Below are 57,671 nucleotides of genomic sequence, written 5' to 3' on the forward strand. Positions count from 1 at the left end.
CAGTATGCGACAGGCGGCGGACAGGATTATTTTACCACTTACCCAGGTACCACCATGAATGCGATTTGGTCCCGTACTTATAGTAGTGATTTTAATGATGCCGGTGAGGATGACGATGTAGGTATGTGGACAAACCTAGACGCCATTCGTACTATCGACGCTAATAACGAGGACAACGACTATTCTTTCCATATCGCCATGGGTGAAACGCTTTTAGCGCACAACCTTATGCTGATTGTAGATTATATGGGAGAAGCTGTATTTACACAGGCCGGTAACCCTACTGAGTTCCCAGCACCAATGATGGATAGTGGTCAGGATGTTTATGCTTCTGCCATGGCTTTGTTAGATAGTGCCGAAGCTCTTTTCAATAAAGGCACTGGTCTTCTTGGAGGTTCTGATTTCTTTTACGGAGGAAGCGCTTCTAAATGGATCAAGTTGATTAACACCATACGTTTGAAGGCCCATGTTACCACTGGTAATACTGCCGCTTTTAATGCAATTGTTGCCGGTGACAACTATATCTCTTCTAGTGCCGATGATATGGTTTGGCAGTACGGAAGCCAGGTTCAAAACCCTGATGCCCGTCACCCTTACTATGCAGCTGATTACACGCCTTCAGGCGCGAACATCTATCAGCCAAACTGGACCATGGAGTATATGTTGGACAGTAACGACCCAAGGATTCGTTACTACTTCTACCGTCAGAACTCTGAAACCCCAGGCGCTGGAACTACCGAGCCGGACGAAGAAACCTTGGCTTGCTCCTTGGTGATCCCTCCTCCACACTACGACGGTTTCACTTACTGTTCCGTAGAAAACGGATACTGGGGTAGATCTCACGGAAACAACGAAGGTGCTCCTCCAGACAACTTCTTAAGGACTGCTTCAGGTGTTTATCCTGCCGGTGGTATGTTCGACGACAACAGCTATGCCAACGTTGGCCTTGGAAAAGGTGGTGCCGGTGCCGGTATCGAGCCTATTATCTTGGCTTCTTACGTAGATTTCTGGAAAGGTCAGAACGCTATTGCCGCTAACGCCCCTATGGCCGAAGTTGCTGGTCACTTACAAGCCGGTATGGAAAAGTCGATTGCCAAAGTGACATCTTTCGGTGCACTTGACGGAAACGCCGACAAGTCTTTCGAACCTTCTGATACCGATATCGAAGCTTTCGTTACCGGAGTTGTTGCCGATTTCAACGCCGCTTCTGGTGATGATGCTGTAAACATATTCTCTGAGCAGTACTGGATCGCCCTTTATGGTGGTGGCGCCGAGGCTTTCAACTACTACAGGAAGACAGGTTTCCCGAACAACCTTCCTCCTCACTGGGAGCCTAACCCAGGTAACTTCCCAAGAACGTTCTTGTATCCTTCGGATGAAACCATCACCAATCCGAACTTGACACAACGTACTGATTTGAGCACTCAGGTATTCTGGGATACAAACCCAGGCGGACCAGCTTTCCCTCCTTCTAACTAATAATACATGAAAAAGATGAAGATACAATCTAAAATATTTTCGATACTTGCTTTATCTAGTCTCTTGTTTACTGCTTGTGAAGAAGGGAATAAGGACATTGACAAGATTTTCGATGAAACGACCCGCGGGGCCGTACTTAGAACCATTTCTGGTGGTAACGCCGTTTTCAACCGATTCGATACCTCCACCGTATGGAGTGTTGAATTGGAAGAGCAAGACCAAGAAAATGGTGGGCTATTAGAGAAAGTGGAAGTTTTCGTAAACTTTGACGACAACACTCCAGATAACGGGGAAACAACCACCACCGAGGCTTTATTGCAAACCCTTCCTGCCAGTAGTTTTACTACCGGTCCTTTTGGATTGCCTAGGGTTTCTACTTCTGCCACCTTCCAAGAAGCTTTGGACGCCCTTGGCTTGGAAGAAGGTGATTTTGACGGTGGTGATGTTATTGAATTCCGTATGGAGTTAACCTTGACCGACGGTCGCAGGTTCTCTAACGATAACGACTCTGCTACCTTGAACGGTTCATTCTACTCCTCTCCATTCTTTTACCGTGGAAACATTAAATGTCTTCCTCCAGATCCAGTTGGTGGAGACTATGTGCTTAAGTTAATGGATAGCTACGGTGACGGATGGGATGGTGCCAAGATTACCGTTAACATTGACGGAACCTCTACCGATTATACTTTTACCTCCGGTAGTGAAGCCTCATTTACGGTTAACGTACCTTGTGGTACCAGTACCTTGGTAATGACCTACGTGCCTGGTAACTTTGAAGGTGAGCACACCTATACGATTACCGCGCCAACCGATGAATTGGCCGCTTCTGACGGACCAAGCCCATCTCCTGGCGAAATTGCCCTTAACATTTGTAAGGATGGCCCATGTACCATGGCCAAATAAGTCCTTGACTTATAAAGTTAAAGCCGCCCAAATGGGCGGCTTTTTTTATTATGGATCACTTGTAGTTCGTTATATTTGAACACATATAAAAAGCTTCGCTCCATGAACTTTTACCGCTACTTAATTGCACTATTCCCATTGCTTTGGACTGTTTCGTGCCAATCGGATAAAAAAGAATCCAACGAATCGACAAAAACAGAAAAGCAAGAGATTGCAACCGTTTTTTCAAAACTACCAGCCGCACGTACTAAAGTCACCTTTAACAACGAAATCACAGAGAACTTAGAAACCAACGAAAACCTTTTTAACTACGATTTCTTTTATAATGGTGCAGGTGTCGGTGTAGCAGATCTCAATAATGACGGATTACAAGATCTATTCTTTTGCGGCAACCAAAAACCGAATGCACTCTATTTAAACCAAGGCAACCTAACCTTTAAGGACATCAGCGTAACCGCCGGTATAAACAAAGGCAAAACATGGACCAACGGAGTAAGTTTTGTCGACATTAATCAAGATGGCCATATAGACATCTATCTTTCACAGGGCGGACCCAATGGACGCGATAGCCGCAAAAACCTTTTATACATAAACACAGGCGATAACAGCTATACCGAAGAGGCTGAAAACTATGGTCTCGCCGATACCGGTATAAGCACCCAGTCGGCCTTTTTCGATTTTGACAAGGATGGCGACCTAGATTGTATTGTTATGAATGAAAGCGAACTCTATGGCTATGACCCCATTCGTCTTAATCAACTTTTTGAGGCGAACCAAAACCAAGTACAACACTACAGTAGCTCACATCTCTACAGAAACGACAATGGAAAATTTACCGACATTACCCAAGAGGCTGGTTTAAGTAGACCCATATTCGGACTCGGACTCGGTATTTCGGATTTTAATGATGATGGCTTTTTAGATTTTTACATTAGCAGCGACTACTATTTACCAGATGCCCTATTCATTAATAACGGTAATGGCACCTTTACGGACAAGATAAAAGAATATACCCAACAGATATCCTATTACGGTATGGGCCTCGATATTGCCGATCTTAACAATGATGGTCTGCAAGATATCTTCGTGCTGGATATGGCCGCTCAAGACCATGTACGCTCAAAGACCTTAATGGCCTCTATGAACACCAAACGCTTCGATTACCTTACCAAAGAAGCAGGTTACCACCATCAATACATGTACAATTCGGTGCAACTAAACCAAGGCAATAACAAATACACCAATATTGCCCAGTTGACCAAAATGGCCAATACCGATTGGAGTTGGTCGGTATTAATGGCCGATTTTGACAACGACAGTGACCGCGACGTCCATATAACCAATGGATATAGACGCTATGCCCTGGATAACGACCTACAACGCCAAGTTTTCGAAGCCAAGCGTAAATATCAGGGAAAAGTTCCTCTAGCGGTAAAAAAACAGCTATACAATTCCATGCCCTCAGAAAAACTGAGGAATATTCTATACGAAAACCAGGGTAATCTCAAGTTCAACGACCAAGCTTTAGATTGGGGCCTCACTGATTTTACCTTTAGTAATGGCGCAGCAATCGCAGATTTGGATAATGACGGTGATTTGGACCTGATCGTGAACAATATGGACGAAGAAGCCTCGATTTACGAAAACAACAGTCCTTTTAAAAACAATAATTACCTCAGGATAGAAGCCAAGGGCAACTTATCTGAAAGCTACCCTAAGGTTGAGATTATCCACGGAAACCAACAACAGATTGTTGAGCACCGCCGGATCAGGGGCTACCGATCGGCCCAAGAAGACATCATTCATTTTGGTTTGGGCGAAAGCGAAAAAATAGATACCGTTAGAATAAGCTGGCCCTCTGGCAAATATCAAGAACTATATGATATTGAAGCCAATCAAAAAATACGGGTTTCTGAAAATGGCAACACCACAGTAACTCTTTTATCCAAGGAAACCAACTATGCGTTTACAGAAATACCGACCACATCTTTAGGGCTTGACTATAGACATATCGAGAATGAATTCGACGATTTTGCCAAAGAAATATTGCTACCTTACAAACAATCTACATTAGGTCCGTGTATTAGCCAAAGCGACATAAACCACGACGGTTTCACCGATTTGTTCATCGGTGGTGCAGCCGAACAACCAGCCACCTTATTCTTGGGCCATGCCAATGGCTTTAAAAAACAAAAATCACCTGCATTTGAACAAGATAGGCAACATGAAGATGTTGGTGCCACCTTTTTTGATTTTGAGGGCGATGGCGATTTAGACCTCTTTGTCGTTAGTGGAGGTAACGAATACGTCGAACACTCATCTTTTTATACAGATCGGTTGTATCTGAACGACGGAAAAGGAAAATTTACCAGAAAGCATCTCCCTACTTTAAGCAGCTTTCCAAAGAGCGGCAAGGTGGTCAAAACATTGGATTTTGACCAAGATGGTGACCAAGATCTTATTGTAGGTAACCGAATCAGGGCTCAGCAATACCCACTTCCAGCGCCCTCGATTCTGTATGAAAATACCGGCTCGGACCTTATTGACGTCACCGAAAAAATCGCACCGGGGCTTCTTGATTTTGGTATTGTAAACGACATAGCCGTAACCGACTATAACAAAGATGGCATCTCAGACTTCATCGCCGTTGGCGAATGGACCGATGTCGGGGTTTTCGTTAACCAGAACGGAACTTTTAAAAACTATGCCAAAGACAAACCTATCGCCCCTAGAGGCTGGTGGTTTTCCGTAACACCTATAGACATCAATGCCGACGGCCATCAAGACTATTTACTCGGCAATGTTGGTCTCAATTTAAAATTCAAGGCCACTGAGGAAAAACCGTTTAAAATCTATTCGAATGATTTCGATGACAATGGCACCTTGGACATCGTACTCTCGAAAAAATACAACCAACAATTCGTTCCAGTTAGGGGACGCGAATGTTCCTCACAACAAATGCCCTTTATAAAACAAAAATTTCCGACCTACAACGCCTTTGCCAATGCTACCTTACAAGAGGTTTACGGGCAAAAACTCGATTCCGCCTATAGCAATCAGGCTACACAATTCAAGACCCTGGTATTGATCAACAATGGTGATAACACCTTTGAAGAAAAGCCGTTACCGATAGGGGGCCAAACCTTTCCTGCCCTTAGTGTCACCCCATTAGATTTTGACCAAGACGGTAGTTTGGAATATGCCCTGGCCGGGAATATCTACAATACCGAAGTAGAAACACCCCGACTGGACGGGCTTTCATTAACCCTATTGGATTTTGACCACAAAAACGGAACCCTAATCGTAAAAACCCCAAAAAACACTGGTCTACATGGTGTTGGCAACATTAAACAAATAGCTTGGCTCAAGCATTTCAACAGCCTTTTAGTGTTAAAAAACAACGAAGAAGCACAAATATTCCAATACTAAACAGTATTTTTGAATAGACTCATGAGTTAATAAACCAATTTTTTTGTTATGAAATTTAAACTAATAAGTGCTGCCTTCCTTTTAGGAGGTCTTTGCTTAAACGCCCAATATGCCGGAGGAGCCATAGGCCAGGGATATTCCCAAGGTAACGATGCGGCCATCAACCATTATTTGGGTGATATTTCGAGCGGCGAGGCTAAAAAAGATGGTGGTTTGGATCTAAACAATGTCCAAGGATCACCCTACACGAACAACAACTTTGCCCCAGGCACCGTTTTCTATGAAAATGAAAACGAAGGCAATGTATATTTCAGATATAATGCCCATAACGAAGAGGTAGAGATCAAAAAGAGCCCACTACCCACGGAAGCACCGAGAGCTCTAGCCCGTGACAAGAAATTGAGCATTATGATCGCTGGCAAACCCATGTCTTTTAAAACTTTCATTGACGCTAAGGGAAAAACCCAAAATGGATATTTGACCTTGTTGACCGATGGTTCCAAATTTGATCTATATAAAAGGACCAAGGTTAAGTTTACCGAGGCCGAAGCCGCTCAAAACTCCTTTGTAGCAGCCAAACCAGCTCGTTTTGCCCAATTCACCGAATACTACATCCAAAAAGAAGGGGTAAATCGTATTGACGAGATCAAACTTAAAAACAAGGCCGTCGCCAAACTTGTAGATAACGACAAAAAGGCCGAAATCAAAGCTTTTATCAAAGAAAACAGCCTTAACATCAAAGAAGAAGCCGACCTTGTTAAAATCGTGGAATTCTTGAATAAGTAAACCACATTATCATAAAATTACACATAGCGCCCTGGAAACAGGGCGTTTTTTTATATCCCTGTTAGTAAGTACCTTCATAGTCGACTATAGTAAAAAACAACACATGACACTGAAAGCCATTAATCGTACCATCAAAACAAAGCCGTTTTTAATACTATTGGTACTTTTATTTTTAGCAGCCTGTTCCTCTTCTGACAACGAACCAATTGAAGAGAAAGAAGCTACGCCACCCATACCCACTGAACCCGAAGTATTTGAATCCGACCTCGGAACGACCACCATATACGATAGATCTAAAATGTCCGATTCGTTTATTTTGGTGAACGACCCAGGCAACGGAGCCGTTTATCTTATGGACAAGGAAGGTGAAAAAATTACGGATTGGGAACTGGAAAGTGGACTGGGAAATGACGTTTTCTTATTACCGAACAATAAATTATTAGCCTCTTTAGACGCCGAAGAGGTACACATTAATATTGGTGGCTCTGGCGGAAAACTTCAACTCATAGATGCTAAGAGCAATAGCGTAGAATGGAATTTTGATTACTCAAGCGAAGACTATGTAACCCACCACGATGCCGAAATGCTGCCGAACGGGAATGTTTTGGCCATGGTATGGGAACGCAAAACTGCAGAAGAGGCTCAAGATGCAGGATCGGTATTGGATATTGATGTTTTCCCAGAGGGACTGATCGAAATTGACCCAAAAACAAATGAAATCGTATGGGCCTGGTATGCTTGGGACCACCTGGTACAAGACCATGATGAGACCAAGGAAAATTTTGGCTCCGTGGCTCAGAATCCTCAATTGATTGATCTTAACTATATCCCACAGGAAGAAGGTGACATTATGCATGCCAACGGTATCGCCTACGACCCTGTCAAAGATGTTATTTTCATCAGTGTGAACTTCTTTAATGAAGTATGGGTCATTGACCATAGTACCACAACCGAACAGGCCGCCTCACATAGTGGGGGCACCCAGGGAAGAGGAGGCGATCTAATCTACAGATTCGGTAACCCAAATGCCTATGACAACGCAAAAGGTACTAAGCGATTTGATCGGAACCATTATCCCAACCTGCTAACCGGACAGGGAGCCGGCAATATATTGGTTTATTCCAATGGTAAAACAGAAAAGCAGTCCATCGTATATGAATTAAAATTACCCGACAGCTACACATTAAGCCCCGATACGGATAACGAACCTCAAGAAATCTGGTCTTACACCCACCCGGAACTTTATTCTGAAAAAGTTTCTGGTGCAGTACGCCTTCCTAACGGGAACACTTTAATTACAGAGGGAGACTTTGGCATTTGGGAGGTAACCGAATCTGGCGAAGTCGTTTGGCAATTTCAAGGAGACGGTTTCTTTTGGCGGGCCTATCATTTCGATAAAGATGCCCCCGAACTCGCATTCCTAAACCTATAAAAAGCCCTAAAGCGCTATTTTCTTTGTGTAAATTTTACCATTTAAACCCTCAACTTTCAAAATCCCTTCCTAGAAACTTGAAAATATAACGATTGCGTATAAGCACATTGATTCCCTCAAAAACAGCAATATTTAACACATTATTAACCTAAACTGTATGTTTTTTTCATGTTTACATACGGTAACATATAAAATCCGCAATTTAACATTCGTACATTTTTGGCTTCGACTAGTTTTTTTTTAACCTTTTTTTAGGGAATTTACACTATAATTAAGAATTTAGTGGCTAGCTAATTCAAATAATTCAAACATGAAAACAAAACTAAAAGGGGTTTTAACACTCCTTGTAGCTTTTGTTGTGCATATAACTTTCGCACAACAGAAGACAGTTTCTGGTACGGTCATTGACGAATATGGCCTACCTCTACCAGGCGTTAATATCGTTATTGAAGGTACTACCCAAGGTACCCAAACCGATTTCGATGGTAACTACTCCATCTCTGCGAGCACCGGTCAAACCCTTCTTTTTACCTACATTGGACAAAAAGATAAAAGGGTGACCGTTGGAAGCTCCAACAGAATGGATGTCACAATGGAAACCGACACCGAAACCTTGGAAGAAGTTGTAGTTGTCGGATATGGTCAAACCACCAAAAAAGCTTTTGCCGGAACCGCTACCGTGGTAAAGGCAGAGGTACTAGAAGCCAAAAACTTTTCCAATGTTACCCAAGCATTAACCGGAGAGGTTGCTGGTGTTACGGTAATCAACACATCTGGCCAGCCAGGTACGGTTGCCACTGTAAGGGTAAGGGGTTATGGTTCTCCTAACGGAAACAGGGCTCCTCTGTATGTTGTAGACGGAATTCCGTTTGCGGGTACTTTTGACCTGAACTCTGTTAACCCGGCCGATATTGAAAGTACCACTGTACTTAAAGATGCCACAGCAACCGCCATTTACGGTTCGCGTGGTGCCAATGGCGTAATTTTGATCAACACCAAAAGAGGGCGTTCTGAAATGCCCTTTGTAGAGGTTGACGTAAAAACAGGTATCAACCGACAACTTATTCCGCGTTATGAAGTACTAGACAACCCAGAGGAATATGTAGGCTATGTGTGGGAAGGCCTATATAACCGTGGTGTTGTTACCGGTAATGCCGACCCAGTAGATTTTGCCAACAACACTTTGTTGGGCGACAATGGTATCGGTAACGGTTATAATATGTGGAATGTAAATACAGGAGGCGAATTGATCGATCCTGAGACCAGAACCGTTAGACCCGGGGTACAACGTCTCTTTACACCAGAGCGTTATGCCGATGAAGCCTTCGGTACCGGATTCCGAAACGAAGTAAACTTGAGGGCCGGTGGTAGTACCGATAAATCGAACTACTACACCTCTATTGGTTATTTGAACGATGAAGGATACTCTATCAATTCAGATTATAAAAGGTATACCGCAAGGATTAACCTGAGTTCTCAGATCAAGCCTTGGTTAAAAATAGGTTCTAACCTAAACTTCGTGCACTCTGAGAGTACGAACAACGGTCAGATCATAGGTTCTGAAAACCTTTTCGAATTTGCCGATAAAATGGCACCTATCTATCCGGTATTCGCCAGACATCCGGAGACCGGACAATTATTGCCCGATAACGTTTATGGCGGGTATCAGTACGATTACGGTTCCCCTACCGGAACCCAAAACGGTTTTGAAAGGTCTAGGCCCAATGCCAACCTCTTAAACCCGATCGGATCGGCCGTATATGATTACGATGGCCGTAAGACCAACGGTATAAACGGTAACTTAAAAGCCGACTTTAAATTTACCGACTATTTAAAGGCTGAGATCAGTTATGGTGGACAATGGTCCCTACAGCGTAGACAAGATATGACCAACAACGTTTGGGGGTCTGGAGCCAATACTAATGGATCCTTGTCCGTTGAAGATCGCATCCGTTATTCTACCACCTTTCTTCAGTTATTGCGTTTCAACAAATCGTTCGGAGACCATAACCTAGAAGTATTGGCCGCCCACGAAACCTTTGAACGTGGTTTTAGTTATTCCGATCAATATAAAGAAGACGTTATCGTTCCTGGTCTTTACAACCTGTCGAACTATTCGTTGTTCCCAAGTGCCCCGAGTGGATACGAAGACAATTCCGGTATCGAGTCTTATTTCGGGCAAGTGAATTACAACTTTAACGGCAAATACTTCTTGACCGGTTCGTTAAGAACAGATGGATCTTCCCGATTTGTAAATAAAAAATGGGGAACTTTCGGATCTATCGGTGCCTCTTGGGTGATCAGCGAAGAAAACTTTATGAAAGACACTTTCTTCAACTATCTTAAGGCCAAAGCCTCTTACGGGGTTACAGGTGACCAAGATGGTGTTGACACTTATTCTGGTTTCACAATTTTCAATGCCAACTATGTTGGTGGCCTTGCTTTATCGGAAAATAGACCTGGTGATCCAAATCTAACTTGGGAGACCTCAAGACAATTCCAAGCCGGTCTTGAGATGACCATAGGAAACTTCTTGGATATTAACTTGGATTACTATAAAAAAGATACCGACAACACCTTCTTTGATCGTCGTGTTGGTCCATCCGCAGGTTTCTCTTCAATTCGTGTTAACGACGGGGAAGTACGTAACGAAGGTTTTGAATTCGATATCAACGCAAGAATCGTAAATACCGAAGATTTCAAATTGAATTTTGCAATCAATGGCGAAATGCTCAACAACGAAATGTTGGTGATGCCTTTAGACCCATCAACCGGTATACCTAAAGTAATAGATGAAAATTCCAGTACCGATGGAAATTATGCCTTTTCCGTTGGCCGTTCTACATTTGATTTCTATATGCGCGATTGGGCCGGGGTAGATGCCGCCGATGGGGCCCCCATGTGGTACCAGTATTACGATGACCGTAACAACAATGGTCAAATGGATAGCGGTGAAGGCGATTTCTCTACCTTCCCCAATGGCGATGAATCAACCACCAGTTCTTTGTACGAATACGAACAAGCCGTTGGTGATGCCAATATCCAAAGAACAGTCACCAAAACGTATGCAGATGCCACCCAGGTATACTTAGATAAATCTTTTATTCCGGATCTAAGGGGTGCTTTTAGAATTGGTGGAGCATTTAAAAACTTTGACTTCTCTACCCAATTTACCTACAGCCTTGGGGGCTATGCCTATGATGCCCAGTATGCCGAACTCATGAGTGATCGTTTTGGTGCCGCAGGTAACAATTTCCACAAAGACATTAGAAACAGATGGCAAAAACCAGGTGATATCACCAATGTGCCACTACTTTCTGATAACGCCGTGGTAAATGGAACCAGTACCTCTTCACGCTTTATTACCAGTACCGATTACTTGGCCTTGAACAACGCCCGAATCGGGTATACTTTTGATGGAAAGTCTTTGGAAGGAACCGGTCTTCACAACTTGAATTTCTGGGTCTCTGGTGACAATATTTTCATCCAGACGGCCAGAAAAGGATTTAACCCTTCCGTAAGGGAGGTAGGAAGTTCCGCTAGGAGGATCTATGCTCCGGCTTCTACCTTTACTTTAGGAGTACGAGCTAAATTTTAAAAAAAAACATGATGAAGAAAAATATAATAAAGTTATTTTCTTTGGCAGCGGCAACCATTATGGTTACTGGCTGTAACGAAGATCTTTTAGATAACAGCGGGGTATCTGGCACCAGTCAGCCTACCGAAGAGCTCACCTCTGCCCAGTTAGCCGAGGGATCTGCCGAGAACCCCAACATTCCAGCGGCCTTTATCGGTGGATTGTACGCACAAATGGTAGAAAGGGCTTCTGGGGGAGATCCAGGGTCACATATGGACTTCGGACACAAGTCGTACGACGTTTTCAGCGACATGGTCAGTGGCGATATGGCCTTAAGCGTTAGTACTTACGGATGGTACCGTGCTGCCATAACCGAGCTACAGGCCATGCAAGATTTCACCTTTGGCGAAAATAGAATGGTATGGCGCTACTATTACCGAATCGTAAGATCGGCCAATACGGTAATCTCTAACCTAGGAGGTAATGATGCCGTACCTGAGAATATCGATAACCGATATGCCATGGGACAAGCCAAAGCCATGCGTGCGCACTCTTACTTTTATTTGGCCCAGTTTTTTCAGCGTTCGTATGATTCTTCTGAAGCGATCCTACCCATGTACTTAGAGCCTGGCAGTGAGAATATCGAAAAATCTACCGCCGAAGCCATTTACACCCAAATGGAAAAGGATCTTACTGAAGCCATTAGCTTATTGGAAGGCTTTAACAGAGCCCAAAAGAACCAAGTTGATCAGAATGTAGCCCGTATGATCTTAGCCTATGTTTTAGGGGCCAAAGGTGGTAGGGATGGTGATGTAGCTGCTTTGACCCAAGAGGTTATCAACACCACCAGTCATACCATGCTGGCCGCGGCCGATGTTACCAACGGTTTCAACGATGTTAATACCAACAGCTGGATGTGGGGTATTGACATAACCGAAAACCTAGGCCTTGGTTTAGTTTCTTGGTGGGGCCAAATCGATGCCTTCTCCTATAGCTATGCTTGGGCTGGGGACTACAAGGTTATGGATGCAGACCTTTATGCACAGATCGCTGCAGATGATGCCCGTAAAGGACAGTTCTTAAACGATCCATCGAGTGGGAGACATTTGCAACCTTTGTTCAAATTCTTTGCTTCGAGTGAAATAGGAGGCACCTCCCGTACCGTTACCGCGGATTACGTTTATATGCGAATTGAGGAAGCCTATTTATTAAATGCCGAGGCCAATGCCAAAAGCGGAAATGAGCCAGGTGCCCGTACCAGCCTAAAAGCCCTTATGGAATTGCGTGTACCCGACGCATCTTATGTAGATGCTTTGGCTGGCACCAACCTTCGAAACGAAATCTACTTACAAACCCGAATTGAACTTTGGGGTGAAGGAAAGAGTTATTTAGCCATGAAGAGAAATCAAGCTACTACTACCCGTGGTGCAAACCACCTTTCTTTAGTGGGCACTCCTATTGATTATAACGACGAAAGATTCCAGTTCGAGATTCCTTTGGATGAAATTCAGAACAACCCTTTCATCAACAATCAAAACAATTAAAACCAGCTAACTATAAACTCATTCAAAATGAAAAAAAGTATTTTTCTAGTAATAGCAGTTGTACTTGGGTTAGCTAACTACAATTGTGAAGAGGCCCCTTCTTTGACCCAGTCTCCGGCGGAGTTCGTTTCTTTTGAGGCAGAATCCGCTAAAGTTCTGGTTCAATTGAACGGAACCGGAAGCTTAGACCTTAAAGTATTTTCTACCTACACCTCTAACAGCGCCCGTACATTCGATTTAGCCATTGATGAAGCCTCAACCGCTAGTCCAGCTTCTTACAATGTACCGGCTACGGTAGAAATACCGGCGGGATCTAACGAAGGTGTTATCAACATGACCTTCACTGATACCGAGATTAGTAACAGTGGGGAAACTTTGATTCTTAATTTTCAACCTGTAGACGGTTCTTTCGTAGGTTCATCAACTACCATAGATTTGGTACGTGATTGTCCCTCTAATCTTGAAGGAAACTATGTCTATACCAATGGTACCGGAAAAGCAGTAACAATTACCCGTACTGGTGCAACTACTTACACGGTTAGTGCTGACAATGCTTTTGGAACCGATTATCCTTTTAATATCTCGGATACTTGTAACGAAATCTTGGTTACAGGAGGGGTTATTGAAGACAACTTTGGTTTGGCAGTTTCTGGAACAGGTACCGTAGACGCTAACACAGGCACTATTACCATATCCTATACTGTTGAGAACCAATTTACAGACCGGGAAATGATCTTAGAGAAGCAGTAATGCTTAATCTAAACCTATTTTCAAGTTTAAATTTGTAGCTATCATAAAATCGCCAAGGAAATATTTTCTTGGCGATTTTCTTTTTGAATACCTTTACCCCATGCAACAAACAGAACAAATCTTTGGCCTTAGGGCGGTTATCGAAGCCATTACCGCGGGTAAATCAATCGATAAAATATTTATGCAAAAAGGCCTTAAAGGTCCGTTGTACAAAGAATTGGAGACCTTGGCCCGTAAAGAGAACCTTAAACTGTCTTACGTGCCCAAAGAACGTATGGATCGTTTTACCAAAATGAACCATCAAGGGGTGGTAGCCAGTATTTCGCCCATAACCCTGGTAGATCTAGAGAATTTGGTAGACGAAGTTTGTAGTAGCCAAGAAAAACCTTTGTTCCTATTGTTGGATCAAGTAACCGATGTACGTAACCTGGGTGCCATAATCCGTACCGCTTCGTGTACCGGTGTACATGGTATTATTTTGCCACAGACCGGAAGTGCGCCTATTACCGCGGACACCATTAAGACCTCGGCAGGGGGCGTTTTTCAAGTACCCATTGCCAAAACTACCCATCTTAAAGATGCTATTTTCCTGTTGCAGGCTTCTGGTATATCGGTAATCGCCGCTACCGAAAAAGCTGAGAATGACCTATACGAAGTCCCAATGGCGTCGGGCACGGCCATCGTAATGGGAGCCGAAGGCAAAGGTATTTCGCCTTCAGTTTTAAAATCGGTTGACCATAAGGCCAAATTGCCCATGCAAGGCCCTATTGGTTCATTAAACGTTTCCGTGGCTTGTGGCGTATTCCTTTACGAAGTGGTTAGACAGAGAAAGGCTTAACCCCCTACTCTTCTTCGGGCTTATACACATATCGAAATTCAACCTCCTCCGTTTCTGGCTTTGGTATTTCAAAAAAGTTGCCGTTTTCATCGAATTGGCGCATAAAGGGATCTTCTTCCTCTTGGTAATCTTCTTTTTCCCAAGCAAACTTCTTGGGCTCGTCTACTTGAACATCCAACCAACGACTTAAAACAAAACCGGTAATAAAACCTGCTAAATGCCCTTCCCAAGAAATGCCTTCCTCAATAGGGAACATATACCAGAACATACTGCCATATAAAAAGACCACCATAAGCGATAGTGCCACCAGCCTAAAGTTTCCTTGACGGATTCCTTTAAAAAAAATAAAGCTCACCAGCATATAGATAACGCCACTGGCCCCGATATGGAACGAGTCCCTACCAATAACCCACGTTAACATACCACTGCCCAGCCAACCCCAAAAAAGTACTTTGTGCCAAATAGGCCTATAAAAGAATACCAAGGCCGCAGAAAGTACGATCAATGGCAAAGAGTTGTTATACAAATGCTCTAACGAACCATGTACAAAAGGAGAGGTTAACACACCTTTTAAACCGGAAAACGTTCTAGGTTTTACGCCCCACCATGCCAAATCGACTCCAAGGGCCAGCTCCATCCAGAACACCGACCAAATGGTTATAACCAAGACCATTGGTACCACCAACACCTTATTGGAAAAACCAAAACCTTGTTTCTTTTCCATGGTTTAAATTTATATAATCAAACTCAATTTCCGTTCCAATTGGTGGTTCATGGCATATTGGCGTATTTTTACCCGATAATCCTGCCTTCGGCAGGCGGGCTAGATTTTTCTAATCTTCCCTATCTTATTTAACTATAGGACCGAATACTATGAATGCCCCATTAGCCGAACGCGTACGTCCAAAATCACTGGAAGACTATATTAGCCAACAACATTTGGTTGGCCCTGGGGGTTCGCTTACCCAACAGATTAAAAGAGGCATTTTACCTTCCCTTATACTTTGGGGGCCTCCAGGTACGGGTAAAACGACTTTGGCAAATATTATGGCAACCGAGAGCCAAAGGCCGTTTTATACCCTCAGTGCCATAAGTAGTGGTGTTAAAGATGTACGCGAGGTTATAGAAAAGGCCAAAAACAGTGGAGGCTTATTCAGTGCTAAAGGTCCGGTACTATTTATAGACGAGATCCATAGGTTCAGTAAATCGCAACAAGACTCTTTATTAGGGGCCGTAGAAAAAGGTTGGGTCACCTTAATTGGCGCCACCACGGAAAACCCTAGTTTTGAGGTTATTCCCGCACTTTTATCACGCTGCCAAGTCTATATTCTAAACCCTTTTGAACGGGAAGACCTCGAGGCCTTATTACACCGGGCCATAGCCCAAGATGACCAATTAAAGGACAAGAAAATCAGTCTAAAAGAAACGGAAGCCCTTTTACGAATCTCAGGGGGCGATGGCAGAAAACTGCTTAACGTTTTTGAACTGGTGGTCAACGCTGAGGCTTCCGATACGGTAGTCATCACCAACGAGATGGTTCTATCTAAAGTGCAACAGAATACGGTACTTTACGATAAGACCGGAGAACAGCACTATGACATTATTTCTGCGTTTATCAAGGCCATTCGGGGTAGCGACCCCAACGGGGCCGTATATTGGTTGGCCCGTATGATCGAAGGGGGCGAAGATGTGAAATTCATTGCCCGAAGGTTACTTATCTCGGCCTCAGAAGACATAGGCATGGCCAACCCGACCGCCTTGGTGATTGCCAACAACACCTTTCAGGCGGTTAGTACCATAGGGTTCCCGGAATCACGCATTATATTAAGCCAATGTGCCATTTATTTGGCCACTTCGCCTAAAAGCAATGCAAGTTATATGGCTATTGGCAAAGCCCAACAAACGGTTAAACAAACCGGAGACCTTTCCGTACCCATCCACCTACGGAATGCCCCGACCAAACTAATGAAAGAACTTGGTTATGGTAAAGGGTACCAATATGCCCATGACCATAAGGACAACTTTGCCTTAGAAGAGTTTTTACCAGAAGCTATTAGCGGCACTAGCTTTTATGAGCCCGGAAACAATGCCCGGGAAAATGCACTACGCGATTTTCTTAAAAAACGTTGGAAGGATAAGTACGGTTTTTAGAAAATAAAAAAGCCCCCTTCCAATTAGGAAAAGAGCCCTATAGTGTCGATTCTGAAATATTAGAACTTTATTTTCATTACTTCTTTATGGGTTTTCCCATCTTTTTGGTATTCCATAACCCATTGGCCATCTACTTTACGAACCATGCCTGACACCCCTTCACCCTGGGCCAAATATACATCGGGCAAGGAAGTTTCGGTAAGTTTGCATACAATTTTCGGGGTATTATCTACTAATTGATAACCACCCTCAATGGGTTGGGCATATAAGGTTTTACCGGCAACCTTTACCTCTGCAACTTGGGCAGGTACGTTTTTGAGTTCCCCTGCTTCTTTTAATGGCTGTTCATAAGATTGCTCTTCTAAAGTAGCTTTCTGTTTGGCCATTGGCGCTTGGTGTTTGTCCAAAACAGCTTTCTCTGAACCTACGGCATTCGCTACAGATGTTGTGGTGGCTGCGGTAGCGGCTACAGCCTCTCCCGAGACATTTTTTACATCACCTTTAAAATTAAGGGTGGTGGGGTTTTTCCCTTCTTTGGCTTGTTTCCCTTTAGTTGCCTCATACTTATAGTTCAGCGCCATAATGGTGGCAAAAGATTCTTGCATAACCTCGCGATAGCCCAGCTTAAAATCTTTCTCCTTGGTTTTACCCTCGGCACCCCTAAAAACCTCTTGGTCCCGACAATCTTTTAATACAATGGCGCCTTTTATGGTAAAAAGGTTCGAGCTATCATCTAAATCGGCTTTTAGGCCCATACAACGGTTATCTACCAATTCTTCGGGCATCTGATCTTCGTAAACAGCCGTAAAACCATTGGTAGTAAACAAATGTTTTAACAAAGTACTGGTTTGGTACTTATTGGGCTTATTGAACTCGGCCAATGTCTTGGGAATAATAATATACTTATACTCATTCAACTGAGCCTTAACCTGTACGGCTCCCAATAGCGTCATTAGAAGTATCACTGCTTTCGCTTTCATAGGTGTCTTTTAGGCGAAAAAGAAACAAACACCATGCCATGTGCCGTTTAGTTTCTTTTCCAAAAATTCTTATTTCGCCCAAGATAGTACATTCACCCCTAATTGTAAAGAAGCATAATTGGTATCGGCATAATTGCGATAGGCCAACAGGTTATCGGCCAAAACATAGGCCTGAACCGGGCCCAGTTTCAGCGACATACCCACCCCTACATTGGTATAGGTAAACTTATCGGCAGTATAGGTGGCCTTTAGTGAAAACCCTGTCGTAATATTACGTTGATAGAAAAGGGTCCATGCGGTTTGTGGTCCACGAGGTCGGTTAATGGCATAAACATGGGCACCCACGGCATTGGCATACATGGTTTTGGTATCGCCGCCGCCATTGGTACGCCAATCGCAATCGCAACTGGCTACTCGGTCTCCGATTTGCCCCCAATCGCGACGTATAGAGGCATTTAATATGGTAGGCCTAAAGGTTATATAGCCACTATTCTTTTCCTCGAAAGGAATCTCTTCCTCTACCCTATCGATTAGATCTTGCCAAAAATCGGCATCAGGATCCTGTAAGGCATCCGGTAGAATAATCTCTACCCCTTCTACCGTACTACTTCCTTTAAGACTAAAGCTTTTTACATCGGTATTGTTGTACATAAAACCCAAATCCAACAGACTTGCGGTAAACGTGGTCTGTTGATCTAGATAATAGGTAAAGCCCAAATCTACCCCAAACCCTAAATTGCCCCCAAAAAGAGCCCTTTTAGTAAGTATTGAACCTATCTGGTCTTCATTGGCATCATCTAAAAGTTCGTCGATACCAGAAGAACGGATAATGGCATCGGCTACCAAGGTACTGGCCAATATATTACGTTCACCTTCAGTAGTAACAAAATAACCGGAATTGTTGGTGGAGGAAAAATTGAAAATCCCCGAATAGATTTTGGCCCTGGCCCCTACGATCAAATTGGGCTTCCATTGCTTGTTCACCCCAAAATGGAAGACATTGGTAAACTCACCTCGGGTTTTTATATGGTCCAGGTCAAACCGTTTACCTATATAATCGGCATTACCCTCAAAACCTAATAAGGCCCAATCGGCCGGCCAATAACCAATGGCATCACCATCTAGATACATGCCTCCTGAAAAAAACAAACTGGGATCTTTTTTACTCTTGAATCCGAAATTGATCAAATCTATATGAAAACGACCACTCAACTCGTCTTTGATCCCCATACCAAAAACCATTTTCTCACGAATCTTGTCATTGATGTCAACTCCGTCTTCGGCAAAGATATCATATACACTTACCCCATTAGAACCTGCATTTATCGCAATATTGGAAAGCAAGGGCACACCCACATACCAATCGTGCGGAATGGCTACACCAGGGTTTACCAGATTGGATTGGGGAATCTCTCGAAAATCGTACAATAACTGCCGATTTTGCCCATAACCGAGCAGGCCAAAAAGCAGGCCTATACACACGAATGTATACCTCATCCTTCTTTAAGGTTTATGGTGAACTCGGCCGCCGTTCTAAATTTTACTTTGGGGTCTGGCTCTGGGGAAACACTGCTATTATCGCCCAAGTTTAGGGCACTCACCCTGATCTCGGTGGTGTTCAGCAATATGGACAGGGGTTTACCTGTGGTGCCATAATTAACCTCACGCACCAAAACCGGTGTAGGTTGGGCGGGTACCACGAAAAGTTCGGTATCCAAAACATTGCCATCTGCATCTAAATACTCCAGTGTTATACTTAACGGCTTGCTTGTGGTATTTTCTAATTCATAAGTTATACTACCTTCAACCAATCTTTCTGCCACATAGGGTTCTGAAAAAGGCTCGAAACCCAAAGTTTGTGCATAAAACTCATTGCCAGGACTCGCATTGATCAAGGTCTCTGTAGATTCTAAATATAAAATACTGGCGGTTAAGGTAGGTGCAACCCGTAGTTGATCCCATTGATCGGTATCGATTTCCTCTGTACAAGAAGATAGGTACAGTAGGGGCAGAACTAGGGCCATACATAAAAGACGCTTCATTTTCATGTTATCAGCTTCTGTTGGGGTCCAGTTTTGGGTAATGGGCCTCATACCAATCTAACCATGAAATCGGTATAGTATGTATAACTCTACAAGTATTGTTTTATTTCATGCAAACCGTTAATTATAGGGCCGTGTACATGGGGTTCGTCGTTATGTACATTAAAATGAAGGGTTTGCATACCCACCTTTCTTGCCCCTTGGATATCGGCCTCTAGGTTGTCGCCGATCATAATGGAACTTGCTGCGGTGGTCTCGGCCTTGTCAAGTGCTGCATTAAAAATCAACGGATTCGGCTTTTTAACCCCGACTGTTTCAGAATCTATGATTTGGTCAAAGTAATGCCGTATACCCGATTTTGACATTTTCTTACTTTGGATTTCCGTAAACCCATTGGTAATAATATGTAAGTTGTATTTGGGTTTTAAATATTCTAAAATAGTATCGGTATACGGGAATAGGTGGTTAAAATCGGCCAAATGGATAATATAGTCTTCCGCTAAACCATCAATGACAGTATCACTTACCGACACTCCGACTGTATCGAAACTTTTTCTTAATCGTTGATATCGCAACTCCGGTTTACTAACTTTCTCTTCCCTATACAATTTCCAATAAGCCATATTAATGGGGGTATAAGCCTCTAGAAATTCGGTTAGTCCAATGCTTAAACCACGTTGTTTGAATATCTTTTCAAAAGTTAGGGCCGAGTTCCGCTCAAAATCCCATAGGGTATGGTCTAAATCGAAAAATACGTCAGTTATCGGGTTATCCATGGAATATTTTTAGACTTTTGGCCACTACAGCCTTCCATTCATTGGCCCGGGCACCGCCAATCAATTCATTTGAAAACACTATCGCGAACTCTCCGTGTACCGCAACAACCTGATCATACAACCGCTTTAAGGTAGATTGCATATCGGCCAGATCTTTACAAGCCAAAAGGGCATAATCGTGCAAAGCAAAAGGGTGGATACGGATGGGTTGTTGGATTTCTTGATTGATATCATAAAAATAAAATGGGCTACAGGTACCCGCCCTAAAACCCGGGGCATGGGTATAGCCCATACTATAATCGTCGGTAAACTCGGCGCCTACCAACTGCCTGTAACTACCGGGCACCTCTACCCTATTGTAACGTAAACGGGAGAATTTCACCACCCGATGCAACACATTCGACAGGTTCTTTTTTTCTAGTTTCAAGGTCTCCAAATCGTCGAATGAGGCAAAGGAACTTGCCAAGGATACAATGGCATAATCGGCTACGGACTTGATCAGGTTTTTAAATCGTTGATTATAGACCGATACGTTCTTATCGAACTGGGAAAACGCCGCAAACTGAAAGAAGAACATCAACCTACTGGGCGAATCTTTCTGCATACGGATCAAAGCATCGAAATTGTCATAAGGATCTTTGCGAATACCCAGCACTACCAAAATACGCCTTAGGGCACTACCCAGTTTTAGGGTAACTACATCGCCCATAAAACCACCAGCTCCCCGTAACAAGCCCCTAAAAGCATATTTATGGGAAGTAGTCACATCTATTATGGGACAAAACACATAAGTCCGTTTATTGGTTATCATTTCGGGGAAACGATCAAGCAAAACGGATTTGAACCGTTGGGCCCAAAGGTCTACCAAGGGCAACTCTAAAAATCCGTGTTTAAAAGCTACGGAAGCACTGGCCGGAAATCGACCAAAACCATCTTTTACATGGGGTAAATACTCTTCATACCTACTCAATAAATAAAAAGTAGCCGAAAAAATATCGAAGGGTAGATCACTACGGTCCTCAAGCTTAAAAAAAGTGGGCAAACCTTCCCAATCAGTCATTTTTATACTATGATCATTTATCCCTTGCTCGTCCAATAGCCCATAGCTTTGTATAAAGAATTCGTTCTGCAAAGGTTGTTTACCATACGTAATCTTGGGACCGGAATGTTTTACGAACTCCTCTACTTTGGTAGCAAAGACGATATCTACGCCCATTAACCTGCCGAAAATATGGTTGGCTACATATCGAAAACGTGGAGTGATTTTTTGGCTATAGATCAGTAACATATCAGGTAGCTATAACAGGCCTTCGTCTGCAAAGCTAAAATAACCTTTCTGTCCGACAATAAGGTGATCGAGCACTTTAATATCCATGGCCAAGGCCGCCAATTTTATTTTATCGGTGAGTTCTTGATCCGGGGTACTGGCACTTAAAGTACCCGACGGATGGTTATGGGCCAATATAAGTCCAACCGCACCGTATTCCAAGGCCTTTCGCAATACCACCCTAACATCGACCAGGGTACCGGAAATGCCACCTTTACTCACCATTTCGGTGCGTATGGGCCGGTTGGCATGATTGAGGTATACCACCCAAAACTCTTCATGGGCCAAATCTTCTAAAAAAGGAGCCAACAGAGAAAAGGCCAAACTACTACTGCTTATCTTAACTTGGGTTTTATGTTCGGTTTCGCGCCGGCGCCTTCCCAATTCCATGGCCGCCGCTATAGTGACCGCCTTGGCCGACCCCACACCTTTAAACCGCATGAATTGCTCGAGATTGAGTACGGCCAATTGGTTTAAATCGTTGTTTACGGATGCTAATATGCGCTTCGCCAAACCCACGGCACTCTCCTGGGCATTGCCCGACCCCAATAAAATAGCCAATAGTTCGGCATCGGAAAGGGCCGTTCTGCCTTTATCCATCAGTTTTTCCCGCGGTTTATCGTCTGTTGCCCACTGTTTTATGGAAAAGGATTCTTTCGCACACATATTTCAATATACAATACCAAAGCCCGGGTACCGACCCTACTCTACCAAGGGCTTGTAAAATCCGATAAAACCATGGGAAACCAATACCACTGTGGGTATTCTCGCTATATTGCCTTATGGAAAAAGCTTTGGACAGACTTAAGGATATTTTGGGGGAACCGCAATTAGTTGCCACACCCCTTTCTGGTGGCGACACCACCCAAGCTTTTCTGTTAGTTGGGAAAAACGGTCGTTATTTCTTGAAGACCAGCCCCCATCCGGATTCTTTGGCTCTACTACAAACAGAAGCCGAAGGACTACATGCATTAAATACCACCCAAACCATAGCCATCCCCAAGGTCATTGCCTTGGAGCGCATTGGCGCCCAGCCGTTTTTAGTTTTGGAGTATATCGAATCAAAAAAGCCTGAACCCTCCGATTTCGAAAAGTTGGGCCATAATCTGGCCGCTTTACACACTGCCGAGTGCCGAAATGACTTTGGTGCGGCATCTGACAATTTTATAGGGAGTTTACCCCAATCGAACCGTAAACACACCCATTGGGCAGATTTTTACATCAACGAAAGGATATGGCCCCAATTGCAAATGGCGGTATCGAACAAATTATTGGGGATTTCCGAATTACCAAAACAAGAACGTTTGGATAAATTCTGTGCTGATTTGTTCAAAGACATTACCCCTTCCCTACTGCATGGTGACCTTTGGGGTGGTAATTTCTTGATAAGCAATAGCGGTACGCCCTATTTAATAGACCCTTCGCATTATCGCGGACATAATGAAGTGGATCTGGCCATGAGCCGCTTGTTCGGTGGTTTTGGCCCTTCGTTCTACCAGGCCTATCGCGAAATAATTCCAACACCACTGGCAGAACAAGAATATATAGACCTATACCAGTTGTATTATTTATTGGTACACCTGAACCTTTTTGGCCCCGCTTACCACAGTCAGGTAAGTGCTATTCTGAATCGATACTTCCGCTAAGACTTTTCCACCTCTTGGGCCAAGGCATTGAGATCCAGTCCGCCATAATTTCCGGAACTCATCAATAACACCGCAGCATTTCCAAAACTTTGGCCATAAACGAATTCCTTAAATGAGTTAGGTTCGGTAAATACCTGTAGATTGGTATTCCCAAAAGCCTCTTTTATCGTTTCGGGACTGATCGGATCCATTTTTTTAATGGCCAAGGCTTCGGGGGAATAGAATACCGCGGCTACATCGGCTCCATTTAAGCTGTCTTTGTATTGGCCTATAAAATCGGCATTGAGACTGCTATAGGTGTGTAGCTCTAAACAGGCGATCAGATTACGGTCTGTATATTGTTCCCGCACCGCGGTAACCGTGGCGGCTACCTTCGAGGGGGCATGGGCAAAATCTTTGTACAAAACCGATGACTCCGTTTCTGCCAGTTTCTCTAACCGTTTCGAGGCGCCTGCAAAACTGGAAATAGCCTCGTAAAAATCGAGCTCGTCCACGCCCATATGCTGACATATCCATTTGGCCCCGGCCATATTCGAAAGGTTGTGTTGGCCGAATACATCTAAGGGCACCGGACCTTCCTCGGTCTCCAAATAGGTTTTACCATTTTCAATGGTGTGCGACAAAGATGTGTAAGGAAACTTTCGAATCTGATTCTCCGAACTTTCCACTACCTTTTTAACCTCGGGATCGCCCTCAAAATAAGTTACGCTACCCCCTCTTACGATACTGTCGGTAAAAATGGAGAACTGCTCTACATAATTTTCAAAAGTGGGAAACACATTGATATGGTCCCAAGCGATACCGCTGATCAAAGCGATATTGGGCCTGTACAAATGAAACTTTGGCCTACGGTCTATGGGCGAAGACAGGTATTCATCGCCTTCGAGTACTATAAAATCGTTGTCGGAAGTCAGTTTTACCATGGTATCGAAGCCTTCGAGCTGCGCCCCAACCATATAATCTACATCCATACCGCAATAGTCCAGCACATGCAGAATCATTGCGGTTATGGTGGTTTTGCCATGGCTACCACCTATGACCACCCGGGTCTTGTCTTTAGATTGTTCGTACAAATACTCTGGATAGGAGTAAATGGGCAACCCCAACTCTTGGGCCCTGGCCAGTTCGGGATTGTCGGGTTTGGCATGCATGCCCAGAATAACCGCATCGAGATCGACATGGATTTTTTCGGGAAACCAACCAAAGCTGTCAGGCAATAAACCTTTTGCATCTAGTCGGCTTTTAGAAGGTTCGAAAATAACATCGTCGCTTCCGCTAACGGTATATCCTTTCTGGTGTAGGGCCAAAGCGAGGTTGTGCATGGCACTACCCCCAATGGCAATAAAATGTACGCGCATAAATGCCAATTATATCAAACAAAGATAGGACAACCCAGCAGCATTCACATTCACTTTTTTGCCCTATGTTGCGCCAACCATTCTTGGGCAGGTTTTAATCTGGGTGCTTTCTGTAGGGCCTTATTACACCAGTCTAGGGCCAAATCGGGTTGTTTTAAGCAATCATACAATTGTGCCATACGAAAATAGGCCCACGCCAAAGGCACCCCATCATAAACCGAATAGTTCGCCATATAAACTTGCAACTGTTCTTTTCCCTGAGCCGGATCTATACCATAAAGCGCCCCGATCTTACCTATTTGATAGCGGATGGCATTTCTTTTTATGGGGCCATATTGCTTTAACAACCGATAGGCCAACTCGGCCTCGTCTTGGGCCAATTGTTCCTCTTCTTCGTACTCGTACACATAACTTTTGGCCAAATGGCCTTCCATAGGCGATATGGCCATCAAAGCTTCAACCTGTTGCATGGCTTTCTCGAAACTGCCGCCCACCAAACCAGGCACCGACACATAGAAATCGATTAAGGCCCAACGTGCTTCCCGGTTTTTAGGATCCAATGCAACGGCCATGTTAAAAGCATTCTCCATGGTACCCAAATAGGTCAGTGCCCAAAGCTTGCTACCCGACTGGGCCCTTTTGGCCAAAGCACCACCATATCGATACCAATAGACTGCATTTTCGGGTTCATCTTCCAAGAGTTCCTCATAAATTTTTGCCACCTGTCGCCATTCATTTTTTTGGGCGTACACCTCAGCTTGTTCCAACAAGGTATCGGTCTGGGCCTGTATGCCTTGAAGCATCCCAAAGACAAAAAACAACATAGGTAACCATCGCATCATATTTGGCTTGGTCGGCTCCCTTACTAACTCCTTCCCTTGTTTTGGCATCTTTTTTGAATTATCAACTTTGCACATCTTAATAAAAGGAATCCATCGTACCTTTAATACGGAATGCAAAATTAATTTTGACCTAACAACACTTGACACCATTGATATGAAATCTATTTTTACCCTTATAAGCATTCTTATTGTTACCCAAATCGGGCAAGCCCAAGACAAGCCTTCCTATGCTTCCCTCTGGAAAAAAATAGAAAAGCTGGAAGCGGATCAGCTGACCCAATCGGCTTTAAACGTGGCCCAACAAATTTATGCCAAGGCCGAAGCGGAAAACAATACGGCCCAATATACCAAAGCCCTTCTTTATATCTCCAAATATAGCCTGACCCTGGAAGAAGACGCCCAACTCAAAGTTGTGGAACGTTTTAAAAATGCCATTGAAAAAAGCAGCTTCCCTACCAAAAACATCCTGGAAAGTTACCTCGCGCAATTGTATTGGCAATATTATCAACAAAATCGATGGCAATTTGCCGACCGAACGGCAGGAGCGGTTACCGATGCCGATTTTAGAACCTGGGATCTAAAACGCCTTTTTAAGGAAACCTCAACACTTTATGAAAATTCTTTGGCTAGACCCATGGCATTGCAACAGACTTCCTTAAAGGAATTCGCACCCTTGCTACATACCAAAAAATGGGATAAAAAAGGATACGCTACCCTTTTCGATCTCTTGGCCCTGGAAGCATTGGATTTTTACAAAAAAGACGAGCAACCCTTGTCTAAATCGGCCCATCGTTTTCAAATGACCGACCCGCAATTGCTATGTGGCCGTGTCGATTTCGTTACCCAAAACCTAACCCATAAAGACGAAAAAGCATTACAACTAAAGGCACTCCGATTGTTTCAAGAGTTATTGCAACACCACCAAAGACAAGGCCAGACTGAAATCATGGCCCTGACCGATCTAGACCGTCTCGATTTTGTATTCAACCAAGGCAAAATCATCGATAAAGCCATGCATTTGCAAACCACTTTGGAAGAACAACGTCAATTAATTAAAGAAACCCCCGAATCGGGACTATATGCCCACCGTATGGCCCAACTCTGGGTAGCCGCAGGAAATACCTATGCACCAGAGGGAAAAACAACTACCCAATGGAAAAAGAAGGAAGCCTATGCCTTGTGCGAGCAGGTCATTACTGCTTTCCCAAATACCATGGCCGCCGACCGTTGTGCTGCCTTACAAGTTGAAATCGCTGAAAAATCGATTGAAATCAACCACGAAACCAACCTACCGGTAAACAAACCGTCGATGGTTAAGGTATACCATCAGAATATTTCTGAACTCCATTTTTCATTGTATTCACTATCCGACCCCGTTTTTAATGCCGTTAAAAGGGAATGGAGCGCCCTTCAAAAACGAAAACTTGTTATAAGCGAAGAACCGATCAAAACCTGGAAGGCCCAACTGACCAACGAAGGCGATTTTCAAAGGCATAACTCAGAACTGGTACTACCGAGTCTTCCTTTCGGTTTATATGCCGTACTGGCCCAAGCCCCAGACGGTAAGCACTATGCCGTGGGTCAATTTCAGGTTACCGACCTGGTATTGATAACACTGGACACGGGCAAGGGCAAGCTATTTCAAATCGTTGACCGTAACCATGGTGCACCCATAAGCGGTGCTGAAGCCCATATCGTTTACAATAACCATAGAAGAAATGCCCTAATTGAAAATTATACGGTAACGACAGATAAAAATGGGCGGTTTACCATGAACAGACCGCCATCCAAAAACAATTCCTTTTCCGTGCGGGTTACCCATAAAGATGAAACCAGCTATTTGGGTGATCATTGGATAGCCGCCCAAGCCAGAGTTCAAACTACCGAAAAGCGAAGGGAACAGGCCCTTTTGTTTACCGATCGTGCCATATACAGACCAGGGCAACCGCTGTACTATAAAAGTATCGTGTTCACTTCTTTCGAGGGTAAATCGCAGGTATTACCCGATCAAAGCGTTCAGCTTACCCTTACCGATGTCAATGGTCAAGAAGTAAATAAAACTGAATTGAGCACTAACGATTTCGGTTCGGTTCATGGACAGTTCGTTTTACCCAATTCGGGTTTAAACGGCCATTACAATTTAACCATAAGGACAAAAGACGGTAAACGATTAGGTAGCACCCACTTTTTGGTGGAAGAATACAAACGCCCCAAATTCGAGGTAAAGCTGCAACCTCAGGAAAATGCGGTACGATTAAACGAAACCATTACCACGACCGGAAGCGCCAAAACCTATTCGGGGGCACCATTGACAAAAGCGAATGTTACCTATAGGGTGTACCGCCAAGTAGAATACCCGCGTTGGTGCTGGTGGTTACCAAGACGGCAAGAAACCACCGAGATCGCCCAAGGCAATACCCAAACCCAAGCCGATGGTAGTATTGAAATTCCTTTCCAAGCCCTACCCGAGGCCGGGGCTCAGCCCGAAAACCAACCTGTTTTCACTTATACCGTCGAAGCTACCGTAACCGATATCAATGGCGAAACCCAAAGTAGTGAAACTAAGGTCAGGGTAGGCTACCATACCTTAACGGCACAACTACTGCTGAATTCCGAATTGGACAAATCACAAAAAGAACACAGCTTAGGTGTTCATATCACCAATTTAAACGGGCAGGCTGTTTCAAATAGCGGAAGTATAAAGGTGTATAAACTAAATGCCCCGAAACGGGTGTATCGAAAGCGACCTTGGCCGGCACCGGATTATAATAATTTGTCCCAAGCGGAATTCCATAAAAAATTCCCACATGAAGCCTACCAAGACGAAAACGAGATACGAAATTGGCAAAAAGGGGACTTAGTCGCAAACCTTAGTTACGACACTGCCCAAGAAACCCAGCTTTCACTGGCCAACCTTAAAAAATGGACATCGGGCCAATATGTTTGGGAATTATCTAGCACCGATGCCAATGGCCAAGCAGTAAAAGATGTAATCTATACCCGTATATACGACGCCAAGGACAAAAGGGTCGTAGATAACACCCTACTACAGATCCAAACCGATAAAAAATCCTATGCCCCGGGAGAGACCGCCTCTATAGGACTATCCTCGGCGGTCGATGGATTAGCCCTTGGTATTTATATGCCCCATGGCGGACAGGCCTATTCGGTCAGGGATATTGTAGTGGGCCCGAAAGTTACCTGGTTCGAAATCGAAATTAAGGAGGTGCATTTAGGTGGTATTCGCATACCCTATGCCGGGGCAGGCCTAAACCAGGGTATTGCCGGGACTATTCAAATCGAAGTACCCTTCCCGAAAACCGAACTACAACTAGAAACAGTCAGTTTTAGGGATAAACTAAAGCCCGGGGAAGAAGAAAGCTGGGAATTTACCATAAAAGGCCCCAATGGCGAGCAACTAGCCACCGAAATATTGGCCAGTATGTACGATGCCGCCCTTGATGCTTTTTCACCTCATAATTGGAGGGCCTTTAGCCCACATCGCAAAGCACATTTTATGGGCTGGCACCAACCCCAGACCATAGGTTTTGAAACCACCAATTTTGTAGAAACCCAAGTTAGCCCGAAAGTAGTAAAAGTGCGGAGGCGTGTAGCACCAAGACTCAACCGATTCGGCCTTCATTTTAACCTGGCCCGATTGTACCGCAGGGGTATGCCGGAAATGATGGTTATGGATGATGCAGAAACTTTAAACGAAGTTGTCATAACCTCTACATCACCTTCCGTAGAAAAAAAAGCGATGGCCGTCAGAGGAAAGGCCGCAGGAATGCACATTGGCAGTGAAGAAGACACCAAATCCGTGTCGCCCAAACCTGTGATTCGTAAAAACCTGCAAGAAACCGCCTTTTTCTTTCCGGAACTACAAACCGATGCCGAAGGCCATATTAGCTTTAGTTTTATCAGTCCGGAAGCCTTGACCCGCTGGAAACTGCAATTGTTCGGCCATAGTAAATCCATGAACACCACGGTTACCCAACTGGAGGCCGTTACCCAAAAAGAATTGATGGTGACCCCGAATGCACCAAGATTTTTAAGGGAAGGCGATCAAATCACCTTTAGTTCCAAGATTACTAACCTAACGGATGCCGTTTTAAACGGGACCGCTGAATTAGTACTGATCGACCCCATTTCGAATAAGAAACTAGAAGCAGAACTTAAAGTAAACGAAACCTCCCAAAGCTTTACCGCAGATGCCCAAGGCAATACCCAGGTCTCCTGGAACCTCATCATCCCAGAAGGATTACAAGCGGTACAATATACGGTTCTGGCTAAAGCCGGCGCCCATACCGATGGAGAACAAGCCGTACTCCCCGTGTTGACCAATCGAAAATTGGTCACCGAAACCTTACCCCTATGGGCCAATGGGGGCGAGACACGTAACTTCAGTCTCGAGAAACTGAAGAACAGTACTTCAACCACCCTAAGCCATCATCAATTGAGTCTGGAGGTAACCAGCAATCCGGTTTGGTATGCGGTACAGGCCCTACCCTATTTAATGGAATACCCGTATGATTGCAACGAGCAAATCTTTTCGCGTTTCTATGCCAATGCCTTGGCCCGCCATATTCTAGATGCCAATCCTAAGATCCAAGCTGTTTTTAAGCAGTGGGCCAACCAAGAGGTATTGGCCTCTCCCTTGGAGAAGAACCAAGAATTAAAATCGATTCTCATTTCTGAAACACCTTGGCTGCGCGATGCCCAATCGGAAAGTGAGCAACAAAAAAGGATAGCCCTTTTGTTTGACCTCAACACCCTAAAAAATGGCTTGCAAAACAACTTGAACAAGCTTAAAGTCAAGCAGTCCAGTTCAGGCGGATGGCCTTGGTTTGCCGGGGGGCGCGACAACCGTTTTATTACCCAACATATTATTACCGGCTTAGGGCAGTTGCAAAAAATGGGCGTTGAACTGTCAGAGGCACAACCCATGATCCATAAGGCCTTGGTTTACCTAGACCAAGAATTCGAAAGGGAATACGCAGACTTGAAAAAGTATAATAGAGACCTTAAAAAAGATCAGTTGAGTGCTGCGCAGCTTCAATATCTGTATATGCGTAGTTTTTTCCCGTCTGTAGAAACGGAAAAAGGCATTCAAAAAATACAAGCCTACTATCTAGATCAGGCTACAAAGTATTGGAAGGATAAAAGCCTGTACCAAAAAGGTCAGTTGGCATTAGCCCTATACCGAAACGGGAAACCCAAGACTGCTGCCAAAATTTTGAAGGCTTTGGGGCAAAACACCGTTTTCAATGAAGAATTGGGTAGGTATTGGAAAGAAAACCAAGCCTCTTGGCATTGGTATAAAGCCCCAATCGAAACCCAAGCCCTGTTGATCAACACTTTTGATGAGCTCGGCGCCCCTACACAGATCGTAGATGAATTAAAAATGTGGTTGCTTAAAAACAAACAGACCAACCGTTGGCAGACCACCAAGGCCACCACAGATGCTATCTATGCCCTTTTACATACGGGGACACAGACCTTGGGTACCCATAGCCCAGCCCAGGTCAGTTTAGGAAACCAAGCCATAACCCCATCAAAAACCCAGGCGGGCACCGGCTATTTTAAACAAACTTGGAACACCTCGGAAATAAAACCCGAGATGGCCGAAGTACGTTTCAGCATAGCCGGGGAAGGTATGGCCTGGGGTGCCCTATATTGGCAATATTTCGAAGATCTCGATAAAATAACCGGAGCCCAAACCCCTTTACAGCTCAAAAAAGAATTGTACCTCGAGAAAAACACCGACCAAGGCAAACAACTGATCCCCATCACCAAAGACCAACCGATACAGGTGGGTGATAAAATCGTGGTGCGTATCGTGCTTAAATCGGATCGCGAGCTAGAGTTCGTACATATGAAAGACCAGCGATCATCTGGTTTAGAACCCTTGGATGTTATCTCCACCTACAAATGGCAAGATGGCTTAGGGTATTACCAAAGCACCAAAGATGCGGCCACCCATTTCTTTTTTGACCGCCTGCCCAAAGGAATCTTCGTTTTCGAATATGGGTTACGCGCCAATAATTCAGGGGACTTTAGTAATGGCATTACCCAAATACAAAGTATGTACGCCCCAGAATTCAGCAGTCATAGTACCGGGAAACGCATCCGAATCAAGTAAAAGACCAGACCTGTCAGGTCTATAACACGCTAAGTTCAAGCTATGAAAGAAAGTTTACTAATCGTTTCCGATATGTATGGGGGACAACCCGCTTGGCTACAGGACTACATTGACCATTTTGAAACAGACTTTAGCGTTTCTTACTTCGACTGCAAAAAAGAAGCCGGAATACCCGACCACATCCAGACCCCCGAAGAAATACACCAATATTTCGTTTTGGGCGGTATAGGACATGCCGTACAGAAATTATTAGAATCCGAAACTAAACCCGGCAATATCCTCGCATTTAGCATAGGCGGCACTATTGCATGGAAAGCCATTTTAAAAGGCCTGCCATGTACCCGACTCTATTGTATTTCGGCTACTCGACTGCGTTATAAAACCCAGCGACCGGATTGCCCTATCCGATTGATCTATGGGGAAGAAGATACCCATCGACCATCAACAACGTGGTTTAATCAAATGGGTATAGACCCGACTATCATCCCAAACCAAGGGCATACCTTATACCAAGCCCCTAGTTTACTCCTTTCTGATATACAGTCCTTTTTTAAGCATTGAACCAAAAGTTCATTCTGATAGCACGACTAGGCCTCTCTTTTTAAAATCAATAACTGTCCTAATTTATACACCCCACAGGCAGGTAAAATAATCCGGAACATATTCAAAACAGCCCACAACCAGATTTTGGAACGAAGGGCCTCACCTGATAGCTCCCCATTGTCAATAACCGGGACATTTATACACACAATCACATAAATAGTAAGGACGAAGACAATCAAGAATAAAATCAATGATAATCTGACCGCCTTTTTCTGAAGGCCCGATAACAAGCTGTTTTTCTTCAGTAAAAGCAGGTGCGATACTATGGCCACTAAGGTCAAAGGAAAATAGAACATGCCCGGGTCCGTGGTATGCTTAAACTTTCTAAAGTGCTCCAAGTTTTGATCCACATCACCGATCAACCAATTGGGTACGAATACCACTTGTTCCAATAACTCCCCGAACAACAAGGCACTAATCGATAAAAATGCAATCAACAATAGACTGGTACCCCTTTTTAATATTTTATCCGTCATGATACTTTTTTTCGCAAAAGTATCGCTGATCACCACCGTATTAGATATTAATTACCATGCAATAATTATTGTTTCCTATGCCTTTAATTGGTATCTATACTTCAAAGGGGGTTGCCCGGTATGTTTTTTAAAGAAATTGATAAAATTGGAGGTCGCACTAAAACCTAAGGTATCCGAAATCTGATCTACGGTATCTGTGGTTTGCATTAATAAGGTTGATGCTTCCAAAATGGTATATTCATCAATCAGTTGTTTTCCCGTTTTGCCTGTTGCCTTTTTAATACATTCGGATAAATACACTGTACTAATATTCAGTTTATCGGCATAAAAGTCCAAGGTATTTCTGGAATGCGAATGCTCTCGAATCAAACTCTCAAAAGTAAAAGCAATACGTTGTCCCCTTGACTCCATACTATTCCTTATTCCGCCATCATAAAACGATTTTCGGGATTCATAGAGCAATATATTCAGGTAAGAACGAATAATCTCTAGGTTTTCCAGACTCAGGTTTTCGAATAGGGCATATATTCTTTCAAAAATCCCTATAAACACAGCAGGGTTCTTTTCCAAACTATAGAGTGGTGGGTAGTTTTGATTGAAATAGGGAAACTTTCGTTGGATATCAAAATCGGTAAGACCGCTGTTCAAAAACGAGGGTTCGAACACCAGCATATACCCATTGGACAAAGCTTCGACTTCTTTTACATCAACGGATAAGGTCTGCTGCGGGGCCACAAAGGAAATTATGGTTTTGTCCTTGGCGGAATAAGCCGAATCATCAATAACAACATCCACGTTATACTGCCTGGAAAAGTAAACCTGAAAAAAGCCACATTTCCGGTTTACTGTTTTACGGGGAATTTTATCGAGATGGTCTTCGAATTTTAGGATATGAAAATCATCACATTTCCGATACGCATCAATATGCATAGCCGTCAACAATGCCTTAATATCCTTATTGTTTTCCATTATGGCAAGATACAACATCAAGAAATAGAGGAGTTGTAGCTAGCTGAAATCCCTCAAAAAATTCTACCTCAAAATAAACCCGTCTTTCATAAGGTCATTGGGATCTATGCAAAAGGTATGCTTCCCGGTAATATGTGCCGTTCCTTCTACTTGGGGGATTACGGCCGTAAAAGGTCCATAATCTTCCTCGCTTACCCAAGAACCCACAAAAACCGAATCAGTAATACTTTCTATGGAAAGGGTCTCGAACTGTTCCAGTTCTTTACGGGCCCTATGTATGGCCATACGTCCGGAAACACCGGACCCGGTCGGACAACGATCCACCTCGCCCTCAGCGAAAATGCAAACGTTTCTACTAGCCACCCCTTCGTTAAGGGAATCACCGATAAAAATGGTACCATACAAAAAGCTAAGGTCTTCTTCGAACGGATGGAGAATTTCCTTATCCGCATCCATTACAGCGTGCTTAATGTCCATGCCCGATTGGATCAGTGCCCGGTAACTTTCAGGGGTCAAATCGAAATCGAATTGATTCTTGTCCATATCTACATAGGCGTAAAAAGCCCCGCCATAGGCTAAATCGTAGGTAACGGTACCCAAACCGGGTACTTCAGCAGTTCTATCCAAACCAACTACAAAGCTGGGGACACAATGGAAGCGCACGCCTTTTACCTTGCCTTCTTCAACCGTAGTAAAGGAGGTAATACGTCCGCAGGGTGCATCTATCTTTAAGGTATTCACCCCTTCTTGCACATCTACCCAACCCATTTCCATAGCTAAGGTAGAAATGGCGATTATCGCATGGCCGCACATGGTGCTATAGCCTTCGTTGTGTAAAAAGAGAATCCCAAAATCGCCTTCATCGTCGTTTGGTGGCACTAAAATACAACCGTACATATCGGCATGCCCGCGGGGTTCGAACATTAGGGCGGTACGCAAATGGTCATAATGTTCTCTACAATACCTACGGTAATCCAATACGGAATCTCCTTTTAGCTCAGGAAATCCGGATACGATTACACGTAGCGGCTCACCACCGGTATGCATATCTATGGTTTTGATCTGCAACCAATCTTCATTGGGTGTAAAATCGATTTTGGACAGTATATTTTTATAAGTGTTCGTCATTTGATGCTTTATTAAAGACCTGTCAGGTTTTAGAAACCTGACAGGTATATTTATCAAAATAATACCCGGCAGCGGTTAGGTCTTCCAAGGCATGGCCCACCGATTTAAAATAGGTGATTTCAGAGGCAGAACTACGTCCCTTATGTTTACCCGAACAAAGCCCGAAAAGATCGGCTTTTACATCCGATTCCTTTAACTTACCCTCACGAAGCGGAATAACGATATCGCCACTTTCTTTGAGTCCGCCCTGATAGGTATCGACGAAAACGGTGGCTTTTTCGATACAGGCATCATCCGATTCACGCATATCTTTTCTATAGGCCCCAACCAAATCAATATGTTGGCCTTCGCGTAGATATTCACCCAATACCAAAGGTTCTTTTGACAAAGTGGCCGAGGCGATAATATCTACCTCCGGCATAACCGAAAAACGGTCTTCTATGGCCTTCAACTCCAAATCCAAATGCGTCAATTGGTTGCAAATAGCCTGGGCTTTTTCCAAGGAACGCCCCCAGACATAGACTTTTTTAATGGGCCTGACCGCGGCATGGGCCAGAATTAAATTAGCAGACAAGGCCCCTGTACCGATCATAAGCATACTGGAAGCATCGGGTCTTGACAAATAGGACGATGCCAATGCCGAAGTCGCTGCCGTACGCTTGGCCGTTAGGCTCTTGGCCTCCAATAGTGCCCTAACCTGACCTTTTACCGCATCGAGATAAATGTAGGTGCCTTGAATTGAAGGCAAATCGAATTGACCGTTATCGGGGCTCACCGTTACGATCTTTACCCCGGCTTCCTTAGACGGATTCCAGGCAGGCATTAACAATAAGGTGGATTCGCTACCTACGGCCGGGTTTGGAAAATCGTGATGATGCCGCATGGGCACCATAACCTCGGCCTGGGCAAAGGCATTGCGTAATGCTCCCACCAAACTATTAAAATCGGTATGGGCCTCAATAAATGTATCGGGTATCTGAACTATCTCCTCCATAACGGCTAAAATAGCCATTTCCGGCAGCACCCTCAACCCCAACGCCGGGCTGGTAAAAATGGGCGTGTTTTAGGGTAGAATAGTAAAAATAGTTATGGGTTATGGATTATGAATTCAGGATTACCGGTTTTCGGGTTACAACTAATCGCTTGGGCGGCAATTTCTAATTGAACAGAAAAAACGTTCAGGCCTCTCCAGCCGTGGCGAATATCTCAACCCAGCTTAGGGAGTCTTTTTTATTTTCGGCGGATATTTATCAAAGGCCTTGCATACCAGTTTATGCCAGTAGGCTTCTTTTTGTTCCGGGCTGCCCCCTTCTTTAAAAGACCCGGTGGCTACGGCCTGCCAGAACAGACTTTTCTTTTGGCTATCTACAAAGTCGAAGGTAATCTCGAGCTCGGGGCCATTGCCGCCTAGGGGAATACCCAAGGACACCCCGCCGCCGACACTACCTCCGGTGCCGCCTACCCCGACCCCAACGGAACTTTGTTCGGGCCTATGGAAAAAACCAGATCGTATGTCGACCAAAATATCGGGTTCCTCGGAAAACTTCAAGCCTTTGGTGGTCAGCACCGAATCCAAGGCCGTAAGCAAACGATTCTCGTCCAACGGACTCAAACCCGATTCCAAATCGGAAAAATAGGCGTAAGTAGAATAGTTGTTAAAATCGGTCTCCCTGTCGTAATCATAGGTCACCCGGGGTGCCGCACAAGAGCTGAGCACCAATACGAAAAGTAATACTGGCCAAAATCGGAACATAGGTAGGTGTTTTCCATAAAGTTAACCAATTTCAAGGAAATTATGTGATGGCGCACTATTTACGGTGAAAGTCGACCTAAAATCAAAAAAAAATAGACCCCACTCCCCTTTGTTCCCAAAAGGGCAGGTCATAACCAGTAGAACCATGGGCTCTAGCTATGTTTAAGGCGAGAGTTTGAGAGCAATGGTTACAGACTTGGCAGGTTTGCCAATTGGTCTTTATTTAAAGACTGCTTTTGAACAGTGTGTTTTCGTTTAATTACAAGGTTGTATTTCAACTATCTCGTTAAAGTCCTTTATAACCCAAAAATTTGACGATAATCTTATACCGGTTGCAAAATCATCTTCTTTTCTGGTAAAACTCACTATGTTTCCTACTAATTCATAAGTATATTCAGATGGCGCTTCATAAAGTTCATACATGTTCTCTTCACATAGTTCAAAGTCACGAATTAAAGTTGCCCTTCCATTATCAAAAAAAGCAACAACGGCATAAGAATCTTTAGACAAGTATTTAATCCTCCTAGTATCTTGATAGTCAACAGGTAGTTCGTACTCCTCTTTCTCATGGACCTCTTCGATTTCTTGTACTTCTTTAGAATCAACATCTAAGGTCTCTATCTCAGGTGCGGCCTTCTTTTTAGTAGTGCAACCTATAAGCGTAATACCCCAAAAAAACAATACCAATAATTTTCTTCTCATGCTTTATATATATATATATCAACTGAAATTCAAACTACTATTTTCATTGTACACGCAACTTCCTTCCAATACAAGTCATTCCTGTATACATGCATTATAATAGGTACAACTTGACAAACCATGGAAGCGAAAACAGCTTGACCTGCTACCCCTAATTGATATAGGGAAGTCTACATAAAATTAATCTAGACATAGCTGTTAGCCGAATTGTGGGGTCAAGCATTCAACATTTGCCAAAGCTTGTCTTTCAAGGCTTGCAAACCTTGTTGGGCCACAGAAGAAATAAACATATAGGGCGCCCCTTCGAGGGTTTGATCGAGCTCGGCCTTCATTTCTGCCTTTAACTCATCGTCCAGCATATCGCTTTTAGAAATGACCACGAAGCGATCTTTATCCAACATTTCCGGATTGTAACGCCGTAATTCATCTAATAGAATATGATATTCCTTCGCGATATCGGCACTATCGGCAGGGATTAAAAAGAGTAAGGTGGCATTGCGCTCAATATGGCGCAAAAAATAATGCCCTAACCCTTTCCCTTCGGCCGCACCTTCGATAATACCCGGAATATCGGCCATTACAAAAGTTTGGAAATCGCGGTTTTTTACAATCCCTAAATTCGGTTTTAGGGTGGTAAACTCGTAATCGGCGATTTTGGGCTTTGCCGAGGTCAGGACCGATAGCAAGGTGCTTTTACCCGCGTTCGGGAAACCTACCAAACCTACATCGGCCAATACCTTAAGCTCTAAGGTAACCTGACGTTCTTGTCCAGGAATACCGGGCTGTGCATAACGCGGGGTCTGGTTTACCGAGTTTTTAAAATGCCAGTTACCACGACCGCCCAAACCTCCTTCGAGCAGAATCAATTCTTGTCCGTCTTCGGTTACCTCACAGATTACCTCCTGGGTTTCGGTATCGCGTATCAGTGTACCCAACGGCACTTCTAAATACACATCTTCACCATCGGCCCCAGTGCTACGGTTTTTACTACCATGGGCCCCATGACCGGCCTTAAAATGCCTTTTGAACTTAAAGGAGAATAGGGTCCAAAGGTTTCGGTTACCCTTTAGGATAATATGGCCACCACGACCTCCGTCTCCCCCATCGGGGCCACCTTTGGTAATATACTTTTCGCGATGCAAATGCACCGAACCCTTACCTCCATTACCCGAAGCCAGATGTATTTTAACGTAGTCTACAAAATTACCTTCGGTCATGGCAAGGGGTTTTTATTTGTTTACGGCTACCAAACCGTCGATGATTACGGCCAAACGACCGGTAATCTCTTCAATGGCGCCGATTCCGTCTACACTATGGAATTTGTCTTGGGCCGTGTAGAACTCTTGTAACGGAGCGGTTTTTTGGGTGTACTCTTCAAAACGGGCCCTGATCTTGGTCTCGTCTTGATCGTCGGTACGCCCACTTACCTTACCACGCTCCAACAAACGGGCGGTCAAAATATCGTTATCCGCTTCTAAAGCTATGGTAGCGTCTATTTTCATACCCTTACCTTCCAAAAAGGTATCCAATGCTTCGGCCTGGGCCGTAGTCCTTGGAAAACCATCGAAAATAAAGCCTTGGGCATTCGGGTTTTTATCTACCTCGGCCTCCAACATACCAATGGTCACCGCATCGGGTACCAACTGGCCCTGGTCGATATAGGATTTGGCCTCGTTACCCAAGTCGGTTCCGTTTTTGATGTTGTATCGGAACAAATCTCCGGTAGAGATGTGTACCAAATTGTATTTTTCCTTCAAAAATGTGGCCTGGGTGCCTTTTCCTGCTCCGGGTTTACCGAATAGCACAAGATTGATCATATCCGTATCGTTTAGTTGGTATATTTCCTGTAAGTTTCTTCCAAGTTCGTCATAATCGAGTCCATACCCGACCACGAATTTGTTGGGTATCTCTAGCCCCACATAATCTATATCGTAGTCGCCATTGTACACTTCCGGCTTTAACAACAGACTTACGATCTTGTATTTTTTTACATTGGTCTGCTCGAGCATATCGACCAATTTCTCCAAAGTTTTCCCGGTATCGATAATATCCTCCACAATAAGTACCGTACGGCCTTCCAAATCCTCCGGCATATCCAACAGGGTCTGCACCAATCCGGTAGAGGTAAGACCGGCATAGGAGGCCAGTTTTACAAAGGCCACTTCACATGGGTAGGGATAGTGTTTTAGAAGGTCGGCCACGAACATAAAGGAACCATTGAGTACCCCAACGAAAACGGGCACCTCGTCTTTATGGTCCTCGGCAATGCGCAAAGCCACTTTTTTTACGATTTCCTGCACCTTGTCTTCCGTGAGATAAGGCTTGAAATATTTATCCTTTAATCGAATCACCTGAAACTAATGAAGGGGCAAAGATAGTACATAGATTTCTCTTTTTGGGGCTGCCCCCGATTTTATACCTTTGTGGGTTTGAAGCCCTTTGATAAAACACAGAAAACGGAGCACCCTATGGACTATTTTTCGACCGATTTTACACTAGGCATCCTGGGCGGAGGCCAGTTAGGTAAAATGTTGCTATACGAAACCCGAAAATGGGACGTAAAAACCAAAGTACTCGATGCTTCGGAAGCCGCACCTTGCCGCATTGCCTGTGACGAATTCGTCTTGGGCAGTTTAATGGATTACGATACGGTGTACCAGTTCGGTAAAGATGTGGATGTACTTACCATAGAAATCGAAAACGTGAACACTGATGCCTTGGAAGCCCTCGAAAATGAAGGGGTTACCGTGTATCCGCCCACCCATAGCCTGCGCACCATACAGAACAAGGCCAAGCAAAAACTGTTTTATGTAGATTCCGATATCCCAACCGCACCTTTTAGCCGCTTTGCCTATGCCAGCGAAATTGAAGACAGCGTTAACAATGGCGGTATCAGCTTACCTTTTGTATGGAAGGCCGCCCAGTTCGGTTACGATGGTCAAGGGGTTAAAGTGGTACGTTCGTTGGAAGATTTAAAAGACCTGCCCCAAGGGGAATGTATTGCCGAGGAATTGATCCCGTTCAAAAATGAATTGGCGGTTATCGTGGCCCGTAATCCCAAAGGGGAAGTGGTTACCTATCCGGTGGTTGAAATGGAGTTTCACCCGGAAGCCAACCAGGTAGAATATGTACTTTGCCCCGCCCGTATTCCGGATGCCGTTGCCCAAAAAGCCCGCGATATCGCTTTACAAGTGGCCGAGAAACTGGAAATGACCGGTTTGTTGGCCGTAGAAATGTTCCTGACCGAAGATGATGAAATTTTGGTGAACGAAGTGGCGCCAAGACCTCACAACAGTGGGCATTATAGTATTGAGGGCAGTTACACCAACCAATTCGAACAGCATCTCAGGGCGATTTTAGACCTACCTTTGGGCGACACCCAAAGCAAACAGGCCGCCGTAATGGTGAATTTAGTAGGTGCCGAAGGACATACCGGCCCGGTACATTACCAAAACATGGCCGAAATTTTGGCCATTCCTGGGGTTACCCCACATATTTACGGCAAAAAGGAAACCCGCCCCTTCCGTAAAATGGGGCATGTGACCATAGTGGACAATGAAATAGAACGTGCCCGTGAAAAGGCCCAACAAGTAAAACAACGTATCGGGGTCATAAGCCAATAGCCCCTAAAGAAAAAGTATATGAGCAAAGTAGCCATTGTTATGGGAAGCACCAGCGACCTTCCTGTTATGCAAGACGCCCTAGACGTTCTCGAAGGGTTCGGTATTCCGGTAGAACTCGATATCGTATCGGCCCACCGTACCCCAGAAAAATTATTCGACTTTAGTAAAAACGCCCATACAAGGGGCATCTCGGTAATTATCGCCGGTGCCGGTGGGGCAGCCCATTTACCGGGTATGGTGGCCTCCTTATCACCTTTACCGGTTATCGGGGTACCTGTTAAAAGTCGCAACTCTATAGACGGTTGGGATTCGGTACTCTCCATTCTTCAAATGCCCGGAGGGGTACCCGTGGCCACCGTGGCTTTGGATGGTGCCAAAAACGCCGGAATCTTGGCCGCGCAGATATTGGCCAGTCAGAACGAAGCCTTGTTGGAAAAAATTATTGCCTTTAAAGAAGGGTTGAAAGAAAAAGTTATCGAAGGGGCCAAATCAGTCGCCAAAAAATAAAAGTTATTATGGGGAACCCATTGTTGGAGCCATTTGATACGGCACCATTTTCAAAAATTGAGAACGCACATTACAAACCGGCTTTTGAAACGGCCATGGCCCAGGCCAAAGCCGAAATAGAGGCCATCGCCGACCAAACCGAACCGGCTACCTTCGAAAACACCATTGCCGCCCTAGATTATTCGGGCAAGGCCTTGGACCGTATTTCGAGTGTATTCTTTAATTTGAACAGTGCCGAAACCAATCCGGAGATCCAACAAATCGCCCAAGAGGTTTCGCCCTTACTTTCGAATTTTAAGAATGATATTGTTCTAAACGAAGCCCTTTTTGCCCGTATCAAAAAAGTGTACGACCAAAAAGACCAACTGGAGCTCACTATCGAGCAAAACACCTTGCTCGAGAAGAAGTACAAAGGCTTTAGCAGAAACGGTGCCCTTCTAAATACCGCGCAAAAAGCCAAACTAAGGGAGCTCGATACCCGATTGGCCCAGTTGGCCCTTACCTTTGGCGAAAACGTATTGGCAGAGACCAACGCCTTTCAAATGCATTTGACCGAGCCTAACGACCTGGCCGGGCTACCGGAAAACGAAAAGGCCGCGGCCGCCGAAATGGCCAAGGCCAAGGAACTCGATGGCTGGTTGGTCACCTTAGACTATCCGAGCTACATTCCTTTTATGAAGTATGCCGACAACAGGGAACTTCGCCAAAAACTACACAAGGCTTTTGCCAGTAAAGCCTATAAGAACGACGATAAGGACAATCAGGAAAACGTACTCCAAATCGTAAAGTTACGCCACCAACGAGCGCAGCTTTTGGGTTACGATACCCATGCCGATTTTGTTTTGGAAGAACGTATGGCCAAAACCCCAAAGACCGTACTCGATTTTCTTTCGGAATTGTTGGAAAAAGCCAAACCTGCCGCCCAACGTGAATTCGACGAGTTGGCCGCTTTTGCCAAAAAACGGGACAACATAGCCCGATTGGAAAAATGGGACAGCGCCTATTATTCCGAAAAACTACGTCAAGAACGTTTTGCCCTAGACGACACCTTGCTCAAACCTTATTTTAAGCTCGAAAACGTCATCGATGGAGTATTTCAGGTGGCCGAAAAACTATTCGGGCTCCGCTTTGAAGCGGTAACCGATATCGACACCTACCATGCCGACGTAAAAACCTATAAGGTATTCGATGAAAAGGGTGGATTTGTCTCCCTCTTTTATGCCGATTTCCATCCCAGACCGGGTAAACGGGGTGGTGCCTGGATGACCTCTTTTAAAGGACAATACATAGAAGACGGTAAAAACAGTAGACCCCAAGTGTCCAATGTGTGTAATTTTACCAAACCCACGGCAGACACCCCTTCATTACTCACCTTTAACGAGGTAACCACCTTGTTCCATGAATTCGGACACGGACTACATGGAATGCTGGCCAACACCACTTACCCCAGCCTTTCGGGCACTTCGGTGTATTGGGATTTTGTAGAGCTTCCCAGTCAGGTTTTGGAGAACTGGTGTTATGAAGAAGAAGCCTTGGCCCTTTTTGCCAAACATTATAAAACCGGGGAGACCATTCCCATGGAACTGGTCCAAAAAATAAAGGACAGTGCCACTTTTCAAGAAGGCATGGCCACCTTGCGCCAACTGAGCTTTGGTTTCTTGGACATGGCCTGGCATAGCCAAGACCCTTCAGCTATAAACGATGTGGGCCAATTCGAAAAAGAAGCCTTTGGCGACACCCAATTGTTCCCTGAAGTTGATGGTACCTGTATGAGCACCGCCTTCTCACATATTTTCCAAGGCGGATATTCCTCGGGCTATTACAGCTACAAATGGGCCGAAGTATTGGACGCCGATGCCTTTGAACTTTTTAAGGAGAAAGGTATTTTCGACAAGGAAACCGCCGCTTCCTTTAAAGAACACATCTTAAGTAAAGGTGGTACGGAAGACCCTATGCAACTCTATAAAAGATTCCGGGGTAGTGCCCCCAAACCAGAGGCATTGTTACGTAGGGCGGGTTTATTAGGATAGCATGAGTTTCGGAGATCGGCTTATACAAGTTTGTCCAAACCATATTTTTCAAACTTACCCATCAAAAACTCCTGGCATCAATAAGCTTCATTCTCAGTTCAGAAGACTATTTACTTCGGATAGGCCGCATACCCATCACTGAGCTCAACAATATCGGTATACCCCAACTCCTTTAACTTTTGGGCCGCCTTGGCCGATCGCACTCCGGCTTGGCAATACACATAAACGGTTTTATCCTTGGGTACCTGGGCCTGTACCTGAGTAGCGAAACCGGCATCCATCCAATTGATATTTATAGCATTAGGCACTGCCCCCCTATTAAATTCCTGGGGCGTACGTACATCGAGCAGTGTTCCTGTTTTTATATCGTTTTGTGAGATTTCCGTTATAGACTTTGTTTTTATTTGCGATGAACAGGCACTGATACCCAGACAAAAAACAAAAAGCAATACGTATTTCATAGCGTTTGGTATTTGCACAAAAATAGTTTTAAAAATGGAAATAGCGATTTTAACAAAAAGCCCTACCTTTAGTCCTCAAACCATGGAACACACGCACCAACTCGAACCCAACAAATGGGTCGACCGATATTCCGACTATCTATTTAACTATGCGGTTTCGCGTATCAGTGATACCGAAATGGCCAAGGATTTGGTACAGGAAACTTTTTTCGCCGGATTAAAATCTGCCAAAAACTATAAAGGAGATGCCGCCGAGCGTACTTGGTTAATTGCCATTCTTAAACGAAAGGTCATAGACCACTACCGAAAAATAAATTCAAAAAAAGGCAAGGCCGAAGTACGTATGCCCCAATCTTTTGACGAAGAGTCAGGCAATTGGGCCGAAGAGCGTGTGGCCGACCCCTATAGCCAAGCCGGAAAGAGCCAGCTAGAAAATGAAGAATTGGGCTTGGCCATACAGGAATGTATCGCCAAACTCCCTAAAAAACAATCTATGGTCTTTACCATGAAGACCATTCAAGGCATTAGCACCGAAGATATTTGTAATGAGCTAGGTATTAATCCGTCTAACCTTTGGGTAATGATTCACCGGGCCAGAACGGCCTTGATGGGATGCCTTAATCAAAATTGGTTTTAAACAATGATAAGCTGCGAAGAAGCCGCCGAAATCTGCGACAAAGCACAGTATGACGAAGTGAGTAAATGGAGGTATTTGAAACTGAGAATACACCTGTTGTTCTGTAAAACCTGTGCCCAACATTCTAAAAAAAATACCCAACTATCGCACCTTTGCCAAAAGGCAGAGCTGCACAGTCTTACCGAGTCCGAAAAAGAGGAAATGAAGACCGAATTGGAGAAAAAAACCTTAGTCGGGAAATCCTAGGTACAATAGTAACCAAAACATAGGTATGGCCTCCACCCAAAAAGAAGCGAAATAACGAGATCTTTCGGCATGCATTCGCCATAGCATCAGGAGTAATATGGCAGCAAGAAAGGCTTTACGCCAAAGTTCCCCATACCCGATTATATCTTTAAAAAAGATTAACAGAAAGAAGGCCACAACCCAAACCACCCCCAACACCTTAACCTTTTTCACTCCATAACGCTGGGGCAAGGTTCGTAATTCAGCTGGATCTACTTCCATATCACGCAATTCAAAAGGCAACATAAGTATACAAACGAACAGAAAACGTTGTACAAACTCAACCCATGTATCCCAAAGCAGGGTAGCTTCCTTTTGATACACAGGAACAATAACCGTGGCTATAGCCCAGACCAAGGCTACGATAAAAACCTTTAACCAACCAATACTGCGTAAATTCTTCCCCTTTTTGAGCATGGGCAGGGCATACAGACCGACCAAAATGGCCAGTACCCAAAAAACAACCCATAAATCCTGCCACAAAAACCATCCGCTATAAAGCGCCAGCAACAGGGCCGGTATACTGAACCAAAAGTATTTTTTATGCCTTCCTCGGGGCACAAAAACATAGCGTTGGGCCTCTATACCGTATTTTATAAAATTGTAGACGGCAATGGCACCAAAAAACTGGGCGGAAATTAAATGGACATTTACAGAAATGTTATGTTGCCAGCTACTGACCAAGGTTAGCGAAACCACAGCCAAAGCCACGTGCACACTGGCCTCTAGATACCATTGAAACCCTTGTACCCAAACCTTCATCTCACAAAAATAACCAAAGCCCCGCATATCTTACCATGGGCCGGCAAACTACAAGTTAGTATAGTACAATCCGCTAATAATATCGTAATTTTGCGGCCATTCCATTAAACAATTAAGGATTTATCAGACTATGAACACGGATGTTTTTGCAAAACGCCATATCGGCATAGGCAACAAAGACCTGGGAACCATGTTGAAAAAGGTCGGCGCCTCCAGTTTAGATCAGTTGATTACAGAGACCATTCCGGCCGATATTCGATTGGAAGAACCTTTGGATCTCGCCCCTGCTATGGACGAACATAGTTTTTTGAACCACCTACATAGTGTCTCTCAAAAAAACAAACTTTTTAAAACCTATATCGGATTGGGGTACCACGATACCATTACCCCTTCGGTTATCAAAAGGAACATTCTAGAAAACCCGGGCTGGTATACAGCCTACACCCCATATCAGGCGGAAATTGCCCAAGGAAGGCTGGAAGCGCTGCTGAATTTTCAGACCGTAATTACCGAACTTACGGGTATGGAGTTGGCCAATGCCTCACTTCTCGATGAGGCCACGGCCGCGGCAGAAGCCATGACCATGCTTTTCGCCCTGCGTAGTAGGGCGCAGAAAAAACAAGGCGTACAAAAGTTCTTCGTTTCCGAAGAGGTTTTACCACAAACGGTATCCCTATTAAAAACCAGGGCCATTCCGTTGGAAATCGAACTTGTTTTCGGATCCCATACCGATTTCGATTTCGACCCGGCCTATTTCGGTGCCTTGTTGCAATATCCGGGTAAATACGGAGCCATATACGATTACGAAGGTTTCGTTACCAAAGCCCACGAACAAGAGATCAAAGTAGCCGTTGCCGCCGATATTATGAGTCTGGTCTTATTAAAGTCGCCAGGCGAATTCGGTGCAGATGTGGTGGTAGGTACTACCCAGCGCTTTGGTATCCCCTTAGGTTATGGTGGGCCTCATGCTGCCTTTTTCGCGACCAGGGAGGCCTATAAACGAAATATTCCCGGCCGTATCATTGGGGTAACCAAAGACCTTGATGGTAAACGCGCCCTTCGAATGGCTTTACAGACCCGTGAGCAACATATTAAACGAGACAAAGCCACCTCTAACATTTGTACCGCCCAGGTACTTTTAGCGGTTATGGCCGGTATGTATGCCGTTTACCACGGTCCGGGAGGCTTGAAGTATATCGCCAATAAGATACACGGTCGAACCCAGCAGCTGGCACAAAGCCTGGCCGCCATGGGTGTTGGCCAACAGAATACACAATATTTCGACACCTTGAACATCAAGGTTACAGATAGTGCCAAACTAAAGGCCATTGCCGAAGCCAAAGAAATCAACTTCCATTATATAGATGGCAAGCATGTATCGGTAAGTTTGAACGAGACGACCTCGGACCTAGATTTAGAGGCTATAATCGCTTGTTTTGCCGAAGCGGAAGGGGTAAAAGCCGAAAACCATAGTGAAACCACTACTGTTTTAGAGGCGTCAGTAGCCAGGACCCAGCCTTTTATGGAAATGGAAGTGTTCAATCGCTACCATTCCGAGACCGAGATGATGCGCTATATCAAAAAATTGGAGCGCAAGGATTTGGCCTTGAACCATTCGATGATATCGTTGGGTTCTTGTACCATGAAATTGAATGCTGCCACCGAAATGTTGCCCTTAAGTTGGCCACAATGGGGTGGTGTACATCCTTTTGTTCCGGTTGACCAGGCTGCGGGTTACCAAGAAGTACTGGCTAGTCTAGAACATCAGCTAAACGTAATCACTGGCTTTGCCGGTACATCGCTTCAACCTAACTCGGGTGCCCAGGGTGAATATGCCGGACTCATGTGTATACGCGCCTATCACGAATCGCGTGGAGAGGGCCATCGCAATATATGTATCATCCCGGCATCGGCTCACGGTACCAATCCGGCTTCCGCAGTAATGGCAGGTATGAAGGTAGTAGTTACCAAAACCGATGAAAAAGGAAATATAGACCTGAACGACTTGGCCGAAAAAGCCGAAAAACATAAGGAAAACCTTTCGGCCCTTATGGTAACCTACCCCTCTACCCATGGGGTATATGAATCTTCCATAAAACAGATTACGCAATTGATCCATGACAATGGCGGACAAGTCTATATGGATGGCGCCAATATGAACGCCCAAGTAGGTCTGACCAATCCGGCCAATATCGGTGCCGATGTGTGTCACTTAAACCTGCATAAAACCTTTGCCATACCGCATGGTGGTGGAGGCCCAGGTGTTGGCCCTATTTGTGTGGCCCCACAATTGGTTCCTTTCTTGCCGGGCAACCCGGTAATTCCCACTGGTGGCGACCAGGCGATTACAGCAATTTCGGCCGCACCTTGGGGTAGTGCCTTGGCTTGTTTGATCTCGTATGCCTACATTTCCTTGTTAGGCGAAAAAGGTCTGACCGATTCTACGAGGGCCGCCATACTGAACGCCAACTATATGAAAGAGCGCTTGGTGGATGGTGGTTTCGACGTTCTGTATACCGGGGAACAAGGCCGTGCCGCCCACGAAATGATCGTAGATTGCCGTCCGTTCAAAACCAATGGCATTGAGGTAACCGATATCGCAAAACGCCTTATGGACTACGGTTTCCATGCTCCAACGGTTTCCTTCCCGGTGGCCGGTACCTTAATGATAGAACCCACCGAAAGTGAAGGCCTAGCCGAACTGGATCGTTTCTGTGATGCCTTACTGGCCATTAAGAACGAGATAGAAAGCTGCCATGCCGAAGAACCCAACAATGTACTGAAAAACGCACCCCATACCTTGGAAATGCTGACTGCAGATTCTTGGGAACTACCCTACAGTAGGGAAAAAGCGGCTTACCCCCTAGCCTATGTGACCGAAAACAAATTTTGGCCATCGGTAAGACGGGTAGATGAAGCTTTTGGGGATCGTAATTTAATTTGTAGTTGCGCCCCTATTGAAGATTTCATAGAAGCCTAATAACAAGACAAATAACTTACTATTAGCCGTTTCCAAATTACTGGAAACGGCTTTTCTTTTTCCAAAAAACACCAAAAACATCGCTTGACCATCGTAGGTGTTATTATGCATGCATAGCTCCGATATGGAAAACTACCTATATTGAATCGATTAAAATCCAAGTATTATGGCACGCATAGGCATTACGGGAACAGGCTGTTATATTCCTAAAGTTACCGTTGGCAATGACCACTTTCTAGAGCATACTTTCTTGAACCCGGATGGCAGCGGTTTTAAACAATCGAATCCGGTTATTATCAAGAAATTCAAGGCTATTACCGGAATCGATCAACGCCGCTATGCCACCGAAGAACAAAATAGTTCGGATCTTGGGTATTATGCCTCCCTCAAAGCCTTGGAAGACGCCGATCTAGACAAGGAAAAACTAGACTATATCATTTATGCCCATAATTTTGGCGATGTTCCTACCCAAAATGGCCAAAGTGATATGCTTCCAAGCCTGGCCTCTCGTGTAAAGCAAAAACTGGGCATCAAAAATCCGGGTTGTATTGCCTATGATCTTATCTATGGTTGCCCTGGATGGGTGCAGGCCATGATCCATGCCGAAAGTTTTATAAAATCGGGGTTAGCAAAGCGTTGCTTAATCATTGGTGGGGAAACCTTATCGCGGGTTGTAGATCCTTATGACAGGGATTCCATGATTTTTTCCGACGGTGCTGGTGCCACCATTCTGGAAGCTACGGAACAGTCCGGTGAAATTTTAGGACGGGCTTCGGCCACTTATGCCAATGAAGAGGCAGATTTTCTGTTTTTCGGAAAATCGAACCATAGCGAACCGGCCGCCACCAAGTATATTAAAATGCACGGGCGTAAGATTTATGAGTTTGCCCTTACCTATGTTCCCCAAGCCATGAAACAGTGTTTGGACGAAAGCGGGATTCCGATTTCAGAGGTGAAAAAAATATTCATTCATCAGGCGAACGAAAAAATGGACCAGGCCATCATTGACCGCTTTTACGAACTGTATGATGCCGAACCCAAAGCCGATGTTATGCCCATGAACATCCAGTTTTTGGGCAATAGTTCGGTGGCGACAGTTCCCACCCTTTTCGACCAGGTACGAAAAGGAAAAGTGGACGGACACCAAGTTCAGAAAGGAGATGTTGTTATATTTGCAAGCGTGGGCGCCGGCATGAACATAAACGCCCTCGTTTACAGATACTAACATGTACGAAACCAATTTTCCGAATAAGCGATACGCCCATACTCTAGACTTTCTAAAAAAACATATTGACACCGATGCGTCTATCCTAGACCTTGGGGTATACAATCCGTTTTCAGATGTTATGGCCCAACAAGGGTATAGCGTAACCAATACCCAAGGGGAAGACCTCGATTTTAATTTTAGCAGCGTACAGAATTCCGATGCCCAAGTGGTAACGGCCTTTGAAATCTTTGAACATATGTTGGCTCCTTTAAACATATTGCGCGAGATTAAAGCCGATAAATTGGTGGCCAGTATACCACTACGCCTATGGTTCGCTACGGCCTATCGAAGCAAAACAGACCCTTGGGATCGGCACTACCACGAATTCGAAGATTGGCAGTTCGACTGGCTGTTGGAAAAAGCCGGATGGAAGATTATAGATCGTAACAAATGGACGAATCCGGTTAAGAAAATCGGTATTCGGCCCCTACTGCGTAGTTTTACCCCACGCTACTATATCGTATATGCCGAAAGGATAAAATAAGAATGGATCGCCACTTACACATAGCGATCATTATTCCCTTTTATAACGAAGCGGATCATTTGGCCCAATGTTTGGATTCCTTTGTTCAACAAAGCAAGCGTCCGAATCAATTGATATTGGTAAATGACAATTCTTCCGACGATTCCCCTAAAATTGCAGAAACCTATACCCAAAAACACAATTGGATACAACTAGTACACCACGAATCGAGTAAAGAACATATGCCAGGCCAAAAAGTGATCAATGCCTTTTGGTATGGGGTACGCCATTTAAAACAAGATTACGACCTTATCGGAAAGTTCGATGCCGACATCGTATTGCCGAAAGATTACTTTTCAAGTTTAAGCCCTTTTTTTACGAAAAACCAAAATTTGGGATTAGCCTCAGGCCTACTTTATATTAAGAAAAATGACCAATGGCAATATGAGTCCATCGCTGACAAAACCCATGTGCGGGGCCCGATCAAACTCTATTCAAAAGGGTGTTTTGAGGCCATAGGTGGACCAAGAGCAGCCATTGGATGGGATACACTGGACACCCTCCTAGCCAAATACCACGGTTTTGAGACCCAAACCCATTTAGAACTTATCGTAAAGCATTTGCGGCCCACAGGGGGAGCCTACACCCAAAAATCGCGCTTAATGCAGGGCCATGCCATGTACACCATGGGCTATGGTTTTTGGATCAGTTTGATCGCATCGGCCAAGACCGCCATGCGCTCCAAAAAATTGGCTGCATTAACCGACAACCTAGCCGGGTTTTTCCATGCCAAAAAAACGAAAACCCCGTTTTTGGTCACCTCGGAAGAAGCCCGTTTCATTCGAAAAACACGCTGGAAAGGTGTTTTGGGTAAACTAGGGCTCTAATCTTTGGAACACCAAAGTTAAACACCCTTACCTACCCGAATTAACTTCAAGACATACCAACCCCTTCTCCTTTGAGGGGAAAGGATATGTACAGACTTATTTTAGAGCTGCTGCGACAGGCTTACCGGTGGTACCACTAGGAAACGCCATACCCAATAACACCGAAATGGTCGGGGCGGCATCTACGATTTCAGTACGTTCGGCCGTTGCCCCATTACGAATCCCTTTCCCCATAAACAATAGAGGCACATGGGTATCATATATTTGTGGCGAACCATGGGTAGACCCGGTCTTTGGGTAATCTATAGTACCCGGCGACAATACATAAAACACATCGCCGCTTCGTTTTTGATGGTAACCGTTCTGCAAAATATAACCTAAACCACGGGTATAGTTGTTAGACCAAAGTTGGTTGGCGGTAAAAGTTTTTTCAATGCCCTCGTGTTTAACCAACTCCTTGGCCATCATCTCTTGCACTTTGGACAGCTCCAAATCTAAATTCTCTATAATCTTATGATCTAAAAAGAGCTGATTATTAGAGCTCGCCTTAACGATATCGGTAGTGCCAAAATTATATTTAAGGTATTCGTCAAACTCAGACATTACCTTGTCCTCATCGATATATCCGGCCGGGATACGCTCATCGGCCAAATAGGCCGGCACATCAATGGCGGCATGATCTGCGGTCAGGAAAACGGTATAGTTGCCTTTACCCACCTTGCTATCCAAAGCATTGAAAAAACGTTCCAAATCTTGATCTAAACGCACATAGGTGTCCTGAACCTCTTTTGAGTTGACCCCATATTTATGGCCAACATAATCGGTACTCGAAAAACTTACGGCCAAAAAGTCGGTATCGGCATCGGTACCCAGCGATTCACCATCTAGAGCCGCAATGGCAAAATCGGCCAAAAGGCTATTACCAAAGGCAGTTGCCTTTAAGATATCATAACCTCCATTGGCATCCCAAAGAGCGGGCAAATCGTGTGGGAAAACAGCAGCCTCCTCCCCTTCGAACAGCCCTTCGTAGTTATTCTTATCAGTTCCGCTTTCTTGGTAAGCGGCTATATCTTTGACCGTTGTCCATGGTCTTTTATATTGCGACACGGAATGGGTTTGGTTGTATTCGGCCACCCAATTCGGGAGGGCATCCATATAAAATGAACTCGTAATCCAATGTCCGTCCGATTTTCCTCGGAACCAATAAGCAGCATTGGCCATATGTCCGCCCGGAAGTACAGCCCCACGATCTTTAATTGACATGGCTATGACCTTACCCCGCTTTTGGGTATGCAACCGAAGTTCATCGGTCATTGTGGTTACCTGCATACGATGGGGCGACATTTTACCATCGTCAGCATTAGAGCCTACGGAAGTAAAACTGGGATCGCCAGCACAGTAAACACTTTTACCCTCGGCCTTACTGTACCAATTGTTACCAATAATTCCATGGGTAGCAGGGGTGGTACCGGTATATACCGAGGCATGCCCCGGCCCTGTGCTGGTAGGCGCATAATTATAATGGTTGTTCTTACAGTTAAAGCCTTCACGTACCATACGCTTAAAACCTCCTTGGGTATAATGCCCCCAGAAACGTGTTAAATAATCGTAACGCATCTGATCTACCACGATACCGACCACCAACTTTGGCGATTCAGCCACCTGGGTTTCCATGATCACTGGAGCAACTACTTTTTTATTCTTTTTCTTACGCTGGGCATTTAGGGCCGATGGCACTATTATAAGACCACCCAAAACCGCTAAGACAACATTTTTAAGCAATGACATATTGATAAATTAAAGCCCCAAAAATAGTCAAAATACATCATCGCTAATTTAAGCAGGGGTTAAAAAGCAATTGCATGCTGTTTTTTTTAGGTAATACCCCTATTTTTACCTTATGAAGCAAATCGCCGCTATTGGCAAGTATTGGATAATGGTTTGGGAGCTTTTTAAAAAGCCCACCAAATGGTCGGTGATGCGGAACCTGATCCTTAAGGAAATCGACGAGTTGATATACGGCTCCATGGGCATCATCGTTTTTATCTCCTTTTTTATTGGAGGCGTTGTGGCCATACAGACCGCATTGAATATTACCAACCCATTAATACCAAAATATTTGGTCGGTTTTGCCACCCGACAATCGGTTATACTCGAGTTTGCACCCACCTTTACCTCCATTATCATGGCGGGAAAAGTAGGTTCGTATATTACTTCTAGTATTGGTACCATGCGGGTTACCGAGCAAATCGATGCTCTTGAGGTCATGGGAGTAAACAGCCTGAACTATCTAGTTTTCCCAAAAATCATTGCCATGCTTATGTACCCATTCGTGATTGCTATTGCCATGAACGTGGGTATTCTCGGGGGGTGGATTGCCGGGGTTTTTGGAGGCTTCAGCTCCAGTGCCGATTTTATTAACGGTATTCAACTCGATTTTATACCCTATCACGTTTTTTATGCATTCATGAAAACCTTGGCCTTTGCGTTTATCATTGCCACCGTACCCTCTTTTCATGGCTATTATATGAAAGGCGGCGCCTTGGAAGTAGGCAAGGCCAGTACCACTTCTTTCGTTTGGACCTCAGTGGTAATCATCATTACCAATTACACCTTAACCCAATTAATGCTCGGCTAATGATAGAGGTAGACAACATTCACAAGTCTTTTGGAGAGTCGCATATTTTAAAAGGGGTCAGTACTTGTTTTGACAAAGGAAAAACCAATTTGATCATTGGGCAAAGTGGGTCGGGAAAAACGGTTTTCTTAAAATGTCTTTTAGGATTGTTTAGCCCGGAACAAGGCAGCATAAGTTACAACGGACAAATTTATGCCGATTTAACCAGGGACCAACAACGGATGCTGCGCCAAGAAATGGGCATGGTTTTTCAGGGCAGCGCCCTTTTCGACTCCATGACCGTGGCCGGAAATGTGATGTTCCCCTTGGAGATGTTCACCAAACAAGCCCGTTCCGAAATGGAAGATCGTGTAAACATGGTTTTACAGCGGGTAAACCTACATGATGCCCATAAAAAATATCCTTCGGAGATTTCCGGTGGTATGCAAAAAAGGGTAGCCATTGCCCGGGCCATTGTAATGAACCCGAAATATCTGTTTTGTGATGAACCTAATTCGGGCCTCGACCCCAAAACAGCCATTGTAATCGATAATCTCATTCAGGAAATTACGAAGGAGTACGATATTACCACGGTAATAAACACCCACGATATGAATTCGGTTATGGAAATCGGAGAGAAAATCGTTTTCCTTAAAAACGGTTATAAGGAATGGGAAGGCACTAAAAACGAAATTTTTAAAACAGACAATGAAGCGGTAACCAATTTTGTGTATTCGTCAGAACTGTTCAAAAAAGTACGCCAAATGTATTTGGAAGAGCGTAATTAAGCCAAACTTAGCAATCCGCTATCTGGTCAGTACAACCAATTATTCTCCTGAAACCCCCACACTTTCGTTATGCAATCTTAGCTTAAGCCAGGCTTCCAGTTTTTTGGTGTCGGCCTCTACCTGTTTCGGTTTTTTCAGGGCGGCTTCGTTCCATTTGGCCTCAAACACAGGTACGGTGTCTATTTTGGTAAAATCGGTAACCAGTTTATAACTAAAGCCCAAACTCTGAAGGTTTTCGTAATTCACCTTGGCCTCTTGGGCAATTTCGGCAAAGGGTACATCGGCAAACTTACCGACCCGGGCCAACTCACCTTCCAAAAATTTAATCTTAGCATCCTTAGAAGTTAGCTCTGCTTTTTTGGATTCATAAAGCTCACTCACATATTTCAATTGGTCCCCGGCCTCACTTTTGGCCCCTTGTACGATACGTAATTCCGAATCTACCAAGTGGGAATATTTGTTCTTTTGCGCCTGCCAAGTAGCGATTACATTTTCAGGAATGGTCTCACTACCCACGAACAATAATTCAACCAACGGATTTTCACCCTCGTTATATTCTATAACACTGTTGTTCTGCAACAAACGCCCGTCTTTTTGGAATTTATAAGACAGCACCTGCTCTTGGATAAAGGTCTGGGCCTGCGCCTGGAATACCGAACGTTTGTACACCTTATAAAAGGTATATCCGGCCGGAATCATAACCAAAAAGGCCGCTATGGAAGTTAACTGGGCAATACGCTTACGCCGTTTCGAATTCACATAACGCACCATGGGGAACCTCAGAAACTTGATTACCACAAAAGTCGCCAAAGCGATGAACATGGTATTGATAATGAACAGATACATGGCCCCTGTGGCATAGCCCCAATTGCCAATGGCCAAACCAAAACCGACGGTACACAAAGGCGGCATTAAGGCCGTGGCAATCGCCACCCCGAAAATAACCGAAGCAATGGTCCCTTTTTTGGCCCGGGCGATTACCAAGGCCAAACCACCAAAAAAGGCAATCAATACATCTCTGATATCGGGCGAGGTACGCGCCAGTAGCTCGGAAGACTCTTCTTTTAAGGGAGTCACCGCAAAGAATAGATAGGCCGTTAACACACTGAGTCCAATCATTACCGCGAAGTTTTTCAACGACCGTCTCAAGGTATCGATATCGTTTATGGCCAACGATAGCCCAATACCCAAAATAGGGCCCATAAGGGGAGAAATAAGCATCGCTCCGATTACCACTGCGGTAGAATTGGCGTTTAGACCAATGGAAGCAATAAAGATGGAACAAATCAAAATCCACGAGGTGTGGCCTTTAAAGGGTATATCGGCGATAATCGATTCTTTGGTGGCTTCCTGATCGGTATTATGCCTGATGTCAAGCAGTTCCCATAGAAACTTCTTTACACTGCCCAGCAGTCCTTGAAAATCGCGTTTTACCTCGTGGCCCCCTTCAACATTACCGTTGGTCGGATTGGGCTTGTTCCCTAATGCTTCGCTCATATGTTATACTAGTTCATCGCCGAAAGTATCACGCACTTTCGATACGACTTTTTTAATATCTTGTTCTTTTGCCTTTGGGTAGATCATCAAGACCTCATCTTTATCGACTACGATATAATCTTGCAACCCATCGATGACCACCAGTTTTCCGGCATTGGTACGAATCATGTTACCTTGGGCATCTTCGGCCAACAACCTACCATTTACCATGGCATTGTTTTCGGCATTCTTCTCCAACTTATCATACAGGGATCCCCAAGTACCCAAATCGTTCCAATCGAAAGAAGCAGGCAAAACGAAAATAGACTTGGATCGCTCTAATATAGCATAATCTATGGATATATTTTCAGCCTTACCGTAGTTCTCCTGTATAAATTGCCTTTCATCTGTAGTGTTATACGCTGACACGCCCCGCTGAAACAGTTCGAACATTTCGGGCTGATAGCTGGTAAACGCATTTACGATGGTTTGCACGCTCCACATAAAAATACCAGCATTCCACAGAAAATTACCCTGTTCCAAAAACTGTTGTGCGGTGGCATAATCGGGCTTTTCCCTGAACTGGGCCACCGGTTTTAGGTTTTCGGTGGCCTGTTTGTCGAATTCAATATAGCCGTACCCCGTATTCGGGAAGCTTGGCTTAATCCCAAGTGTGCACAACACGCCGGTCTCCTTGCATTTTTCAAAACTTGCCTCTACATCGCGTGCAAAAGCCGCCTCGTCTTCGATCCAATGGTCACTAGGGGCCACGATCATAACGGCATCGGGGTTTTGCTTTTGGATTTTTAGGGCCGCATATAAAATACATGGGGCCGTATTGCGCATAGCCGGTTCCAAAACCACCTGATCTTGGGTTACCTTGGGCAACTGTTCCAACACCAAATCGTTGTACCGCTCATTGGTCAGAATCAGTATATTCTCGGCCGGTATAAACTGGTTCAACCTATCAAAGGTCTTTTGGATCAAAGTTTTTCCTGCTCCCAACATATCGTGGAACTGTTTGGGATTTTGGGATGTACTTACCGGCCAAAAACGGGAACCTACCCCTCCGGCCATTAATACGGCGTATTTATTTTTATCCATTTCTTAATCGTTTATCAACTCCACCTCGGCATTGGGCTGAAACAGGAACATACGTCCCGTAGCCATTTCGAGGCATTCGTATCGCTTTGTTTTTTTATTTATTTTTTTGAACTTTCTTCCATTATGTATCTTAAAAACGCTGCCATAAGGC

General features: G+C 44.5%; 47 protein-coding genes (2 of these 47 running past the window's edge). 24 read left to right on the forward strand and 23 right to left on the reverse strand.

The features are described 5' to 3' along the window. From B7P33_RS04080 to rlmB, 9 genes are all read left to right on the forward strand, one after another. Positions 1-1,479, forward strand: the 3' portion of a protein-coding gene (locus B7P33_RS04080; RefSeq protein ID WP_245871638.1) for a SusD/RagB family nutrient-binding outer membrane lipoprotein. 135 nt of this gene lie to the left of the window's left edge; 1,479 of the gene's 1,614 nt are visible here — the last part of the coding sequence; the start codon falls outside the window, past its left edge; the stop codon is at positions 1,477-1,479. Between the two features lie 6 nt (positions 1,480-1,485). Further along, entirely contained in the window at positions 1,486-2,382 is an 897-nt protein-coding gene (locus B7P33_RS04085) for a hypothetical protein (protein WP_097440653.1), read from the forward strand. A gap of 102 nt (positions 2,383-2,484) precedes the next feature. Beyond that, on the forward strand, positions 2,485-5,811 hold the full coding sequence (locus tag B7P33_RS04090; RefSeq protein WP_097440654.1) for a VCBS repeat-containing protein: 3,327 nt from the start codon (positions 2,485-2,487) through the stop codon (positions 5,809-5,811). 48 nt (positions 5,812-5,859) lie between these two features. Continuing rightward, on the forward strand, positions 5,860-6,597 hold the full coding sequence (locus B7P33_RS04095; RefSeq protein WP_097440655.1) for a hypothetical protein: 738 nt from the start codon (positions 5,860-5,862) through the stop codon (positions 6,595-6,597). A gap of 103 nt (positions 6,598-6,700) precedes the next feature. Beyond that, the gene (locus tag B7P33_RS04100) at positions 6,701-8,029 is read left to right on the forward strand and encodes an aryl-sulfate sulfotransferase (RefSeq protein WP_097440656.1); all 1,329 of its coding nucleotides are present in this window, start codon (positions 6,701-6,703) and stop codon (positions 8,027-8,029) included. Positions 8,030-8,339: 310 nt separating this feature from the next. Continuing rightward, positions 8,340-11,627 (forward strand): SusC/RagA family TonB-linked outer membrane protein, encoded by a 3,288-nt coding sequence (locus B7P33_RS04105; RefSeq protein ID WP_097440657.1) that lies wholly within the window; start codon positions 8,340-8,342, stop codon positions 11,625-11,627. An 11-nt stretch (positions 11,628-11,638) separates the two neighbouring features. After that, the gene (locus B7P33_RS04110) at positions 11,639-13,150 is read left to right on the forward strand and encodes a RagB/SusD family nutrient uptake outer membrane protein (protein WP_097440792.1); all 1,512 of its coding nucleotides are present in this window, start codon (positions 11,639-11,641) and stop codon (positions 13,148-13,150) included. A 27-nt stretch (positions 13,151-13,177) separates the two neighbouring features. Then, positions 13,178-13,900, forward strand: a complete 723-nt coding sequence (locus B7P33_RS04115; protein WP_097440658.1) for a hypothetical protein — start codon at positions 13,178-13,180, stop codon at positions 13,898-13,900. 100 nt (positions 13,901-14,000) lie between these two features. After that, entirely contained in the window at positions 14,001-14,738 is a 738-nt protein-coding gene (rlmB, locus tag B7P33_RS04120) for a 23S rRNA (guanosine(2251)-2'-O)-methyltransferase RlmB (protein ID WP_097440659.1), read from the forward strand. Positions 14,739-14,742: 4 nt separating this feature from the next. Here the strand turns inward: rlmB and B7P33_RS04125 are convergent, their stop codons facing one another. Beyond that, positions 14,743-15,462: a rhomboid family intramembrane serine protease gene (locus B7P33_RS04125; RefSeq protein WP_097440660.1), complete on the reverse strand. Its 720-nt coding sequence runs from the start codon at positions 15,460-15,462 to the stop codon at positions 14,743-14,745. A gap of 149 nt (positions 15,463-15,611) precedes the next feature. Between B7P33_RS04125 and B7P33_RS04130 the strand changes: the two genes are divergently transcribed. Next, positions 15,612-16,889: a replication-associated recombination protein A gene (locus tag B7P33_RS04130; RefSeq protein ID WP_097440661.1), complete on the forward strand. Its 1,278-nt coding sequence runs from the start codon at positions 15,612-15,614 to the stop codon at positions 16,887-16,889. 59 nt (positions 16,890-16,948) lie between these two features. Here the strand turns inward: B7P33_RS04130 and B7P33_RS04135 are convergent, their stop codons facing one another. The 6 genes from B7P33_RS04135 to radC form a co-directional block, all read right to left on the reverse strand. Next, positions 16,949-17,869 carry a hypothetical protein gene (locus B7P33_RS04135; protein WP_097440662.1) on the reverse strand — a complete coding sequence of 307 codons (921 nt, stop codon included), beginning with the start codon at positions 17,867-17,869 and terminating at the stop codon, positions 16,949-16,951. Between the two features lie 69 nt (positions 17,870-17,938). Continuing rightward, positions 17,939-19,366 carry a DUF5723 family protein gene (locus B7P33_RS04140; RefSeq protein ID WP_097440663.1) on the reverse strand — a complete coding sequence of 476 codons (1,428 nt, stop codon included), beginning with the start codon at positions 19,364-19,366 and terminating at the stop codon, positions 17,939-17,941. Further along, a complete protein-coding gene (locus B7P33_RS04145; RefSeq protein ID WP_245871641.1) occupies positions 19,363-19,911 on the reverse strand; it encodes a hypothetical protein in 549 nt (182 codons plus the stop codon). Before B7P33_RS04145 ends, B7P33_RS04140 begins: the two co-directional genes overlap by 4 nt. Positions 19,912-20,000: 89 nt before the next feature. Next, the gene (locus B7P33_RS04150) at positions 20,001-20,687 is read right to left on the reverse strand and encodes a YjjG family noncanonical pyrimidine nucleotidase (RefSeq protein ID WP_097440664.1); all 687 of its coding nucleotides are present in this window, start codon (positions 20,685-20,687) and stop codon (positions 20,001-20,003) included. Further along, complete coding sequence (locus B7P33_RS04155; protein WP_097440665.1) at positions 20,680-21,975, reverse strand: polysaccharide deacetylase family protein; 1,296 nt, start codon at positions 21,973-21,975, stop codon at positions 20,680-20,682. Before B7P33_RS04155 ends, B7P33_RS04150 begins: the two co-directional genes overlap by 8 nt. Positions 21,976-21,984: 9 nt before the next feature. Further along, positions 21,985-22,680, reverse strand: a complete 696-nt coding sequence (gene radC / locus B7P33_RS04160) for a RadC family protein (RefSeq protein WP_097440666.1) — start codon at positions 22,678-22,680, stop codon at positions 21,985-21,987. 116 nt (positions 22,681-22,796) lie between these two features. Here radC and B7P33_RS04165 point away from each other — a divergent pair, with 116 nt between their 5' ends. Beyond that, entirely contained in the window at positions 22,797-23,660 is an 864-nt protein-coding gene (locus B7P33_RS04165; protein ID WP_097440667.1) for a fructosamine kinase family protein, read from the forward strand. Here the strand turns inward: B7P33_RS04165 and B7P33_RS04170 are convergent. Then, positions 23,657-25,018, reverse strand: coding sequence for a UDP-N-acetylmuramate--L-alanine ligase (locus B7P33_RS04170; protein ID WP_097440668.1), 1,362 nt, complete (start codon positions 25,016-25,018; stop codon positions 23,657-23,659). The genes B7P33_RS04165 and B7P33_RS04170 overlap by 4 nt on opposite strands. Before the next feature lie 50 nt (positions 25,019-25,068). Continuing rightward, on the reverse strand, positions 25,069-25,860 hold the full coding sequence (locus B7P33_RS04175; RefSeq protein WP_141402385.1) for a tetratricopeptide repeat protein: 792 nt from the start codon (positions 25,858-25,860) through the stop codon (positions 25,069-25,071). A 154-nt stretch (positions 25,861-26,014) separates the two neighbouring features. On the opposite strand from B7P33_RS04175, the gene B7P33_RS04180 reads away from it, so the two are divergent. Together B7P33_RS04180 and B7P33_RS04185 are read left to right on the forward strand one after the other, a co-directional pair. Next, on the forward strand, positions 26,015-32,002 hold the full coding sequence (locus B7P33_RS04180) for an alpha-2-macroglobulin family protein (protein ID WP_097440670.1): 5,988 nt from the start codon (positions 26,015-26,017) through the stop codon (positions 32,000-32,002). Positions 32,003-32,044: 42 nt separating this feature from the next. After that, positions 32,045-32,563 carry a hypothetical protein gene (locus tag B7P33_RS04185; protein WP_097440671.1) on the forward strand — a complete coding sequence of 173 codons (519 nt, stop codon included), beginning with the start codon at positions 32,045-32,047 and terminating at the stop codon, positions 32,561-32,563. 26 nt (positions 32,564-32,589) lie between these two features. On the opposite strand, the gene B7P33_RS04190 is transcribed toward B7P33_RS04185, so the two are convergent. The 8 genes from B7P33_RS04190 to B7P33_RS04225 form a co-directional block, all read right to left on the reverse strand. Further along, entirely contained in the window at positions 32,590-33,081 is a 492-nt protein-coding gene (locus B7P33_RS04190; protein ID WP_097440672.1) for a hypothetical protein, read from the reverse strand. Between the two features lie 75 nt (positions 33,082-33,156). After that, positions 33,157-34,050 carry a helix-turn-helix domain-containing protein gene (locus B7P33_RS04195; protein WP_172435847.1) on the reverse strand — a complete coding sequence of 298 codons (894 nt, stop codon included), beginning with the start codon at positions 34,048-34,050 and terminating at the stop codon, positions 33,157-33,159. A 63-nt stretch (positions 34,051-34,113) separates the two neighbouring features. After that, the gene (locus B7P33_RS04200; RefSeq protein ID WP_097440674.1) at positions 34,114-35,178 is read right to left on the reverse strand and encodes a proline racemase family protein; all 1,065 of its coding nucleotides are present in this window, start codon (positions 35,176-35,178) and stop codon (positions 34,114-34,116) included. A 22-nt stretch (positions 35,179-35,200) separates the two neighbouring features. Next, positions 35,201-36,172: a bifunctional Delta(1)-pyrroline-2-carboxylate/Delta(1)-piperideine-2-carboxylate reductase gene (locus tag B7P33_RS04205; protein ID WP_097440794.1), complete on the reverse strand. Its 972-nt coding sequence runs from the start codon at positions 36,170-36,172 to the stop codon at positions 35,201-35,203. A gap of 222 nt (positions 36,173-36,394) precedes the next feature. Beyond that, on the reverse strand, positions 36,395-36,931 hold the full coding sequence (locus B7P33_RS04210) for a DUF4136 domain-containing protein (protein ID WP_097440675.1): 537 nt from the start codon (positions 36,929-36,931) through the stop codon (positions 36,395-36,397). A 255-nt stretch (positions 36,932-37,186) separates the two neighbouring features. Next, on the reverse strand, positions 37,187-37,633 hold the full coding sequence (locus B7P33_RS04215) for a hypothetical protein (protein ID WP_097440676.1): 447 nt from the start codon (positions 37,631-37,633) through the stop codon (positions 37,187-37,189). A 215-nt stretch (positions 37,634-37,848) separates the two neighbouring features. Next, positions 37,849-38,850 carry a GTPase ObgE gene (obgE, locus tag B7P33_RS04220; RefSeq protein ID WP_097440677.1) on the reverse strand — a complete coding sequence of 334 codons (1,002 nt, stop codon included), beginning with the start codon at positions 38,848-38,850 and terminating at the stop codon, positions 37,849-37,851. A gap of 12 nt (positions 38,851-38,862) precedes the next feature. Continuing rightward, positions 38,863-39,984 carry an adenylate kinase gene (locus tag B7P33_RS04225; protein ID WP_097440678.1) on the reverse strand — a complete coding sequence of 374 codons (1,122 nt, stop codon included), beginning with the start codon at positions 39,982-39,984 and terminating at the stop codon, positions 38,863-38,865. A gap of 117 nt (positions 39,985-40,101) precedes the next feature. Here B7P33_RS04225 and B7P33_RS04230 point away from each other — a divergent pair, with 117 nt between their 5' ends. The 3 genes from B7P33_RS04230 to B7P33_RS04240 are packed head-to-tail and all read left to right on the forward strand — an operon-like array spanning position 40,102 to position 43,793. Further along, on the forward strand, positions 40,102-41,256 hold the full coding sequence (locus B7P33_RS04230; protein WP_097440795.1) for a 5-(carboxyamino)imidazole ribonucleotide synthase: 1,155 nt from the start codon (positions 40,102-40,104) through the stop codon (positions 41,254-41,256). Positions 41,257-41,274: 18 nt separating this feature from the next. Continuing rightward, positions 41,275-41,763 carry a 5-(carboxyamino)imidazole ribonucleotide mutase gene (gene purE / locus B7P33_RS04235; RefSeq protein WP_097440679.1) on the forward strand — a complete coding sequence of 163 codons (489 nt, stop codon included), beginning with the start codon at positions 41,275-41,277 and terminating at the stop codon, positions 41,761-41,763. A gap of 8 nt (positions 41,764-41,771) precedes the next feature. Next, positions 41,772-43,793, forward strand: a complete 2,022-nt coding sequence (locus tag B7P33_RS04240; protein WP_097440680.1) for a M3 family metallopeptidase — start codon at positions 41,772-41,774, stop codon at positions 43,791-43,793. A gap of 110 nt (positions 43,794-43,903) precedes the next feature. Here the strand turns inward: B7P33_RS04240 and B7P33_RS04245 are convergent, their stop codons facing one another. After that, complete coding sequence (locus tag B7P33_RS04245; protein ID WP_097440681.1) at positions 43,904-44,254, reverse strand: rhodanese-like domain-containing protein; 351 nt, start codon at positions 44,252-44,254, stop codon at positions 43,904-43,906. 82 nt (positions 44,255-44,336) lie between these two features. Between B7P33_RS04245 and B7P33_RS04250 the strand changes: the two genes are divergently transcribed. Both B7P33_RS04250 and B7P33_RS04255 read left to right on the forward strand, forming a co-directional pair. Then, on the forward strand, positions 44,337-44,891 hold the full coding sequence (locus B7P33_RS04250) for a sigma-70 family RNA polymerase sigma factor (RefSeq protein WP_097440796.1): 555 nt from the start codon (positions 44,337-44,339) through the stop codon (positions 44,889-44,891). Positions 44,892-44,894: 3 nt separating this feature from the next. Then, on the forward strand, positions 44,895-45,137 hold the full coding sequence (locus B7P33_RS04255) for a hypothetical protein (protein ID WP_097440682.1): 243 nt from the start codon (positions 44,895-44,897) through the stop codon (positions 45,135-45,137). Here B7P33_RS04255 and B7P33_RS04260 read toward each other — a convergent pair. Then, complete coding sequence (locus B7P33_RS04260) at positions 45,120-45,938, reverse strand: UbiA prenyltransferase family protein (RefSeq protein WP_097440683.1); 819 nt, start codon at positions 45,936-45,938, stop codon at positions 45,120-45,122. The genes B7P33_RS04255 and B7P33_RS04260 overlap by 18 nt on opposite strands. A gap of 130 nt (positions 45,939-46,068) precedes the next feature. On the opposite strand from B7P33_RS04260, the gene gcvP reads away from it, so the two are divergent. The 4 genes from gcvP to B7P33_RS04280 all read left to right on the forward strand — a co-directional run bounded on the left by gcvP (position 46,069) and on the right by B7P33_RS04280 (position 51,535). Beyond that, complete coding sequence (gcvP, locus tag B7P33_RS04265; RefSeq protein WP_097440684.1) at positions 46,069-48,918, forward strand: aminomethyl-transferring glycine dehydrogenase; 2,850 nt, start codon at positions 46,069-46,071, stop codon at positions 48,916-48,918. A gap of 166 nt (positions 48,919-49,084) precedes the next feature. After that, complete coding sequence (locus B7P33_RS04270) at positions 49,085-50,143, forward strand: 3-oxoacyl-ACP synthase III family protein (RefSeq protein ID WP_097440685.1); 1,059 nt, start codon at positions 49,085-49,087, stop codon at positions 50,141-50,143. 1 nt (position 50,144) lies between these two features. Beyond that, positions 50,145-50,669, forward strand: a complete 525-nt coding sequence (locus B7P33_RS04275) for a methyltransferase domain-containing protein (protein ID WP_097440686.1) — start codon at positions 50,145-50,147, stop codon at positions 50,667-50,669. Positions 50,670-50,671: 2 nt separating this feature from the next. After that, entirely contained in the window at positions 50,672-51,535 is an 864-nt protein-coding gene (locus B7P33_RS04280) for a glycosyltransferase family 2 protein (protein ID WP_097440687.1), read from the forward strand. A gap of 96 nt (positions 51,536-51,631) precedes the next feature. Here the strand turns inward: B7P33_RS04280 and pafA are convergent, their stop codons facing one another. Then, a complete protein-coding gene (gene pafA / locus B7P33_RS04285) occupies positions 51,632-53,323 on the reverse strand; it encodes an alkaline phosphatase PafA (RefSeq protein ID WP_097440688.1) in 1,692 nt (563 codons plus the stop codon). Positions 53,324-53,435: 112 nt separating this feature from the next. Here pafA and B7P33_RS04290 point away from each other — a divergent pair, with 112 nt between their 5' ends. Both B7P33_RS04290 and B7P33_RS04295 read left to right on the forward strand, forming a co-directional pair. Further along, positions 53,436-54,173, forward strand: a complete 738-nt coding sequence (locus B7P33_RS04290; RefSeq protein ID WP_097440689.1) for an MlaE family ABC transporter permease — start codon at positions 53,436-53,438, stop codon at positions 54,171-54,173. Beyond that, positions 54,173-54,940, forward strand: coding sequence for an ABC transporter ATP-binding protein (locus tag B7P33_RS04295; protein ID WP_097440690.1), 768 nt, complete (start codon positions 54,173-54,175; stop codon positions 54,938-54,940). The genes B7P33_RS04290 and B7P33_RS04295 overlap by 1 nt, the downstream gene beginning before the upstream one ends. A gap of 39 nt (positions 54,941-54,979) precedes the next feature. On the opposite strand, the gene B7P33_RS04300 is transcribed toward B7P33_RS04295, so the two are convergent. The 3 genes in view from B7P33_RS04300 to B7P33_RS04310 are tightly spaced (at most 3 nt apart) and all read right to left on the reverse strand, a layout consistent with a single transcriptional unit that may run on beyond the window. Continuing rightward, positions 54,980-56,437, reverse strand: coding sequence for a DUF389 domain-containing protein (locus B7P33_RS04300; protein WP_097440691.1), 1,458 nt, complete (start codon positions 56,435-56,437; stop codon positions 54,980-54,982). A 3-nt stretch (positions 56,438-56,440) separates the two neighbouring features. Further along, positions 56,441-57,520 (reverse strand): mannose-1-phosphate guanylyltransferase, encoded by a 1,080-nt coding sequence (locus B7P33_RS04305; protein WP_097440692.1) that lies wholly within the window; start codon positions 57,518-57,520, stop codon positions 56,441-56,443. A 3-nt stretch (positions 57,521-57,523) separates the two neighbouring features. Further along, positions 57,524-57,671, reverse strand: partial view of a SprT-like domain-containing protein gene (locus B7P33_RS04310; RefSeq protein ID WP_097440693.1) — the end only. The gene runs 452 nt beyond the window's last position; the window shows 148 of its 600 coding nt (coding positions 453-600); its start codon lies beyond the right edge, outside the window; its stop codon occupies positions 57,524-57,526.

Origin of the sequence: Sediminicola luteus, assembly GCF_002514735.1 — a bacterium.
Classification (GTDB): domain Bacteria; phylum Bacteroidota; class Bacteroidia; order Flavobacteriales; family Flavobacteriaceae; genus HQA918.

Excerpts from the sequence above, each read along its gene's own strand:
- B7P33_RS04085 (WP_097440653.1), top strand. The coding sequence starts at position 1,486 with ATGAAAAAGATGAAGATACAATCTAAAATATTTTCGATACTTGCTTTA.
- B7P33_RS04090 (WP_097440654.1), top strand. The coding sequence starts at position 2,485 with ATGAACTTTTACCGCTACTTAATTGCACTATTCCCATTGCTTTGGACT.
- B7P33_RS04095 (WP_097440655.1), top strand. The coding sequence starts at position 5,860 with ATGAAATTTAAACTAATAAGTGCTGCCTTCCTTTTAGGAGGTCTTTGC.
- B7P33_RS04100 (WP_097440656.1), top strand. The coding sequence starts at position 6,701 with ATGACACTGAAAGCCATTAATCGTACCATCAAAACAAAGCCGTTTTTA.
- B7P33_RS04105 (WP_097440657.1), top strand. The coding sequence starts at position 8,340 with ATGAAAACAAAACTAAAAGGGGTTTTAACACTCCTTGTAGCTTTTGTT.
- B7P33_RS04110 (WP_097440792.1), top strand. The coding sequence starts at position 11,639 with ATGAAGAAAAATATAATAAAGTTATTTTCTTTGGCAGCGGCAACCATT.
- B7P33_RS04115 (WP_097440658.1), top strand. The coding sequence starts at position 13,178 with ATGAAAAAAAGTATTTTTCTAGTAATAGCAGTTGTACTTGGGTTAGCT.
- rlmB (WP_097440659.1), top strand. The coding sequence starts at position 14,001 with ATGCAACAAACAGAACAAATCTTTGGCCTTAGGGCGGTTATCGAAGCC.
- B7P33_RS04125 (WP_097440660.1), bottom strand. The coding sequence starts at position 15,462 with ATGGAAAAGAAACAAGGTTTTGGTTTTTCCAATAAGGTGTTGGTGGTA.
- B7P33_RS04130 (WP_097440661.1), top strand. The coding sequence starts at position 15,612 with ATGAATGCCCCATTAGCCGAACGCGTACGTCCAAAATCACTGGAAGAC.
- B7P33_RS04135 (WP_097440662.1), bottom strand. The coding sequence starts at position 17,869 with ATGAAAGCGAAAGCAGTGATACTTCTAATGACGCTATTGGGAGCCGTA.
- B7P33_RS04140 (WP_097440663.1), bottom strand. The coding sequence starts at position 19,366 with ATGAGGTATACATTCGTGTGTATAGGCCTGCTTTTTGGCCTGCTCGGT.
- B7P33_RS04145 (WP_245871641.1), bottom strand. The coding sequence starts at position 19,911 with ATGAAGCGTCTTTTATGTATGGCCCTAGTTCTGCCCCTACTGTACCTA.
- B7P33_RS04150 (WP_097440664.1), bottom strand. The coding sequence starts at position 20,687 with ATGGATAACCCGATAACTGACGTATTTTTCGATTTAGACCATACCCTA.
- B7P33_RS04155 (WP_097440665.1), bottom strand. The coding sequence starts at position 21,975 with ATGTTACTGATCTATAGCCAAAAAATCACTCCACGTTTTCGATATGTA.
- radC (WP_097440666.1), bottom strand. The coding sequence starts at position 22,680 with ATGTGTGCGAAAGAATCCTTTTCCATAAAACAGTGGGCAACAGACGAT.
- B7P33_RS04165 (WP_097440667.1), top strand. The coding sequence starts at position 22,797 with ATGGAAAAAGCTTTGGACAGACTTAAGGATATTTTGGGGGAACCGCAA.
- B7P33_RS04170 (WP_097440668.1), bottom strand. The coding sequence starts at position 25,018 with ATGCGCGTACATTTTATTGCCATTGGGGGTAGTGCCATGCACAACCTC.
- B7P33_RS04175 (WP_141402385.1), bottom strand. The coding sequence starts at position 25,860 with ATGATGCGATGGTTACCTATGTTGTTTTTTGTCTTTGGGATGCTTCAA.
- B7P33_RS04180 (WP_097440670.1), top strand. The coding sequence starts at position 26,015 with ATGAAATCTATTTTTACCCTTATAAGCATTCTTATTGTTACCCAAATC.
- B7P33_RS04185 (WP_097440671.1), top strand. The coding sequence starts at position 32,045 with ATGAAAGAAAGTTTACTAATCGTTTCCGATATGTATGGGGGACAACCC.
- B7P33_RS04190 (WP_097440672.1), bottom strand. The coding sequence starts at position 33,081 with ATGACGGATAAAATATTAAAAAGGGGTACCAGTCTATTGTTGATTGCA.
- B7P33_RS04195 (WP_172435847.1), bottom strand. The coding sequence starts at position 34,050 with ATGGAAAACAATAAGGATATTAAGGCATTGTTGACGGCTATGCATATT.
- B7P33_RS04200 (WP_097440674.1), bottom strand. The coding sequence starts at position 35,178 with ATGACGAACACTTATAAAAATATACTGTCCAAAATCGATTTTACACCC.
- B7P33_RS04205 (WP_097440794.1), bottom strand. The coding sequence starts at position 36,172 with ATGGAGGAGATAGTTCAGATACCCGATACATTTATTGAGGCCCATACC.
- B7P33_RS04210 (WP_097440675.1), bottom strand. The coding sequence starts at position 36,931 with ATGTTCCGATTTTGGCCAGTATTACTTTTCGTATTGGTGCTCAGCTCT.
- B7P33_RS04215 (WP_097440676.1), bottom strand. The coding sequence starts at position 37,633 with ATGAGAAGAAAATTATTGGTATTGTTTTTTTGGGGTATTACGCTTATA.
- obgE (WP_097440677.1), bottom strand. The coding sequence starts at position 38,850 with ATGACCGAAGGTAATTTTGTAGACTACGTTAAAATACATCTGGCTTCG.
- B7P33_RS04230 (WP_097440795.1), top strand. The coding sequence starts at position 40,102 with ATGGACTATTTTTCGACCGATTTTACACTAGGCATCCTGGGCGGAGGC.
- purE (WP_097440679.1), top strand. The coding sequence starts at position 41,275 with ATGAGCAAAGTAGCCATTGTTATGGGAAGCACCAGCGACCTTCCTGTT.
- B7P33_RS04240 (WP_097440680.1), top strand. The coding sequence starts at position 41,772 with ATGGGGAACCCATTGTTGGAGCCATTTGATACGGCACCATTTTCAAAA.
- B7P33_RS04245 (WP_097440681.1), bottom strand. The coding sequence starts at position 44,254 with ATGAAATACGTATTGCTTTTTGTTTTTTGTCTGGGTATCAGTGCCTGT.
- B7P33_RS04250 (WP_097440796.1), top strand. The coding sequence starts at position 44,337 with ATGGAACACACGCACCAACTCGAACCCAACAAATGGGTCGACCGATAT.
- B7P33_RS04255 (WP_097440682.1), top strand. The coding sequence starts at position 44,895 with ATGATAAGCTGCGAAGAAGCCGCCGAAATCTGCGACAAAGCACAGTAT.
- B7P33_RS04260 (WP_097440683.1), bottom strand. The coding sequence starts at position 45,938 with ATGAAGGTTTGGGTACAAGGGTTTCAATGGTATCTAGAGGCCAGTGTG.
- gcvP (WP_097440684.1), top strand. The coding sequence starts at position 46,069 with ATGAACACGGATGTTTTTGCAAAACGCCATATCGGCATAGGCAACAAA.
- B7P33_RS04270 (WP_097440685.1), top strand. The coding sequence starts at position 49,085 with ATGGCACGCATAGGCATTACGGGAACAGGCTGTTATATTCCTAAAGTT.
- B7P33_RS04275 (WP_097440686.1), top strand. The coding sequence starts at position 50,145 with ATGTACGAAACCAATTTTCCGAATAAGCGATACGCCCATACTCTAGAC.
- B7P33_RS04280 (WP_097440687.1), top strand. The coding sequence starts at position 50,672 with ATGGATCGCCACTTACACATAGCGATCATTATTCCCTTTTATAACGAA.
- pafA (WP_097440688.1), bottom strand. The coding sequence starts at position 53,323 with ATGTCATTGCTTAAAAATGTTGTCTTAGCGGTTTTGGGTGGTCTTATA.
- B7P33_RS04290 (WP_097440689.1), top strand. The coding sequence starts at position 53,436 with ATGAAGCAAATCGCCGCTATTGGCAAGTATTGGATAATGGTTTGGGAG.
- B7P33_RS04295 (WP_097440690.1), top strand. The coding sequence starts at position 54,173 with ATGATAGAGGTAGACAACATTCACAAGTCTTTTGGAGAGTCGCATATT.
- B7P33_RS04300 (WP_097440691.1), bottom strand. The coding sequence starts at position 56,437 with ATGAGCGAAGCATTAGGGAACAAGCCCAATCCGACCAACGGTAATGTT.
- B7P33_RS04305 (WP_097440692.1), bottom strand. The coding sequence starts at position 57,520 with ATGGATAAAAATAAATACGCCGTATTAATGGCCGGAGGGGTAGGTTCC.